This window comes from Bradyrhizobium sp. DOA1 (assembly GCF_001593325.1).
Lineage (GTDB): Bacteria > Pseudomonadota > Alphaproteobacteria > Rhizobiales > Xanthobacteraceae > Bradyrhizobium.
Window position 1 is genome coordinate 4,592,110 of record NZ_JXJM01000001.1, and the last position, 41,131, is coordinate 4,633,240.

At 63.3% G+C, this 41,131-nt stretch carries 33 protein-coding genes and 3 pseudogenes; 11 read left to right on the forward strand and 25 right to left on the reverse strand.

The annotated features are described in order from the left end of the window. The 5 genes from SE91_RS37190 to SE91_RS21550 form a co-directional block, all read right to left on the reverse strand. Positions 1–1,812 (reverse strand): hypothetical protein (locus SE91_RS37190; RefSeq protein ID WP_197489493.1); only part of this gene is annotated, 1,812 nt, incomplete at its 3' end. A gap of 35 nt (positions 1,813–1,847) precedes the next feature. Then, positions 1,848–2,855 carry a LamG-like jellyroll fold domain-containing protein gene (locus SE91_RS21535; protein ID WP_008550324.1) on the reverse strand — a complete coding sequence of 336 codons (1,008 nt, stop codon included), beginning with the start codon at positions 2,853–2,855 and terminating at the stop codon, positions 1,848–1,850. 122 nt (positions 2,856–2,977) lie between these two features. Continuing rightward, positions 2,978–4,609 (reverse strand): hypothetical protein, encoded by a 1,632-nt coding sequence (locus SE91_RS21540; RefSeq protein WP_156489711.1) that lies wholly within the window; start codon positions 4,607–4,609, stop codon positions 2,978–2,980. A 482-nt stretch (positions 4,610–5,091) separates the two neighbouring features. Next, the gene (locus tag SE91_RS35445; protein ID WP_193409774.1) at positions 5,092–5,433 is read right to left on the reverse strand and encodes a PilZ domain-containing protein; all 342 of its coding nucleotides are present in this window, start codon (positions 5,431–5,433) and stop codon (positions 5,092–5,094) included. A 910-nt stretch (positions 5,434–6,343) separates the two neighbouring features. Further along, positions 6,344–8,428: a Vgb family protein gene (locus tag SE91_RS21550; RefSeq protein WP_061849025.1), complete on the reverse strand. Its 2,085-nt coding sequence runs from the start codon at positions 8,426–8,428 to the stop codon at positions 6,344–6,346. Between the two features lie 261 nt (positions 8,429–8,689). On the opposite strand from SE91_RS21550, the gene SE91_RS36430 reads away from it, so the two are divergent. After that, entirely contained in the window at positions 8,690–8,800 is a 111-nt protein-coding gene (locus SE91_RS36430; protein WP_008550332.1) for a Spy/CpxP family protein refolding chaperone, read from the forward strand. 18 nt (positions 8,801–8,818) lie between these two features. On the opposite strand, the pseudogene SE91_RS21555 reads toward SE91_RS36430, so the two are convergent. From SE91_RS21555 to SE91_RS21595, 9 genes and pseudogenes are all read right to left on the reverse strand, one after another. Then, positions 8,819–9,683 (reverse strand): annotated as a pseudogene (locus SE91_RS21555) (sugar phosphate isomerase/epimerase family protein). Continuing rightward, positions 9,683–10,873, reverse strand: a complete 1,191-nt coding sequence (locus SE91_RS21560) for a dihydrodipicolinate synthase family protein (RefSeq protein WP_061849026.1) — start codon at positions 10,871–10,873, stop codon at positions 9,683–9,685. Before SE91_RS21560 ends, SE91_RS21555 begins: the two are co-directional and overlap by 1 nt. A 141-nt stretch (positions 10,874–11,014) precedes the next feature. Next, the gene (locus SE91_RS21565; protein ID WP_061849027.1) at positions 11,015–12,166 is read right to left on the reverse strand and encodes a Gfo/Idh/MocA family protein; all 1,152 of its coding nucleotides are present in this window, start codon (positions 12,164–12,166) and stop codon (positions 11,015–11,017) included. Continuing rightward, on the reverse strand, positions 12,163–13,563 hold the full coding sequence (locus SE91_RS21570) for an enolase-like domain-containing protein (protein ID WP_061851231.1): 1,401 nt from the start codon (positions 13,561–13,563) through the stop codon (positions 12,163–12,165). The genes SE91_RS21565 and SE91_RS21570 overlap by 4 nt, the downstream gene beginning before the upstream one ends. A 126-nt stretch (positions 13,564–13,689) precedes the next feature. Further along, entirely contained in the window at positions 13,690–14,520 is an 831-nt protein-coding gene (locus tag SE91_RS21575) for an ABC transporter ATP-binding protein (protein ID WP_061849028.1), read from the reverse strand. A gap of 14 nt (positions 14,521–14,534) precedes the next feature. Next, positions 14,535–15,527, reverse strand: a complete 993-nt coding sequence (locus tag SE91_RS21580; RefSeq protein WP_061849029.1) for an ABC transporter substrate-binding protein — start codon at positions 15,525–15,527, stop codon at positions 14,535–14,537. A gap of 73 nt (positions 15,528–15,600) precedes the next feature. Further along, entirely contained in the window at positions 15,601–16,410 is an 810-nt protein-coding gene (locus SE91_RS21585; protein ID WP_061849030.1) for an ABC transporter permease, read from the reverse strand. 295 nt (positions 16,411–16,705) lie between these two features. Then, positions 16,706–17,413 (reverse strand): TetR/AcrR family transcriptional regulator, encoded by a 708-nt coding sequence (locus tag SE91_RS21590; RefSeq protein ID WP_197489494.1) that lies wholly within the window; start codon positions 17,411–17,413, stop codon positions 16,706–16,708. 218 nt (positions 17,414–17,631) lie between these two features. After that, positions 17,632–18,480 carry a VOC family protein gene (locus SE91_RS21595; RefSeq protein ID WP_061849032.1) on the reverse strand — a complete coding sequence of 283 codons (849 nt, stop codon included), beginning with the start codon at positions 18,478–18,480 and terminating at the stop codon, positions 17,632–17,634. Between the two features lie 222 nt (positions 18,481–18,702). Between SE91_RS21595 and SE91_RS21600 the strand changes: the two genes are divergently transcribed. Then, the gene (locus SE91_RS21600; protein WP_008550379.1) at positions 18,703–19,596 is read left to right on the forward strand and encodes a sugar kinase; all 894 of its coding nucleotides are present in this window, start codon (positions 18,703–18,705) and stop codon (positions 19,594–19,596) included. Between the two features lie 6 nt (positions 19,597–19,602). Then, complete coding sequence (locus tag SE91_RS21605; protein WP_061849033.1) at positions 19,603–20,520, forward strand: ribokinase; 918 nt, start codon at positions 19,603–19,605, stop codon at positions 20,518–20,520. On the opposite strand, the gene SE91_RS21610 is transcribed toward SE91_RS21605, so the two are convergent. Then, positions 20,521–21,741, reverse strand: coding sequence for an NAD(P)/FAD-dependent oxidoreductase (locus tag SE91_RS21610; RefSeq protein ID WP_061849034.1), 1,221 nt, complete (start codon positions 21,739–21,741; stop codon positions 20,521–20,523). Positions 21,742–21,987: 246 nt separating this feature from the next. Between SE91_RS21610 and SE91_RS21615 the strand changes: the two genes are divergently transcribed. Beyond that, on the forward strand, positions 21,988–22,782 hold the full coding sequence (locus tag SE91_RS21615; protein WP_061849035.1) for an enoyl-CoA hydratase/isomerase family protein: 795 nt from the start codon (positions 21,988–21,990) through the stop codon (positions 22,780–22,782). A 12-nt stretch (positions 22,783–22,794) separates the two neighbouring features. On the opposite strand, the gene SE91_RS21620 is transcribed toward SE91_RS21615, so the two are convergent. Then, positions 22,795–24,513: an IlvD/Edd family dehydratase gene (locus SE91_RS21620; RefSeq protein WP_061851232.1), complete on the reverse strand. Its 1,719-nt coding sequence runs from the start codon at positions 24,511–24,513 to the stop codon at positions 22,795–22,797. A gap of 184 nt (positions 24,514–24,697) precedes the next feature. Between SE91_RS21620 and SE91_RS37725 the strand changes: the two are divergent. Next, a pseudogene (locus SE91_RS37725) lies at positions 24,698–24,827 on the forward strand (transcriptional regulator); the annotation flags it as partial. A gap of 39 nt (positions 24,828–24,866) precedes the next feature. Here the strand turns inward: SE91_RS37725 and SE91_RS21625 are convergent. Then, the gene (locus SE91_RS21625) at positions 24,867–25,280 is read right to left on the reverse strand and encodes a hypothetical protein (RefSeq protein WP_061849036.1); all 414 of its coding nucleotides are present in this window, start codon (positions 25,278–25,280) and stop codon (positions 24,867–24,869) included. A gap of 414 nt (positions 25,281–25,694) precedes the next feature. On the opposite strand from SE91_RS21625, the gene SE91_RS21630 reads away from it, so the two are divergent. After that, a complete protein-coding gene (locus tag SE91_RS21630) occupies positions 25,695–26,624 on the forward strand; it encodes a hypothetical protein (protein WP_061849037.1) in 930 nt (309 codons plus the stop codon). A 401-nt stretch (positions 26,625–27,025) separates the two neighbouring features. Beyond that, positions 27,026–27,898 (forward strand): DUF6662 family protein, encoded by an 873-nt coding sequence (locus SE91_RS21635; RefSeq protein WP_061851233.1) that lies wholly within the window; start codon positions 27,026–27,028, stop codon positions 27,896–27,898. Between the two features lie 139 nt (positions 27,899–28,037). On the opposite strand, the pseudogene SE91_RS21640 reads toward SE91_RS21635, so the two are convergent. Next, positions 28,038–28,300 (reverse strand): annotated as a pseudogene (locus SE91_RS21640) (GlsB/YeaQ/YmgE family stress response membrane protein). A gap of 183 nt (positions 28,301–28,483) precedes the next feature. On the opposite strand from SE91_RS21640, the gene SE91_RS21645 reads away from it, so the two are divergent. Beyond that, positions 28,484–29,389: a transglutaminase family protein gene (locus SE91_RS21645; protein ID WP_061849038.1), complete on the forward strand. Its 906-nt coding sequence runs from the start codon at positions 28,484–28,486 to the stop codon at positions 29,387–29,389. Positions 29,390–29,541: 152 nt separating this feature from the next. Here SE91_RS21645 and SE91_RS21650 read toward each other — a convergent pair whose 3' ends face one another. After that, positions 29,542–30,366 (reverse strand): NAD-dependent epimerase/dehydratase family protein, encoded by an 825-nt coding sequence (locus SE91_RS21650; protein WP_061849039.1) that lies wholly within the window; start codon positions 30,364–30,366, stop codon positions 29,542–29,544. A gap of 89 nt (positions 30,367–30,455) precedes the next feature. On the opposite strand from SE91_RS21650, the gene SE91_RS21655 reads away from it, so the two are divergent. Next, positions 30,456–31,433 carry an SMP-30/gluconolactonase/LRE family protein gene (locus SE91_RS21655; RefSeq protein ID WP_061849040.1) on the forward strand — a complete coding sequence of 326 codons (978 nt, stop codon included), beginning with the start codon at positions 30,456–30,458 and terminating at the stop codon, positions 31,431–31,433. Between the two features lie 178 nt (positions 31,434–31,611). Here SE91_RS21655 and SE91_RS21660 read toward each other — a convergent pair whose 3' ends face one another. Next, positions 31,612–33,042 carry an aldehyde dehydrogenase family protein gene (locus SE91_RS21660; RefSeq protein ID WP_060735438.1) on the reverse strand — a complete coding sequence of 477 codons (1,431 nt, stop codon included), beginning with the start codon at positions 33,040–33,042 and terminating at the stop codon, positions 31,612–31,614. 340 nt (positions 33,043–33,382) lie between these two features. Then, positions 33,383–35,746, reverse strand: a complete 2,364-nt coding sequence (locus tag SE91_RS21665; RefSeq protein ID WP_061849041.1) for a thiamine pyrophosphate-binding protein — start codon at positions 35,744–35,746, stop codon at positions 33,383–33,385. 134 nt (positions 35,747–35,880) lie between these two features. Here SE91_RS21665 and SE91_RS21670 point away from each other — a divergent pair, with 134 nt between their 5' ends. After that, the gene (locus SE91_RS21670) at positions 35,881–36,342 is read left to right on the forward strand and encodes an Lrp/AsnC family transcriptional regulator (protein WP_008550413.1); all 462 of its coding nucleotides are present in this window, start codon (positions 35,881–35,883) and stop codon (positions 36,340–36,342) included. A 97-nt stretch (positions 36,343–36,439) separates the two neighbouring features. Beyond that, positions 36,440–37,360 (forward strand): polyphosphate kinase 2, encoded by a 921-nt coding sequence (ppk2, locus tag SE91_RS21675; RefSeq protein ID WP_008550415.1) that lies wholly within the window; start codon positions 36,440–36,442, stop codon positions 37,358–37,360. 146 nt (positions 37,361–37,506) lie between these two features. On the opposite strand, the gene SE91_RS21680 is transcribed toward ppk2, so the two are convergent. The 4 genes from SE91_RS21680 to SE91_RS21695 all read right to left on the reverse strand — a co-directional run. Continuing rightward, positions 37,507–38,586, reverse strand: coding sequence for a zinc-binding dehydrogenase (locus tag SE91_RS21680; RefSeq protein WP_061849042.1), 1,080 nt, complete (start codon positions 38,584–38,586; stop codon positions 37,507–37,509). Positions 38,587–38,646: 60 nt separating this feature from the next. Further along, a complete protein-coding gene (locus tag SE91_RS21685) occupies positions 38,647–39,588 on the reverse strand; it encodes a DMT family transporter (protein ID WP_061849043.1) in 942 nt (313 codons plus the stop codon). 187 nt (positions 39,589–39,775) lie between these two features. Next, positions 39,776–40,615, reverse strand: coding sequence for an aldo/keto reductase (locus tag SE91_RS21690; RefSeq protein ID WP_061849044.1), 840 nt, complete (start codon positions 40,613–40,615; stop codon positions 39,776–39,778). 8 nt (positions 40,616–40,623) lie between these two features. Next, positions 40,624–41,131, reverse strand: a 508-nt coding sequence (locus tag SE91_RS21695) for an SMP-30/gluconolactonase/LRE family protein (protein WP_197489495.1), incomplete at its 5' end; no start/stop codon positions are given.

Below are 41,131 nucleotides of genomic sequence, written 5' to 3' on the forward strand. Positions count from 1 at the left end.
GGTCGTTGCCGTGACACCGCCTTTCGCAAAACAAACATTAACGGCGTCGGCATCGTCCTTGACAAAGGTGTCGCCTGCCACGCCGCCAACCTGCACGGTAATGACTTTGCCGGGCGTGTAGGTCAGATTTTCCGCCCGGCTGTAGGCTCCGCCGCCGCCGCCGCCACACGACTGCTCCAAAGCGCCGCGGCCGCTGCCGCCACCACCGATGCATTCGATGGAGTTGCTGTTATTGTTCCAGTCGAGAGGAACGGTCCATGCTGTCGTCCCGGTCTGCAGGGGTACAACCTTGCGCTCCCCTAAAACAGGCGGCGGCGGCGGGGGCGAATTCTTCGGCGCGCGAACCAACTCGTCAAAAAACATGCGCCAGAAATTCGGGAACTTCATCCCGGCGCGGCGCAACTGCGGGTCGCGCTCGACGCGCGGACCCCACCGGCCAGTGTAGCCATGCACGTTGGAGCTGACATCATCGGACCATAGAATCTGGCTGTCGCGGTCGACGCTTGAATCATAGCGTCGCGACTCGAACTGAAGATTGTCTTTGCTCCGCCACTCCTTTGATCTTTCTTGCGCGACCCCAGGCGGGCGCAGCCCGGCCGGGTGCACCACCGTCCCATTGGTGCTGAGCGCATCGGTGAGGGGACCGGGTGCTCCGCGCCCAGGCGGGAAGCTGGTGTCAAATTCGTCAAAATCCGGCGCAGCCCCAACTGCAAGTTCGGCCAACCCCACGAACAATCCGATGACCGCACCAACTGGCGCTCCCCCAAATTGTGCGGCGGCGGCTGCCCCGGCCAGGATCTTGGCCGCGAGGACAGCGAACCAGTCGGGCTGTGTCGATTCACTCAAGGGGGCCTGAGGGGCCTCTGCCCTGCCGCAGGAATTACGCGACGGATCCGCGTCCGTCAGCGGCACAACCGGTTCAGCCGTCTCCCCGAACAGGTACATGGCGTGGCTGCCTCCTGCGATGACCAGGCGAGCATGGGACATATCTACCGTCAGCTGCGGCCAGGGAAAGACTCGCATGCCAACGCGCACTTCCTTGTCCTGCTGCCGAATCACGCCGACGTTGCGCCGAGTTATTCCCGCCCATTTCGGCTCGAAGGCGCCGGCCGCCGTGGGCTTGTCGAGCAGCACGGCGAAGCAGTGCCACTCCCCCGCGAAGCTTCCAAATTTATCGGCCTCGGGCACATTCTCGCAACCGCCCAGGCCCTCATCATGTCCGGGATAGAACAGATAGTAGCATATCAGCGCCGGAATCTTCAGCTCCGGCGCGCGGCCCGGAGAACCTGCGGTGAGGCTCGCAAAATCATTACCACCGCTTTGCTTCAGCAATGTCCAGAGTTGCTCGAGGCGCCCGGAGTCAAAGAATTCGGCATGATACCAGAAGCGGCTGTTTTCGAGCGAGCCGTTGTAGACCTCTGCAATCTTGTCAAGATTTGCGAAGCTATCTGGAGGAGGGTCGGACGAACCTGCCGGCCTCCAGCCTTCGAGCGCGAGAAAACATTCTTTGTCCTTCGGCGTTTCGAGGAAATCATAGGTGCTCCCCGTTTTTTTGCCCAGAAAAACTGAACCTTCGCCCCCTTCGCCCTCGATTGCGCTGATCTTGCCCGCTTCAATCGCGGCGTTGCCGCCCCAAGTGCTCCGCGTATCGAACGGATCGCTCGCCTTCCACAATTCGCAGCGCTCCAGGTAGCGTTTGGCGTCGCTGGGGAAGAAGCGCTCTTTCGGTTGGTCTGCGGGCCCATCGTAAAAGAATAAAATCGGTTCATAGTCGCGGATCAACTTCAGCTGCGCTGCAGTCGGTGGAGGCATCGGCCGGTTCTCCCTTCGAGCGGCTCACGCCGTACTCATCGTGGCGCAATCAGCACCCCAATCAGGCGCTTGAACTGGGGATCGCATTCCGGTGACGGTAGCGCGTCGGTCAATGTCGCCAAGCAGGGATCACCGAACAGTTCCAGCAAATCCGCGTTCGAGATCAAGTTCTCGGCTGCGAGCCAGTCGCGCATGCGGGCGAAAAGCGCCTGCATCTGAGGGCTATCGACGTGGCCGCCGAACCACAAATCGCGGTACTGGCGGCACATCTCCCTGAACTCGGCAATCTTGTCATCGCTTTTCTGCGCCAATTTCTCCAGGAAGTTTCGCTGCAAGCCGGACACGAGCTGAACAATCCATTCTGCGCACTTCGGATTATCGCGCAGTGACTTGTTGAGCTCGCGCAGGAATTCGGCCCAGCAAGCCGCAAGCGCGCTGTCGAACGGGCGAGCTAGAAATTGCTTTGTCATCGATGCCGGATCGCGGCGCCAGATCCGCACGCTGGCGATATCGCCCCGCATATGGCGGGCTGAGGCTCCGATCCTGTTGCCGATGAGGATGCCTTTGGCTCCTACTGGCGGGACCAGACCATGTAGGATGCGCGTGGCGCTTCCGCCGGCGGAGCCAGGGCCAGGGCCCAGTGTGCTATAGCCGACTGCGAGCGCGTTGAAGCCATCGTGGCGAAACGTGAGCCGCACCCAGCGGTCGGCCGGGATGCTGATCGAGAGCGACATTCCTGAAACCTCGCCGGTGAGGTCGCCATTATCGGAGCTGACGCGAAAACTGTTATCGGCATCGATCAAAGTGCCGGAAGCCTGCGCGAGAAAGCGTGCCGTGACCTCAACGCCGATGGCATCGAGTGAGCCCCAAGGATCGCTCGGACGCCGCGGTATCGCGATCTGGCTGGCGGGTGACGAGAACCGCAACGCGCTGACGTCCGCGAGGGGGGTGACGCCCGAGCTGATGCCATTGCTGCCCCATGGCGACCGATCGGCGGCGATGTCGGCCCACTGGTAACGATGATCGCAGATCAATTGCCACACGTCCCGGCCCTTCGCGTTGGTATTAGCATGTAAGGCGACACAACAGCAGCAGGCCAGTCACGGCTCTAGCGATGGCCATTTCTTGCGTTAGCCGCTTCGCAAGCGGATCGTTGCGGGGCGTTCTACATCCCGAAAATGAAGTCGGCAGCGTTTAGGACGTTGACCTGAACGCCGGCAAGTACCAGCGTATCGTTATTATCGAGGCGAATGACCACGTCCCCGCGAGTATTCTGTCGTATCGCATCCTGTAGTTCGCCGAAATCCGAGAAGAACGCCGACACGTCAATTGTATCCCCGCTCGCGTCACCCGCTATAAAATCCGCAACGCCCGTCCTACCAGAACCGTTTTCGACGAAAACCAAGTCAGCGCCCTCACCGAGAAACAAATTGCCCGCAAGGACGCTTCCTTTCGCAAAAACGAACGTATCATCGCCGCCGCTCAATTCGACATTCCCGACGATGCGGCCGCGATTGATAACCGTCTCTTGGCCATCGCCACCGACTATCGCGGTGTTCACGCCGCGAACAAGGCCAGAATTTGCGAGTTGCGACGACATGCCTTCGGCAGGCAGACCCTCGCGTTCCAAGACGTTTAGCTCGACCGCCGCCGACGCGGCATCCCCGCTCTCGATCACGCCCGAACGGGTGTTCTCCAGCAGCACGTCGTCGCCGGACACGAGCACGCCCGCCGCCCGGAATACGCCGTGGACTTCGCTGTCAAATGTTTCACCATCCGCTTTGATTCGACCGCTGTTGGTGAGGTGATGACCATCTCCGATCAGGACAATGCCCGCAGCCCCGTCGCCACGGGTTTCGATAATGCCTCGGTTAGTGATCTCACCGTTCCCAGCAGCAATGAACCCGAATCGACCCACACCGATAGCGATGCCGAATGCGATGTCACCCTCGGTTGTGATACGGCCGGCGTTAAGAACATCGGAATCGAGGCCGGGCAATTGAAGTGGGCCGCCGCCACGCGCCGCCATACCAGTGGCCAAAGTCCCTTCCGTCTCTATTAATCCAAAATTACTGATCTCCTGGTTATTCCCGAAGCCTCCCATCCCGGCGCTTTCATCGCCGGTAACGCGGATGACACCTCGGTTCGTGATGTGCGTGTTTTCCAGTACGCCCTGGATGCCGACCATAACGGTACCATTGATAAAGATGCGCCCGAGATTGACGGCTGCGGCATCCGCGCCGCGTGCAAACATGGCTGCATTGTCGGAGCCACCGGCCGATATCAAACCTGCATTGATTGACGTCGCATTGTCACCAATGGAAGCAATCAAAGATGAGTTAAAGGAGGTGCATTCAACGTGACCGTAGTTGATGATGGTGCCGTCTGCGCCGACACCTGAGAGACCGGTGGCGGACTCGCCCTCGACGCGAACGGTGCCAAAATTCGCGATATGGAACCGGTCTCCGATTGTGACCACGCCTTCAGAGAAAGCCTCGTCGCCTTCGACATTCGGATCGGGATCGAAAAATCCGCCGCGCGTTACCACCGTGCCGCAATTCTCAATGCTGACGTCATTGCCAGTCCCGAGGATGCCGGCGGCGCCAAGACCGCCGGTCTCTATCCGCGCGAAATTGCGGATCGTTAAATTGTCGGCGCGGGCAAAGATGCCGTCCGCGAGATCGCCCGTTGTCGTCAGCTTCCCGAAGTTCAAAACGCGCTCACCTTCCGTGGTCGTCGTCAGGGCATCTTGGTTGTACCCGGACGTGAAACGGCTTCTAACATTGACAATTGCCATTTTTTCCTCTCCTCCCATTAGCGCGGTAATGGGGTCTTTGAGGACCGCTGCGATGCAGGCACCACTTGGGTGCATCGTTCTGCTTCTTCGACTTGAGATCGGAGATCTTCGAGTTCCGAGAGTTTGGCGGCGAGTTCCTTCAGCCGTTGGGCAAAGGAAATCGTGCGGCCGTCTTGCATCAAGGCCACTCCCTTATTGGGATCAGTCAGTCCGGAATACGCCGGCCGTTCGATTTCAGAAAGAAATGCCCTAGCTTTGTTGGTAGCGCGAGGACGCTTTGGATCTCTTGATGTAGCTCAAGGAAACTATTCAGCTCCCTCAGGGGCTCTCTGGCAGGGCGAGGCTTCCGGCGGGCGCCGGACTAGGACCTCCAGCTTCGGGGTCATAAGCTGACGTATCGACGGAAAGGCGCCGCCCGCGGAAGTGGCTGGTCCATATGACCGCCTCGTCAGCACACGGGCGGAGGCGCTGACCACACCAAGTCAAGGGCCGCCTGCCGGCCCACGATCCAGCGATCGTGTCGCGCCATGCTTGCGGGTTCGCCGAAAATCATTCGCCGGTTTCGGCGAACGACGACGCAGGAGGAAACAAACGCCGCAAAGCGTCACCTTTCGCCACGCAACCCGGCAGATGAAGATTCCGGAATGTCCGTCGAAGGACAGCACAAACTCATTCGCAAATACATAGTATGGCGTGGAGATACAGGCCCCCAAGGTGCTCATGTCGCGCACCACGCATGGGTGCGTCCCGCGAATTCCATCAAATGACAGCCGCGCGGCCCGGTTGACCGGTATCCGCTCCATTGCCCGACGTTCGATCATCATGGCGAGATCTCCAGGTGAGAAGGCTACTTCCCATTGAACGACCGCGGCGATTGCGATCGCATTCCCTGAATTCCCGCCCGCCGAACCGGGAAGACGGCAGCATCCGCCACGTTGGTTCGCCCAAGGCACGCTAACAAGCAGTCATGCTGTCCTTTTGCAATTGGATCGAGGCTGAAGGTTAATTCGGACTTCTGACATTTCAAAGCAACCGGTCAGCTTGCGCGGGATGCCGCCTTTGACGCGGAAATGCAAGATCCGGCAAACATGCTCAATTGACTCGTCTGACGACAGCCAACTGTTCTTGACTGGATGGTCTAAAGCGTCTGCTGCGGGTCCAATCGTTACCGGATCGGGCCGGCAGTAAGTCCGAGCAATGTCCACTCTGCCGCTGAAAGCGGAAGTAAATTCAGGGGGGCCATGTCGACGGCCGCCAAGCTGGTCGAACCCGCCCCCGATGGGTTCTATCCCACGCTGAGCAGCGAGCGGGAGGCGCGCTTCAACACGCCGCAACAGGTCGCAAGCCCGTGAGAGCAGCGCGCGTCCGCCCTGTCAACTGAGGCGGTCTCCCTCTTCCGCGTTACCATTGTGGCGGACGCAGGGGCCTAAAGTCAGGCAGGCAGGCGATCGCTTGTTCCAGCTCTCTTGCGATAGCACTGTAGCGCGTAAGCGTCCGCGCATAGACGTCGCGCTTGAGCGGGCTCCTTGCTGCCTGTTGAAGGCGCTCGCACTCAGCCATTTGCACGCGGAGCAGTTCTAGATGGGCCAGCATCTCTTTCATGGACAGCTAATCTATCCCACATCAGCTTTGGTTCAACGGCGAACTTGGACAAGCGCCAGGGCAAGCCACGAGAACGTCGGATGAGGTCCGGCAATGGGTCCCCACAAGCTAATCAGCAGCTTACCAGATCGCTTACCAGCGTCGCATTTGACTGCCGATCACAGGTGTTCTCACGGGTTTTGCCAAGCCAAAGAACACCACGAAGGCGTTGCCGCCGCAGCGCGTTGAAAGGGTTTCGTCAGGGGTCTTCGTCAGACAAACCTCATCCATAAGATCGATATTGTTGGCGGCCCAGACATTTCCGGCTGGGTCGACGACAACACCGGTCAGGAATTGCATGCCCTTGCCTGCGTAGCCGGTCTTGGGTGGAGAGATCGGGTCGCCCGTCTTGAAACCGGGAGGGCATGTCTCGGTCCTGACGCCGCAAAGCTGCGTCAGCGTTTTGCCGAAGCCGTTCGCAACCCATACGTGGTCATTGCCATCGACGGTGATGCCCCAGGGCCCGCTGATGCTCCCTCCACCGTCGAACGACGGGGCGGTCCCGTGGTTGCCATCCGGACGTATCATGCTGACGCTGCCGCCGGGAAACTCCTCGATAATGCGGACCAGGGCGATGAACTTTTCCACCGTCTCGTCACCGCCGCCCGCCGGCTTCAGTTTGCTTTCCAGGCTGCTTCGCAGCTTCATCCGGAGCAGGTCCAGCTTTTCCTTGATGCTCGGCTCGCCCAACACATTTGCGACCCAAGCGTTGCCTTGGCTGTCGATCGCGATGGCATGGGGACTGTAACCGACCTTCAATTCTTCGGCCTTGCCGGGATCATTCGCCGGGAAGCGAGTCACCGTGTTGGAGTTGGAGTTGGAAACCAGGACCCGGCCCTGCAGATCGAACGCGACGTGGAAAGGCCCTTTCACCTGGCAGGTGCCGTCGACCGGCTTGTCGTCGACGGTGCGGCACAGGATGCGCGCTTGAGCCGGATCGCCCTTCGGGATGTGGACGATCTGGCTCTTGCTTGAATCCAGCGCCCAGACATCACCATCCGGCGTCGTGTTGACGCCCTGCATTCCACCGAGTTGTCCATTCAGATTGTAACCGGTCGATGGGGAGAGCGGCTTTCCGGTTTTGTCAAACACCGAAATCGTCTTACCGCCGATGCTGGTCACCCACACCTTGCCGTCACCTGCGATGGTAAGACCCCAGCCCGGAAAGTCCACGCCGCCGCCGGTAAAGCCGGTCGTCATCGGCGAGATAGGGCGGCCGTTCGGGGCGAGCGCGGAGAGCGTACCGCCGATGCCGCCGAACATGGTCGATTGCGAGCCTGCCATCTGATTGTTTGCCGCCCAGGCGTTGCCATCGCCGTCGATACCGATGCCGCCGAGGCCGTTCAAACCGCCACCTGCGTATCGCAGTGCGATCGTCCATGTGCCGGGAGCGAACAGGAGGTAGGGCCGGAACGGAACGGCACGCGAGCCTGGCCCCTCCCGTCCAGCCGGATAGAAATGGTCCAACAGCGCAAACAGTTTTGCAGGCTGATTCCAGGGATGCAGCGCTATCGCCTGCGCCGCGGTCAATGTATCGGTGGGAGCAGACTTTCCCGGCGGCGTCGAGGCGGCAAACAACCTTTCGCAGGCGTCCGCCTGCACGCGCGTGATGCAACCCGCCAGCAAGCCACCCAAGGTGTTCAACACAGCCAGAGAGGTGGTTTGCGTGCTGTTCAGTGGATCCTGGACCACCGTGCCCCATCCGCCGGTCGTGAGGTCTACCAGGTTAGGCACATTGCCCGCGGCGATCTTCAGGCCAAGCGCATGGCCGCTAAGCGCTTCACCTTTGAGGAATTGCGCGCCCGTCCATACCGATGCCACGGTCGTGAGTTCGTTGATGGTCGCTTCCTTCGGTGCGGTGGTGCCCAACGTTGTCATCAGCGCGATAGCCGGGTTCGGTCCATGGGAGCCGCCAATCTTGGGCTCTCCACCCTTGGCAGTCAGGTAGAGCACACCGCCGCCAGCCTTCTCGGTGTCGAACTGCAAGCGAAAAGCGCCATCGTCGCCCGTGCTTGTTTCCGACAGCTTGGTGGGGGCGCCCTCGCCCGCTGCCCATAGCGTCACCGTCGACGTTGCGATAGGACCACCGCCGCCATTGACCTTCCCAAGAAGCTGCTGGGCCGAGGCGTGGCCGACGGTCAGCGCGACTAAAGTGAAGGCAAGAAATGGTACGCGCATGGCGTCTCCTCGCACGATGGCAATGAGCAGGTGTTCCGCTGGAAAATTCAGTCCGGCGTGTGGTGATGGCAGGTCGTCCGTATCCTGCACTGTCTAAAAACAAATCCTTGACGTAGATCAAAGCGGCTTTTGGCTCAGAGCAGCTCTCCGCCGCATCGCCGTGGATGTCCGCTTGGGGTCAATCGCGACCGGATCGGGCTGGCAGTAAGTCCGAGCAGAGTCTGTTCTGCCACTGAAAAGCGGAAGTAAATTCAGGGGGCCATGCTGACGGCCGCCAAGCTGGTCGAACCCACCCTGGTCGAGTTCTATGCCACGCTGAGCAGCGAGCAGAAGGCGCGCTTCAAGACGCTGCAACATGTCGCAAGCCCGTGAGAACGGCAGCCGAGAAACCTACACCACCGTCTTATGCCGCGTGATGCAGGTGCGGAGCACCTCGTCCATCGACCTGCCCCACCAGTCGTTGGAGAAGATCTCGATCTCGGAGTAACCGGCAAAACCCTGCGCTTCGACCGCCTGACGCACCGATTTGATGTCGATGACGCCATCACCCATCATGCCGCGATCGTTGAGGATGTCCTTGGTCGGCACCAGCCAGTCGCAGACATGGAAGGCGAGCAGGCGATCCTTGCCGGCGCGCGCGATCTGCCCCATCAGCTCGGGGTCCCACCAGATGTGATAGACATCGAGCGCGACGCCGAGCATGCCGGTGCGATCGGGGTCGAGCCGGTCGCAGATGTCGAGCGCCTGTTTGGTGGTGTTGACGCAGGCGCGGTCGGCCGCATAGGCCGGATGCAGGGGCTCGATGGCGAGCGGCAGCTTTGCCTGTCTGGCGTAATCGAGCATCTCGGCGAGCGCGTCTTCGACCTGCCCGCGCGCCGCCGCGATATCCTTCGAGACATCGCTGCCCGGCCGCGAATATTGCGGCAGGCCGCCAACGACGAGGACGATGCAGGGTGCGCCCAGCGCCTTGGCTTCGTCGACGCAGCGCCTGTTGTCGTCGCGCACCTCGCCCCGGCGCGAAGCGTCCGACGTGAACATGCCGCCGCGGCAATAGCCTGAGAGGATCGAGACCGGCATCGCGCACCGCACGCGCGGCACGGTCGAGACCGACGGTTACGACCTGGTCGCGCCAGGGATCGATGGCGCGAATGCCATGCTTCGCAGAGGCATCGATGATCTCGACGAGGTCACCCTGCTTGCGGACGGTCGCCGTGTTCAGCGACAGCCAGCGGTGGTCGGACGAGAAATCGCGCATCAGGATTCGATACCGTGGGTGGCGAGCACGGTCTTCATCCGCTGCGTCGCGAGTTCAGGATTGGCGAGCAGGCCGGCCTGGTCGGCCAGACGGAACAGCTCGGCGAGGTGCAGGGTGGAGCGTGTGCTCTCCTGTCCGCCGACCATGGTGAAATGGTCCTGGTGACCGTTCAAATACGCCATGAACACGACACCAGTCTTATAGAAGCGCGTCGGTGCCTTGAAGATGTGGCGCGACAGCGGCACGGTCGGCCCCAACACGTCGTGGAAGCCGGCCTCGTCCCCGGCCGCCAGCCGCGACAGCGCGTAGGACGCCGCCGGCGCGATGGCATCGAAGATGCCGAGCAGCGCATGGGAAAAGCCCTGCTCGTCGCCGGCGATCAGCTCCGCATAATTGAAGTCGTCGCCGGTATACATCTTGATGCGCTTGTCGAGGCGGCGGCGCATGTCGATCTCGCGCTGCTTGTCCAGCAGCGAGACCTTGACGCCGTCGACCTTGGCAGCATTGCTGTTGATGATGGCCACCGCCGTATCCATCGCCTTGTCGAGGTCTTTGGTGCCCCAGTATCCCGTCAGCGCGGGATCGAACATGTCGCCGAGCCAGTGGATGATCACGGGGTCGCGAACCTGCGACAGCACGCGGTCGTAGACCTTGGCGTAGTCGTCGGCATTGCGGCCGAGCTTGGCCAGCGCGCGCGAGGCCATCAGGATGATGCGGCCGCCGACCTTCTCGACCGCCGAGATCTGTTCTTCGTAGGCGCGGATCACGTCGTCGAGGCTCCTGGCATCCTCTACGGCGAGATGGTCGGTGCCGGCGCCGGAGAATACCAGCGCGTTGCGGCGCTTGGCAGCGCTGACCGAACGCGTGATCAGCTCCAGCGAGGTCGGCCAGTCCAGGCCCATGCCGCGCTGTGCGGTGTCCATGGCTTCGGCGACGCCGAGGCCGAGGTCCCAGACGTGCTCGCGGAACGCAATGGTCTTGTCCCAGTCGACCGCGACCGAGAGCCAGGGATCGTTGTCGGCGAAGGGATCGGCGACGGTGTGCACGGCCGAGAACGCGATGCGGTTCAGCGGGCCCTCGAGCTTTGCGGGGAACGTGCGCGAGGCCGCGAGCCGGTAGGTCTCGATCGACCGATCGGCTTTCGGCAGTTTGAGCGACAATGACGACATGGGTTGGACTGGCTTGTTCATGACTTCAGACCTCTCCCCGTCATCGCGAGCGAAGCGAAGCGAAGCAATCCAGGGTGCCTCCGCGGCAACAGTCTGGATTGCTTCGTCGCTTCGCTCCTCGCAATGACGGCTTGGTAAACATCGGGGCTTATCCAATCGACCTCACGCCTTGATCGGGGCGACGTCGATCCAGCGCCGCTCCTTCCAGCTCTTGAGCGCACATTCGGCGAGCTGCACGCCCTTGGCGCCTTCGAGCAGCGTGAACTTGTAGGGCGCATCCTCGTAGACGTGGCGGATGAACATCTCCCACTGCTCCCTAAAGCCGTTGTCGTAGGTGACGTTGTCGGGCAGCTTCTGCCAATCGCCGTAGAAATCGTGCAGCCGCTTCTCATCGGGATTCCAGACCGGCCTCGGAGTAGCCTGCCGCGCCTGGATCATGCAGTCGGTGAGGCCCGCGACCGCCGAGCCGTGGGTGCCGTCGACCTGGAAGGTGACGAGGTCGTCGCGATAGACGCGCGTCACCCAGGACATGTTGATGTGGGCGATGATGCCACCTTCGAGTTGGAACGTCGCGTAGGCGGAATCATCCGCGGTCGCCTTGTACTTCTTGCCCTGCTCGTCATAGCGCTCGGGGATGTCGGTGTTGCCGATGCAGACCACGCTCTGGACGTTGCCGAAAAGGTTGTCGAGCACGTAGCGCCAATGGCAGATCATGTCCAAGATGATGCCGCCGCCGTCCTCGTCGCGGTAGTTCCAGGATGGCCGCTGCGCCTCCTGCCAGCCGCCTTCGAACACCCAATAGCCGAACTCGCCGCGCACCGAGAGAATGCGGCCGAAGAAGCCGGAATCGCGCAGGAAGGCGATTTTCTTCAGGCCGGGCAGGAATAGCTTGTCCTGCACCGTGCCGTGCTTGACGCCCTTGGTATTCGCAAGCTTCACGACCTCGACGGCTTCCTCGAAATTCGTCGCGATCGGCTTTTCGCAATAGACATGCTTGCCTGCGTTGATCGCCTGCGTCAGCAGGCCGGGGCGCGCCTGCGTGGTCGCGGCGTCGAAGAACATGGTGTCGTTCTTGTCGGCGAGCGCGGCATCGAGATCGGTGGTCCAGCGCGTGATGTTGAAGCGCTTGGCGAGCCCCTCGACCTTGTCGGCGCTGCGGCCGACCAGGATCGGATCGGGCATCACGCGGTCGCCGTTCTTTAGGCGGACGCCGCCCTGGTCTCGGATCGCGACGATCGAGCGGATCAGATGCTGGTTGAGCCCCATACGGCCGGTGACGCCGTTCATGATGAGGCCGAGGCGTTGGGTGGTCATGCCAGTTGCTCCTGAAGTGATCTTGGCTGTTCGAGCGGGTTCAGCGCCGACCAGTCCGGATGGACCGAGGTGGCAAAGCCCGCCGTGTGAAGCGATCCCGTCAGGAGATCGCCATTGTGAATCTTGAGGCGGATGCCCTGCCCGGCATCGGCGTAGAGATCCGGATGCGCGGCAGCGAATGCCGTAGCTTCCGCGGCAGGCGTGTCGCCGAAGCCGTCGACATAATGATGGCCGTTGCGTTCGGCATGGGTGACGCCGATGAAGGCGCCGAGCGCGAGGTCCTGCTGCACGGCGAGGCCGGCCTGGCAGGTGAGGTCCTCGCCGGTCACGAAGAAGCTCTCCCCTTCCGCGCTCCATTTCGCCGCGCGCGTCGCGTTGACGAGGGACTTGTAGAGACCCTTGCAGGACTTCGACGAGATGCCGCGATAGCCGAGTGCCCGCGCCGCCGGAAAAGCATCGTAGGAATCGTCGGCCTCGTCGATGATGAAGCCATGCCCGACCAAAGCGCCGAGCGGCGATTGCCGCGTGATGTCGCGCGGCATCGGCTGCTCGACATAGAGCAGGCGCGTGGCGATCGGGCGCAGCGCGGAATCATGATCGAGGCGATCCATCAGCGCCTGCAACGCCGCGAGGTCGGCGTACTGCTCGTTGGCGTCGAGCGTCACCTTGTAGTCATGTCCCAGCGTAGCGAGCTCCTTGCCAATGCGGGCGAGCCGCACCGCATCGGCCGTGGGATCGCCCGATAGCTTGAGCTTGAAGTAACGCGCGCCAGCGTTCTCGCGCGGATCGGCAACGCCGCCCTCGCCTTCGACGGCATCATCAAGGCCGACGGTGTGTCTGATGGCAACGCGCCCCAGCGGCATCCGGCTGGAGAGAAACGTCCTGATGTCCCTCTCGCTCAGGTCAGGAGAAAGCCGCGCATCGACGTCGGCGATATTTCCGGTCATCCCGTCGAAGAAATTGGTCTCGGCGGCGCGCAGCAGCGCATCGAGGACCGCCTTGTCGATCTCGGCCGGGCCGTAAGCCGCTGCGAGCGGCGGAATGTTCTTCTTCGCACAGGTCGCGACCTGGGCACCGATGCACGAGGCGTGCAGATCGAATGCAGTCTGATATCCGGTGCGTGCCAGATAGAGCCCGCGCGCGATTTCGAGCGACCGCCGCAAGCCGTCGACGGTCTGCGCCGGCGACAGCTCCGGCCGCTTGTCGAACCATTTCGGCACCAGCAGCTCGGCGCTCGCGCCGATCGCGACGCCCCGGCCCTCGACCTCGATCTCGGCCCGCACGAACAGCTGCGGCGTCGCGTTGATCGTGATCGCGCCGAACCGGAACGGCCGCGCGAACTGCACGGGACGTTCGAAGAAGGCGATATCTCGCAGCTTCAGGCGCAATGGCGTGATCCTGAGAAAGTCGTCATGCCCGGGCTTGTCCCGGCCATCCACGTTCTTTGTTGCACGGAGCAAGACGTGGATGGCCGGGTCAAGCCCGGCCATGACGCTCTAAAATTTCGAGCTAGCTCCATTGCCTTAATCCAATGCACCTTGCGAGAAGAAATGCTTGCGGATGCGTTGCACCAGTTCGGTGAAGACCGGATCTGCCATCACGTCGAGCGAGCGCGGGCGCGGCAGGGGCACATCGTAGATCGCGGCGATCGCGCCGGGGCGCTCAGTCATGACCAGCACGCGGTCGGCCAGGAAGACGGCTTCGGGAATCGAATGCGTGATCAAGAGCACCGTCTTCTTCGTCTCGCGCTGGATCCGCATCAGCTCGACATTCATGCGTTCGCGCGTCAGCGCATCGAGCGCGCCGAACGGCTCGTCCATCAGCATGATCTTGGGATCGTGCACCAGCGCCCGGCAGATCGAGGCGCGTTGCTGCATGCCGCCGGAGAGCTGCCAGGGCAGCTTCTTCTCGAAGCCTTCGAGCCCAACCAGCTTCAACAGCGACTGGGCGCGTTCGAGATATTGTTGTCGCGGCAGCCGCTTCATGTCGATCGGCAGCATCACGTTGTTGAGGATGTTGCGCCATGGCAGCAGCAACGCGTTCTGGAACACGATGCCGACATTGCCGTGCGGCTTCGTCACCTTCTCGCCCTCGACCAGGACCTCGCCTGATGTCGGCGGCAGCAATCCCGAGATCAGCTTGAGCAGGGTAGACTTGCCGCAGCCGCTCGGGCCGACCACGACGAAGAACTCGCCGTCATTGATGTGGAAGTCGAGCGGACGCAGCGACGGCACGTCGCCATCGCGCGTCCGGTATGTCTTCGACACGCCCGACAGCTTGATGCCCGACGCATCGCCGACAGCCCGGTCGCTCACCAGTCTCAGATGCGCGGCCGGCTGCGCGGTTTCACTCATGACAGCCGCAGGTTTCACGAGCCGCTCTTCGGCAGATAATCGTTGGTGTAAAAGGCCTTCGGGTTCTCCTTGGCCTTGGCGTCGAGACCGCCATATTCGACCATCAGATTGACCGAGTCGGTCATGTTCTGGTCGGTGACCTGGAACGGCCGCTTGCTCTTGGTCTCCGCGGTCCGGTAGAGCGGAATGGTCAGCTCAAAGCCCTGGGTCAGCGTGTCGATCTTGCCGCCCTTGGGGTTGGCATCGAGGATCGCCTGCGCCGCCGCCTTCGGCTCCTTCTCGGCCGCTTCGACCGCCTTGGTGGTCGCCGACATGAAGCGGCGGACCAGATCGGCATTGGCCTTCACATAGTCGGTGTTGGCGATGACGCCCGAGGACACCATGTTGATGCCGTAGTCGGCGAACTTGATCGGATAGACGTCCTTGCCGGTGGCGTCCTTGATCTTCATCGACTGGTCCATGACGTAGCCGAGCAGGAGATCAGCCTGGCCGTTGATGACGGCATTCAGCTTGGTCTGGCCGTCGCCGGCCACCGTCTTGAAGTCGCTTTCCTTCAGGCCGGTCTTCTTCAGGAACAGCGGCCAGATCTGGGTCATGGAGTCGGCTGGCGTAATCGCCACCGTCTTGCCCTTGATGTCCTCGGGCTTCCTGATGTTCTTGTCGGCGAAGCCCATTGCGGACATCGGCGAGGTCTGGAGCAGCACGCCGGTCGCAACCACCGGCGCGCCCTTGATGGCGGCGCGCATCATGGTGGGGACGTCGACATAGCCGAAGTCCGCGGTCTTGGCGGCGACGGCCTGCGTGGTCGCAGCCGAGCCGCGGCCTTCCTGGATCTCGAGGTCGATGCCCTCCGACGCATAGATGCCCTTGGCCTTGCCGTAATAGAACGGCGCGTGCTCGCCATAGACGTACCAGTTCAGCATCAGCACGACCTTGTCGGCCGCCTGCGCCGGGATCGCCGCGAAGCTCATCAGCACCGCCGAGACAGCCCCTATCCACCGCTTCATCGTCACTCTCCCTTTGCCGTTGTTGTGTCGGCCGTTGGTGGCCGTTCGTTGCTTCACTTCAGAGCCGAAATGCTCACGAGGCGAAAATCACGTCCTCGCGCTGGCTGACGTGCCAGGGAATGACCAGCTTCTCGATCCGGTCGACGACCCAGAACAGGACCACGCCGAGCAGTGCGAGGATCACCAGCGCCGCGAACATGGTCGGCAGGTCGAACGTGCCGATCGAGCGCTGCATGACGTAGCCGATGCCGGAATTGGAGCCGACGAATTCGCCGACGACGGCACCGACCACGGCGAGCGTCACCGAGACTTTGAGGCCTGAGAAGATCGCCGGCAGCGCATGCGGCAGGTTCACCGCGCGAAACACCTGAAAGCGGCTGCCCTGCATGGCGCGGGCGAGATCGACCATGTCAGGATCAACCGATTTGAAGCCCTGCACGGCGGAGACCACCACGGGGAAGAAGCCGAGCAGGAAGGCCGAAATCACCTTGGGAATGATGCCGAAGCCGAACCAGACCACGAACAGCGGCGCGATGGCGATCTTCGGCACGGATTGCGAGAACACCAGCAGCGGATAGACGTAGCTCTCCACCGTCTTGGAGCCCGCGATCAGCATCGCCACGGGAATGCCGAACAGCGCCGACAGCAGGAAGCCGCACACGGTCGCATAGGTGGTCGGCCAGGACTGCCGCAGCAACTCCGGCCATTCGGTACGCAGCACGGCGACGACGTCGAGCGGCGACGGGATCTGGTAGGCGGGGATCTTGAACAGTCGGATCGCGAGATCCCAGGCGACGACGATGAAGACGAGGAACAAGAACGGCCGAACCCAGGCTGCATTCAGCAGCTTGGAAACAGCGTTTTGCGGCTTGGGCTCGGCCAATTTTCACTCCCGGCAGTCTTCTTCGTTGTGGGGAGAAATTAACTCGTTGGATAAATACTGTCCAGAGCTTTCCCTGTGGCGTTTTGCGGCGGTTCCGGAGGATCTGGAAGTCGAATTGGGACGGATGAGGATGGCATGGCGCTCTTCGCGCCTGCCCTCGGTGTCATTCCCCGCGAAGGCGGGGAATCCAGTACGCCGTGGCCTCTCGGTTCAACAATAACTGCCTCTGGAATACTGGATTGCCCGCCTTCGCGGGCAATGACGGCAGAGATTGTGGAAGCGGGTGCCCAAACCGCTACACCGTCTGCACCACACCCGCGCGCGCCTTCGGCGCCTTCGCGATCTCGAACAGCGCCATCGACTGCCCTGTCAACGCGGCCAGCACGATGCCGACCATGTGGGCGAGGCGCTCGTCCTTGGCGTCCTTGGCGAGCAGATCGCGGCCGAAGATCACGCTGAGCGTCGCCGAGTTCGAGAGGTAGAAGAAGCAGAGACCTGCGATGGAGATGTAGAGCTGCACCGGATCGACCGCGACCTGGAAGTCGCCGCTGTCGACGCCGCGGCGCACCACGGTGCGGATCATCTCGACGAAGGGCGAGTGCATCGACTTGACCTTGGTCGACTTCTTCAGGTGCTTGGCGCGCGCGAGGTTCTCGGTCTGGAGCAGCGACAGGAATTCGGGATTGCGCAGGAAGTAGTTCCAGGTGAACTCGATCAGCCGCCTGATCGCCTCGGCCGGCTCGAGATGTTCGAGATCGAGCCCCCGCTCCTCGCTGCGGATCTTGTCATAGGCGCCTTCGAGCACGGCGAGATAGAGCTCGTCCTTGTTGCCGACGTGATAGTACAGCATGCGCTTGTTGGCACCGGCTTTCGCCGCGATGCGGTCGACGCGCGCACCGGCCAGGCCATGCGCGGAAAACTCCTGCTTGGCGGCTTCGAGAATGCGCAGCCGCATCCCCTCGGGGTCACGCTGCCATTTCAGAGTTCGCTTTGCTGTCGCCAAACCGGTTGCTCGCTGGATGCTCTAGGAGGCATGTAACATGTGGGCGGGCGTTTGAGAACGATCTCGTACCCCGGACGCAGCGCAGCGCTTCAGCGGTGCGCTGCAGAGCCGGGGCCCAAGCCTCGAAGTGCGAGGTCGCGGCCTTGTGGGTCTCGGCTCTGCGCAGCAACGCAAGAGCGTTGCAGCGCGTCCGGGACACGGATGGATAGAGCGCCTTCCTAATCCACCGGCTTCGGCGAGCGCTCCAGCAGCACGGTCGGGATGCCGCAGGTGCCGCTGCGCACCGTCATGATGCGCGTGCCCGGCTTGCGGCCGTTACGGATCTCGGAGACGTCGAGTCCGCCCGCGATCAGCCGGGCGCGGGTGGCGTCGATGTTGGCGACGCGCCAGCTCAGACCCCAGAGGCGGTCATGCGCGAGGTCGCCGCCTGCCACCGGCCGGCGCACCACCTCGACGATGAGGTCGCCACAACGGAAGAACATCAGCTGGCCCCAATCGTGGTGCGAGCGATCGAGCGCCAGATCGAGTCCGAGCCGTGCGCCATAGAGCGCGGCGGCGCGGTCGGAGTCCTCGGTCGTGACCACGACATGGTCGAGCGCCTCGATCGGCGCGATGTCGGTTGTGACCGATTTGGGACGCTCGTCGGCGAGCTCGAGGAAGAACATGCGCACACCGCGCGTGAGCTCCGTGGCCGCACGCGTACGCTTCCAGTGCAGCACGGCCTCGGTGACGGCATCGCTGCTTTCGACCTCGGCGATCGGGTCCGGCCTCAAAGCCACGCGATCCAACCGGCGATGCATCTTGCCGATGTCTGCGACACGAAAGCACAGGCTGGCGAGCACGCCTTCCTGGTCGTCGAGCAGCGCGCGCATGCGGTCGGCGGTGACGCTGAAACCGTTCGGCGCCATCAGCTCGATCGTCATGTTGTCGAGGGTGAACAGCACCCGGTCGGTGCCCTCGCCGGAGTTCTGCCAGGCCGGCGCGCGAGCGAGCAGCGTCTGATAGGCCGCCCTGGCTGCACCGATATTCCGGACCAGAACGACGACGTGATCGAGGCCGGTGATCATCTCTTCCCCCTTGATCGACCCTTGATTGACTCGGGAACCCCTCAGGCCGAAAGACGGCGTTTGTCCGGGCTTGGCATTAGCCTGCCATGGTCGTATTCCGGCAATATGCTGACCTCAAGCGCTTCGGGGCGGTTTTGCGGATAATTTCAGCGTCCCTCCGGAGCGGAACCGGTGTTAGAGTAATTCCGCCCGCCGGGACCACAAGCGCATCACGGACAAGCAATGCAGGCTCTCTTCATCGGACAGACCTATATCGACGTCGTCTTCATCACCGACCACATGCCGACCGGCGACGAGAAGCACGTGGCGTCGGACTACGCGGTCTCCTTCGGCGGCAACGCGGTGACGGCGGCGTTCTGCTGCGCCAAGCTCGGCATCGTGCCCGACCTGATCGCGACAGCGGCCAATGACTGGCTGGGCCGCATGTTCCAGGACATGTGCGCGAAATACGCGATCTCGCTGCACGGGCGGAAGGTCAACCAGTCCTCGCTCTCCTTCATCATGCCCAAGGACGGCAAGCGCGCCATCGTCCGCTGCCGCGACGACGAGCACATCCATCCCTTCCCGATGCTCAATCTCGGCGGCTGCCGCGCGCTGCATGTCGACGGCCACCAGCCGGATGCCGCGATCCACTACGCCAAGGTCTGCCGCGAGGCCGGTATCCTGACCTCGCTCGACGGCGGCGGCCTGCGCACCAACACGCATGAGCTGTTGGAGTTCATCGACGTCGCAATCGTCGCCGAGCGGCTGTGCGAGCAGATGGATCTGACGCCAGAGAAGATGCTCGACTACCTCAAGGGCCGCGGCTGCAAGATCGGCGGCGTCACCATGGGCGAGAAGGGCCTCTTCTGGTACGACGAAACCGGGGCCGTGCAGGTGATGCCGGCGATGCCGATCCCGCGCGAGCGGGTGATCGACACCAACGGCGCCGGCGACGTCTTCCACGGAGCCTATGTCTATTCCTACCTCGCCCATCCCGGCAAAAGCTGGCGCGAGCATTTCGATTTTGCCCGCGCCGCCTCGACCTACAAGATCCAGCGCCTCGGCAACGAGGCCGGCCTGCCGACACTGGTCGACATCGCCAAGGTCAGGCACGAGTTCGAGGTCAGGGTCTAGAGTCAGATGGGACGCGTCTTCGTTGCCGGCAGCATCAACATGGATGTGGTGGCGACGGCCGATCGCCATCCGCGCGTCGGCGAGACCGTTGCGGGCAAGCAGGTGCTGTATTTCCCGGGCGGCAAGGGCGCCAACCAGGCGGTCGCGGCGGCACGGCTCGGCGCTGCGACCACGCTGATCGGGCGGCTGGGCCGGGACTCGTTCGGGGCTGAGCTGAGGACGTTCCTGGGCGATCAGGGCATCGATCTCGGCTACGTTCAAGAGACAATCGAGGCCCATACCGGCACTGCCATCATCACCGTCGCCGAGGCCGACAACACCATCGTCGTGATTCCCGGCAGCAACGCGCTGGTCAGCGCGGATGATGTCGGAATCGTGCCGCTCGTGAAGGGCGACGTTGCCGTCAGCCAGTTCGAGATTCCGCTTCCGACGATCGTTGCGTTCTTTCAGCGCGCGCGTGCAGCTGGCGCGTCGACGCTGCTCAATCCCGCGCCGGCGCAAGACATGTCGGGCGAATTGCTCGCGCTGGTCGACGTCCTCGTGCTGAACGAAACCGAGCTCGGCTTCCTCACCAATGCGGCGCTCTCGGAGAACGATGAGACGGCGCCGATCATCGACGTCGCGCGAAAGCTCCAGGCGCATAAGGACCAGACCATCTGCGTCACGCTCGGCAGGCGCGGCGTGCTGGCGCTTGCCGGGCGCGAGGAGATTGCGGTGCAAGGGCGCGCGGTGAAGGCAGTCGACACCACCGGCGCAGGCGATTGCTTCGTCGGTGCGCTCGCAGCTCAATTGGCCGAGGGCGCGGCCTTACGCGACGCCCTCACCTTCGCCAACGCCGCCGCCTCGATCGGCGTGCAGCGCATGGGCGCGGGACCATCGATGCCGACGGCCGCGGAAGTGGCGGCCGTCCTCAAGAGTGGCTGATTACGCCAGCGCGCTCTTCAGGTCAAAGCTCTCATCGGCGGCCTGCTCGGGCGTGATCGAACGGTCCATCGCCTGCAAACGGCGACCGAACATGTGGTCGCCGGCGCGGTTGATCGACTCGATGCCGAGCAGCCTGTCGCCCTTGTAGCAGAACGCGGAGAACGCCTTCCTGGCGGGATCACCACGCATCACGACGCGATCGTAGCCGGTGGTAAGGCCCGCGATCTGGAGCTTGTCGTCGCCCTGGTCGCTCCAGAACCAGGGATGGCTGTCGTAGGGCTTCCTGTCGCCGGTCAGCTTTGCTGCGAGGCAGCGGGCGTGATCAGTGGCGTTCTGCACCGATTCCAGCCGCTGCGATCCGCCGAAGCGCGGGTTCGCGAACAGCGCGCAGTCGCCGATCGCGGAGATAGCGGGATCGGCGGTGGAGAGATATTCGTCGACGACGATGCCTGCGGCGACCGGGAGCCCTGCCTCGGCGGCAAGCTCGATGTTCGGCAGCACGCCGACGCCGACTACGACGAGGTCGGCGGGCAGATGCCGGCCGTCGCTCAAGGACACGCCCGTGACCTTGTCGCCCTCGGCTTCGATCGAGGTGGCCTGCACGCCGAGATGGATGCGGATGCCGGCCTCGCGATGGCGTTCTTGGAAATACTCCGAGACCTCCGCCGTCACCGCCCGCGCCATCACGCGCGGCGCAAGCTCTAGCACGTCGACCTCGAGGCCCTTGATCCGTGCGGTCGAGGCGAATTCGAGGCCGATGAAGCCGGCGCCGATGATCACCACACGTTTCTTTGACGGCACGATCTGCCTGAGCGACTCGCTGTCGTCGAGGATGCGCAGATATTTCACGTCGGGCAGGTTGGCGTTCGGCAGGTCGAGCAGCCGGTTGCGCGCGCCCGTCGCCAGCACGAGGTGGCCGTAAGGCAGCGTCTCGCCGGATGCGAGCAGCAGCTTGTGCGCGGCGCGATCGATCGACACCGCACGGCCCGCGATCAGTTCGATCTTCTGATCCTGGTAGAACTTCTCGGGGCGGAACATCAGGCTCTCAGGCCCGGCCGAGCCCTTGATGTAAGCCTTGGACAGCGGCGGCCGCTGATAGGGCAGATGCGCCTCGTCATTGATCAGGCAGACGCGCTCGGAAAAACCCGCCTGGCGCAGCGATGCCGCAACCTGATAGCCGCCATGGCCGGCGCCGACGATGATCACCGGACCGCCCGTCATTGGACAGCCCATTTCCGCAAGACACGAGCGTGACCCATGTCGTCTCCTCTCACGCTGATTTTGGTTTGCTGGCCTCTGGAGGAGCCGGCGCTCGTGTCCGTCCCTTGGCGAAGGCGAGCCCATTTGAGCCTATCGTTCGGCCCAGCGCAAGAGCCGGGGCGCGGGGGCACTGGCGGCCGGGGATTGTCACCCCTCGCCTTCTGCGATTTAGTTGCAGCAGCAAACCTCATGCCGGGGATTTCCAGAATGCCAGCTCCCGTCTCAAAGCCCGATGATCCCGCCCTGCTGCGGATCGACGGCCCGATTGCAACCATCACGCTCAACCGCCCCGCCGCCTACAACTCGATCAATCTCGCGATCGCGCAGAAGCTCGAGCAGCTCGCGGCCACGCTCGAAGGCGACGACAGCATCCGCGTCGTCGTCCTCGAAGGCGAAGGCCGCGCCTTCTCGGCCGGCGGCGATCTTCAGACCATCGGGGCCGCCGCCGAAGCGGGCACGGTGACGCCTGTCGTCGGCGAGCTGCTGAAGCACTATCACGCCTTCATCGAGATCATCCGCCGCATGCCGAAGATCTCGCTGTCGAGCGTGCACGGCTCGGCCGCCGGCGCCGGCATGGGGCTCGCTTTCGTCACCGACCTCTGCATCGCCGCCGACGATGCCAAGTTCACGCCGGCCTACGCCAAGATTGGCGTGTCGCCGGACGGCGGCTCCACGGTCGGCATCGTCGGCACGGTCGGCTCCCGCCGCGCGCTCCAGATCTTCCTGGCCGAAGACAATTTTACCGCGCAGCAAGCCTACGAATGGGGCCTGGTCGCCAAGATCGTTCCCGCCGCGGAGCTGAAGACAGCGACGCGACAACTCGCCGAGCGCCTGGCACAGAATCCGCCGGCGGCGATCGCAGGCACCAAGCAGCTGGTCTATCAGGCTGCGACCACGCCGGTGAAGCAGCAGCTCGATGCCGAGGAGCACAAGATCATCATGGCGATGAACACGGAGGCGTTCGGCACCGCCGTGAAGAAGTTCACCAGCAAAGGCAAATAGCGCCGCCGCCGCTCAGCGCTTCGCCGCGCTAGGCCCGGTCCGCTGCATGAAATCGAAGTCGCAGCCCTCGTCGGCTTGCATGATGGTCTCGTTGAACAGCCAGGCGTAGCCGCGTCGCGCCTCCTCGGGAGCAGCAGAAGGCTTCAGCGCGGCGCGGCGCCGTTCTAGCTCGGCAGCGTCGACCAGCAGCTCGATGCTGCGCTTGGCCACGTCGAGGCTGATCATGTCGCCGTTCTGAACCAGCGCCAGCGGCCCGCCGACGGCGGATTCCGGCGTGATGTGCAGCACGATGGTGCCGAACGCGGTGCCGCTCATGCGCGCATCCGAGATGCGCACCATGTCCTTGGTGCCACCGCGCGCCAGCTTCTTCGGGATCGGCAAGTACCCCGCCTCGGGCATCCCCGGCGCGCCTTTCGGGCCGGCATTGCGCAGCACCAGCACGTCGTCGGCGGTGACGTCGAGATCGGGATCGTCCACCCGCAAGGTCATGTCCTCGACGGATTCGAACACGACCGCGCGGCCGGTGTGCTGCAGCAGCTTCGGGCTCGCGGCCGATTGCTTGATCACGGCGCCGCGCGGGGCGAGATTACCGTGCAACACCGCGAGGCCGCCCTCTTTCTTGATCGGATTGTCGCGCGGGCGGATGGCGTCCTGGCCAGGCACGTCCTCCGCATTCGCCGCGATCTCGCGCAGCGTCTGGCCGGTGATGGTCTTCGCGTCGAGATCGACGAGATCGCCGAGCTGCGCCAGCAGTTTCGGCACCCCGCCGGCGTGGTGGAAATGCTCCATGTAATGCTCGCCGGACGGCTTGAGGTCGACCAGCACCGGCACCTCGCGGCCGATCTGGTCGAATTTCTCGAGATCGAGTCGATGCGGCGAGCGATGCGCCATCGCGGTCAGATGGATCAACCCATTGGTCGAGCCGCCGATGGCCTGGAGCACGACCTGCGCATTCCTGAACGAGGCCGGCGTCAGCACCTCGCTCGGCTTCGGTCCCTTGGTCTTCGCCATCTCGGCGGCCACCTTGCCGCTCGCTTCGGCGAGGCGAAAACGCTCGGCGTGCGGCGCCGGGATCGTCGCGCTCATCGGCAGCGACAGGCCCATGGCTTCGATCATGCAGGCCATGGTCGAGGCCGTCCCCATCACCATGCAGGTGCCGACCGACGGCGCCAGACGGCCGTTCACGGCTTCGATCTCGGCATCGTCCATGTCGCCGGCGCGATATTTCGCCCAGAGACGGCGGCAGTCGGTGCAGGCGCCCAGCACCTCGCCCTTGTGATGACCAACAACCATGGGACCGACCGGAATGACGACGGTCGGCAAATCGGCGCTGATCGCGGCCATCACCTGCGCCGGAAGCGTCTTGTCGCAGCCGCCGATCACGATCACCGCATCCATCGGCTGGGCGCGGATCATCTCCTCGGTGTCCATCGCCATCAGATTGCGCAGATACATCGAGGTCGGATGCGCAAAGCTCTCGGCGATCGAGATGGTCGGGAACACGAACGGCATCGCGCCGGACAGCATCACGCCGCGCTTGGCGGCCTCGATGATCTGGGGAACGTTGCCGTGGCAGGGATTGTAGTCACTATAGGTGTTGGTGATGCCGACGATCGGACGCTCCAGCGCGTCGTCGGAATAGCCCATGGCTTTGATGAACGCCTTGCGCAGGAACAGCGAGAAGCCGGCATCGCCATAGCTCGTCAGACCCTTGCGCAAGCCACTCGTCATCATGCCAATCCTTCGAAGTTGCCTTGTGGTACCGCCTCAATGCAGATTGTCAATAAGATTGGTCCACGCTGGAGCAGAGGCAGCCAACGCAGGGCCTTGCGTCGCGAATTTTGGACAACGTTCGCCTACCCTGCGCCACAGGATGGACCGGCAAGGCGCCTGAAGGTGGAGCATATCCGACAGGTCGCGCTGCGGCACCTCGCGCCAGGCGCTGGTGGATGCCGAGTGCCGCGGCATCGTCCGCCGCGAGGCGAGTGTCGGCGCGGCCGTGCGGTTCTACTCCGCGGAGGAGGCGTCAGATCTACGATTTGCGGGGTTCTTGGCGCGCATGGGCAGCGTGCGCCGCGCTGGACTCAATATCGCCTCAGCAGTCCTTGCTCCACGCTGGCGTTGCCATAATCCGCGCACGCTCTTTTCGGGTTCTTGATCAAGTCTGTGCGGACCCGCCGAAACGCCTTAGCGGCCGCGTCGAACACTTCCGGCCGGAATTTGCCGGAATCGTAGCTCTCTCCATCGTGCGCTTTGATGGCAGCAGCGTAGGCATCGATCATGACCATCGCAGCTTCGGGGCTGCCGAGAAGCCGGGCGCCGAGTTGGACTCCGCCGGCACCATCGACCTCATAACCGTCGCATCGTTGCTCGAGCACCACCGATGCAGTGACGAGCTGGTCGAGGAACGTCGCTTCGGCCTCGCTGAGCGGCACGGCTTGCGCCACTGCCGGCACGGACGCCGCAAGCATCGCGACGAATGACAATTTGATCTTCATTGTTGTGGCTCTCTCGGATTTCGATCGCCCGTGTCGAGAGCCAGACGATGCCCGGAGCGGTGTTGACCTGGATCAATGGGAGCGCCGCGGGGTCATCGGCCTGCGGACGAGCCATGCTCCCTCAACGCGTCATTGCGAGCGCCGCCAAGCAATCCAGTGCTTGCCGCGGAGGGATTCTGGATTGCTTCGCTGCGCTCACAACGACGTGTTGTGGGCTGCTGCAATCCGAACTCTTGCCTCCCCGGCGTACAAGAGCGCAACGGGTTGCGGCAGAACTCATCCGATTCAGCTGGTACCTTCTGGTAGATGCCGCGCAATCTCTCAACCGATTAACGGGTTGTTAGAGGACTCTATCGCAAATAGATGCAGAAACATACAACAACCATTCCGGGTTCCATTGCCCGGAGCAATCACATGAATGTACCGGGTTTCCTGATCGCAGTCGGCTTCGGCGCAGCGTTTTTCGCCGCGGAGTGTGTGTGGTACTACCAGCCCGCTTTCATCAACCCGGACTTTCTGCTCAGCACATTCTCCTCGGAACATGCGAAAGCACGCGCAGCCGTCCGACATGTGTTGATCGATCCTGCTACGGCCACATTCAGCACGTTGCGCTCAGTCAAATCCGATGCAGCGAGATATGTTTGCGGGGGCGTCAAGGCACGGGACAAGTCCGGCCAGTTCGTCGATGTCGCCTTCGTCTACACCGTGGCCATTGATTTTGCCCGCATCGACGACGACGGACGGGTAACGCATCAGCGTTCCGGATACAGGCCTTGCCCCACTGAAGACGATAAAGTCGCGCAACAGCGGCCGGCTCTGTCGCCCGGCGCGTCGTCGATCGTCAAGACCGTTCAGAAGGCTGCCCCGGATGTGAGGACGTCGGTTGCGCCTGCCCTGACGACGGCTGCAGCCTCTGCGGGCGGATCGTCGTCCGGCGGCACGATGGAGCAGCAAGTCCGCGAGCTGGCCGCCCGGACCGTTCCGGCTGATGCTGGAAATGGAAATGGGCAAAATCCGTCTGCGACGCGTGAGGCCGCCAAGGAGAGAGAGCGGCGGGCCGACCAGCCTCCGGCCGCGTGGCCCACGTTTCCTCCAGATCACGCATTGGCGAGATCGACCCGGAAACGAACGCCGTCCGAAGCCCTGGCCTTGGCGAAAGAGGTCGAGGACCGCTGGAAGAAGGCACAGTCAGCGGGCGACGTCTCCATGCGTCCCTCACCGGCAGAGATCGACGAAGCATGCCGCGCGCTGCTCACGATCGATCCAAAAGACGCCCAATATCCAAACGCGTGGGCCGTGTTTGCGCGATTGCAGAAGATGAGCCGCGACATCGCAAAAGGTTGATTGCCGGCGCGCATCGGTGGTCGCCAAGGGCAAGGAGCCGGTCGATGCGTCTCAACAGCCCACGGTCGACATCGGCGTCATAGTCGGCGCAGCCATATTTCGAGTTGCTTGATCAAGCCGGCCCTGGCCCGCTTGAACATTGCCGGCCGCCTCCCCGTCGTCCGTCCAGTGATCGAAGCTGGAACCTCATCGAGCAGCCGCGACATTTGAACGCAACTAAGAATGACTCGCAACAATTGCATCGACAGCCGTTACGTGAAATCTTTTTGCGAATGACTTGCATTTGCGATGCTCGCGGATTGAGACCTCCCATGTGCAGAGCAAGGCCTCAGTTGAGGGCTGGATTGTTCGTGTTTGAAAAGTTGCGCTTCCGCTTCGCCGCAGCGGCGACAACAATCTTCATGGCGGGCCAAGTGGCGGGCTGCGTTTCGGCCTTCGCCGAAGGCAAGCCGCGACTGGCGCAGGGCCTGCCGTCAGCTCACGCGGAGATCGACACCGAGCACATCTTCGGTTTCAGCATGGGCTCCGATATCGGCAAGACCGGCGACATCGAGGTGGAGTTCGAGAATGTCGGCGCCTTCGGAAAACGTTCAGGCACTTACGCAGCCTGGGCCAATCTCAATCAGGTCAAATACACGGTGTCGGATAACTTCCGGATCGCCCCCGGGTTTTCGCTGAGCGGACAGCACATCAAGGGCGTTCCGGGACTTGCCGATCATCGGGACATCGCTTTCAGCGGCGGTGCGCTCGAGCTGCGCTACAAGCTGGTCGATCGCGCCGTCGCGCCATTCGGATTGACCCTCCACGCGCAGCCCGGCTGGAGCCGGATCGACGACGGCAGCGGCATGCACATCGCGCAATATGGCGGTGAGTTCGCCGCGCTGTTCGACAGCGAGCTGATCAAGGACAGGCTGTTTGCGGCCTTCAACGTCTGGTACGCGACCGGCGGAACACGCGAGATCGCCACCAATCTGTGGCGGCACGATTCCGAGATGCAGCTCCAGTCCGCGATATCTTATGTATTGACGCCCGACCTCGTGCTCGGCCTCGGCGTTCGCTACGCGCGGGCCTATGACGGCGGTGCGCTCAACCGCTACGTAGGCGACGCTGTCTTCGCGGGGCCCACCTTCTCCTACACCATCTCCAAGGAGGTCGGCATCTCCAGCACCTGGCAGATGCAGGTTGCAGGCAGCGCCGTCGGCGACAGCCGCAGCCTCAACCTAGAGCAGTTCGAGCGTCATCAGGCGTTGTTGCGGATCAACCTGCACTTTTGATGGCCGGCCGCGGTTCTACCGGCCGGCTCCGAGACTACCGAGCTGAGCGGCGCGGCTGGCACGGGTCTCGACGCGATCGTCGCGAGTACCACGGCAGCAAGCACTTTGATTTTCACGCTCGGCCGATCATATAGATCGCTCAGGCGCGCCCCTGCCGACCCATGACAAGTCCGTAGAGAAACAGGAGGATGATGGCGCCGACCACGCTTCCGACAAAGCCGGCCCCCTCTCCGAACCGATACCATCCCACGGCTTGGCCGAGCCAGGTTGCAACGAAAGCACCGACAATGCCGAGGACTGTGGTCAAAATGAACCCACTGGCTCGGATTTGTCTCCCGGCATGATGAACTTCGCGACCAGCCCAACGACGAATCCGATGATGATCGTCCACAGGATGCCCATTCCCATCGCTCCATTCCCATCAAAACACATGACGGAAGGCGTGATCACCTGAACAGCCTGACGATCCGAGGGACAGCCTTGATCTAGATCAACGGCGAAGTGGGGCCGGTTCGAAAGCTATTCGCCGGCCTTCCTGCGTAAGACGGCACTCGACGCCTCCGCAGGCGCGAAGCGGAACGATGCATGGCGATCATCGGCGAGATCACCCATACGACGACGTACCGCTATGCGAAGCCGGTAACGTTCGGCACGCACCGGGCCATGTTCCTGCCGCGGCGCGGCGCCGCCACCCGGCTGCTTCGCTGGTCCGCTTCGACCAGCCTGCCATCGAAGGTGCATTGGGTCACCGACTCCCGTTCCAATGCCGTCACGGTGATGGACTTCAGCGAGCCCGGCACCGAGCTCACATTCACCTTCAAGGTCCGCGGCATCTATTTCGGCATCAAGGGCCTGGAGTCGTTTCCGCTGGAGTCCCGGGCCGAGGAAGTCCCCGTGCAGTACACGCCGGACGAGTGGACCGACCTTGCCGGCTATCTGCGTCCGCATGCCGACGATCCAGACGGCAGCCATGCGGCTTGGACCAAGAGCATCGTGGCCGGCGATCAGGACCGGACTGCCGACGTGCTGCGCCGAATGCTGAGCCTGTTTCGGAGCGAGTTCAGCTATCGCTCGCGAGACGCCGAAGGCACTCAGTCGCCCGGTGAAACGCTGCGCACGAGATCCGGGACCTGCCGGGACTTCGCCTGGTTGATGATCGAGACGTTGCGCCGCCTCGGCTTTGCTACGCGCTTCGTCAGTGGCTATCTCTACGATGCGACGCTCGACGGTGGCGCTGTGGGTATGACCGGCTCCGGCGCGACCCACGCTTGGGTGCAGGTGTTTCTGCCCGGCGCCGGCTGGCTCGACTACGATCCCACCAACAGCCTGAGCGCCGGCTTCGATCTCATCCCAGTGGCCATTGCGCGGCATCCGGGCCAGGCCGTGCCGCTGGCCGGTTCGTGGTTCGGCGATCCCGGCGATTACCAGGGCATGTCAATCAATGTCGCCGTCAACAAGATCGGCGAAATGCTCGATCCTTCGGAAGCATAGGACGTCGGCGGGGCGACTTCTCCGCACGAATGGCTCAGCCGTTAGCCGCTGCGTGAGCTCAAGCGACTGTCGAGCCGGACCGACATCGTCGTCATGAAGCGTGGCCGCGATGGGGCCTCCCTTCAGCCGCAACCGCGTAAGCTGCCATCACGCTACCGCTTCTTCCAATCGATGATCCGGCTGGCGTCGCCGTCGAATTCCATGCTGCAGAAGGTACCGCCCTGGAAATAATCGCCGACCGGATCCGGCTTCAGCTTGGCCTGCTCGGCCATTGCGTGATCGCGGAAATCTTCGGCGCGCCCTGTGGGGCGATAGCCGAATTCGTAGGCGCGGTGGTTGTCCCACCAGGCGCGCTCGTTCAGGGACGCGCCGTAGAAGACTTCGAAATGGATGTCGGGATGCTCGAGCCCGATCCGGCAGAGCTGCACGAGGTCATCGGGCTTGAGCCAGATCGAAAGCCGGCGCTGGTCGAGCGGCATGTCGCCGAAATTGCCGATTCGCAGGCACGTCACCTTCATCCCGTGCTTGTCGGCATAGAGCGCACCGAGTGCCTCGCCGAACACCTTGCTGACCCCATAGCGGCCGTCGGGGCGCGGAGTGACGTCGGTGCCGATCTTGTGGTGACGCGGATAGAAGCCGACGGCGTGGTTCGACGAGGCGAACACAACGCGCTTGACACCCTTGCGGTACGCCGCTTCGAACAGATTGTAGCCGCCGATGATGTTGGCCTGGAGTATCTGATCCCAGGTGCCTTCGACCGAATAGCCGCCGAAATGAAGGATGCCGTCGATGCCCTCGCAGATTGACTCGCACTGCGCGAGATCGGCGAGATCCGCCGCCTTGAATTTTTCGTTGGCGCCGAGATCGGCCGGCGGCTTGATGTCGGACAGCAGGAGATCCGGATAGATCGGCGGCAGCAGTTTCCGCAGGCTCGTGCCGATTCCGCCCGCAGCTCCCGTCATCAAAATACGCGGCATGTCTTCCCTCGCCTGTGGTGACCGATTTGCGGACACGTGTCCCTAATGATAGCAGGATTGTCCAGAGGGAACGAAACGAGAGAACCGACATGAATGAGGCATCGTCCGACTCCCAGGAACGTCCAGGCTGGCGGCCGGCGACCTATTACCCCGACCCCGCGATTAGGGCATTCGATCCCCGCTTCGAAAAATATTGGCTCAAGCTTTCGGCGGTGGAGCGGCTGGCGACTGGTCTGCGCTGGGCGGAGGGTCCCGTCTGGTTCGGCGACGGGCGCTACCTTCTGTGCAGCGACATCCCCAACCAGCGCATCATCAAATGGGAGGAGGAGACCGGCGCGGTCAGCGTATTCCGCAAACCCTCGAATTTCGCCAACGGCAACACACGCGACCGCCAAGGCCGGCTGATCACCTGCGAGCATGGCGGCCGGCGCGTGGTGCGCACCGAATATGACGGCAGCATCACCGTGCTGATGGATCAATTCAACGGCAAGCGGTTGAACTCGCCGAACGATGTCGTTGTTAAATCGGACGGCTCGATCTGGTTCACCGATCCGACCTTCGGCCTGCTCGGCAATTACGAGGGCTACAAGGCCGAACCCGAAATCGATCCTAACGTCTACCGGCTCGATCCCGAGACCGGCAAGGCGACCATCGTCGCCCAAGGCGTGCTCGGACCGAACGGGCTGTGTTTCTCGCCGGACGAAAAGATCCTCTACGTCGTCGAATCTCGCGGCGTGCCGAACCGCAAGATCCTCGCCTATGACGTCTCGGCCGACGGCACTGCGATCTCGAACAAGCGCGTCCACATCGATGCCGGCCCCGGCACGCCCGACGGCATGCGCTGCGACATCGACGGCAATCTCTGGTGCGGCTGGGGCATGGGCGATTCCGAACTCGACGGCGTGGTTGTGTTCGCGCCCGACGGCGTCATGATCGGCCGCATTGCGCTACCCGAGCGCTGCGCCAACGTCTGCTTCGGCGGCGTCAAGCGCAACCGCCTGTTCATGGCCGCGAGCCAGTCGATCTACGCGCTGTATGTGAACACGCAAGGCGCGGCGGGGGGATAGGCGCTCTCTCTCCGTCATGGCGAGGAGCCCTTGCGACGAAGCAATCCACTATTCCCGCGAAGGGATTCTGGATTGCTTCGCTTCGCTCGCAATGACCACGAGGAGGCGACGGCGTAGCGAAACGAAAAACGCCGGAGCGGTTGCCCGCTCCGGCGCTTTATCTATTCGCCGCTAAAACTTACGCCGCGTTGAAGCCGGCGACGGCCTTCACTTCGAGGAAATCCTCGAGGCCGTACTTGCCCCACTCGCGGCCGTTGCCCGACTGCTTGTAGCCGCCGAACGGCGCGGTGCGGTCGTTCGGCACGCCCTGGAGATTGACGTTGCCGGCGCGGATCTGGCGGCCAACGCGCTTGGCATCTTCCACCGTCGCACCGGTGACATAGCCGGCGAGGCCATAGGGCGTGTCGTTGGCGATCTGCACGGCATCGGCTTCGTCCTTGGCGCCGATGATGGTCAGCACCGGCCCGAAGATCTCTTCGCGCGCGATCGTCATCTCAGGGGTGACGTCGGCGAAGATGGTCGGGCGGACATAGAAGCCCTTGTTGACGCCTTCGGGCAGGCCCGGGCCGCCGGCGACGAGCGTTGCGCCCTCGTCGATGCCCTTCTTGATCAGGCCCTGGATCTTGTCCCACTGACCGCGGTTGACGACCGGGCCGATGGTGGTGCCTTCGCCGCGGGGATCACCGGCCTTGGTCTTGTCGGCGACGGCCTTCGCGATCGCGGCGACTTCCTTCATCTTCGAGAGCGGCACGATCATGCGCGAGGGCGCGTTGCAGGACTGGCCGGAGTTGTTGAACATGTGCATCACGCCGCCGGTCACCGCCTTCGTGAGGTCGGCGCCTTCGAGGATGACGTTCGGCGACTTGCCGCCGAGCTCCTGGCTGACGCGCTTCACGGTCGGCGCAGCGCGCTTCGCCACGTCGATGCCGGCGCGGGTGGAGCCGGTGAACGAGATCATGTCGATGTCGGGATGCTCGCTCATGGCGGCGCCCACCTCGGGGCCGAGGCCATTGACGAGGTTGAACACGCCCTTCGGCACGCCGGCTTCATGCAGGATTTCCGCGAAGATCAGCGCGGAGGTCGGCGTGAACTCCGACGGCTTGAGGATCATGGTGCAGCCAGCGGCCAGCGCGGGCGCGACCTTGCAGGCGATCTGGTTGAGCGGCCAGTTCCAGGGCGTGATCATGCCGACCACGCCGATCGGCTCGCGCAGCACCATGGCGGTGCCGACCGGCTCCTCGAAATGATAGTTCTTGAGCACGTCGAGCGTGGTCATGAGATGGCCAAGGCCAGCACCGGCCTGGAGCTTTTCCGCCATCGGCAGCGGCGCGCCCATCTCGTCGGAGACGGCAGCGCCGATCTCCTTGAGACGGCCCTTGTAGATCTCGATCACTTTGGTGAGCAGTGCGACGCGCTCCTCGCGGCTGGTCTGCGAGAAGGTGGCGAAGGCGCGCTTGGCGGCGGCGACCGCCTTGTCCACGTCGGCCTTGGAGCCCAGCGCAACCTCGTACATCGCCTCTTCCGTCGCGGGGTTGACCACGGCGGTGGACTTCTTGACGGCGGGATCGACCCAGGCGCCGTCGATGTAGAATTGCATGCGATTGACCATCGGTAACCTCTTCTTGGGGGCTTGGAGGGGGCGTTTCGGCAGGCATCCTTGCACGAAAGCGCCGATAGTTGAACCCGCCATATGCGGGGCCAGCGTTGCGGCGGACGCGCGGAATATGGGACGCGATTTGAAGCGAGGCAAGCGGCCATCGATCGCAAGAACCTGGGTCTCGGCTCAGCGTCGCGTCATTTCATGCCGCGCCGCGTCCAGGACACGAGATTATAACGAGTCCAGACACTCAAGTGCCCCGGACGCCGCGGAGCGCTATCCTGGCGATGCGAAGCATCGTCCAGAGCAGCGGTGTGCTGCAGACCCGTGGCCCATGCGGCGGTTACCGCAACTACACCGCCATCTTCCGATGCAGCACCGGCGCGCCGGTGGTGAGGCTTTCGGCCGCATCGATGATGGCGTTGGCATCGATGCCGTAGTGCCGGTACAGGTCAGCGATGGTGCCGGTCTGGCCGAACTGCTCGACACCGAGCGCCTCGACGCGATGGCCGCGGACGCCGCCGAGCCAGCCGAGCGCAGAGGGATGGCCGTCGATCACGGTCACGATGCCGCAGTCGCGCGGCAGCGGCGCCAGCAGTTTCTCGATGTGGCTGAGATGCTGCACCCCGCGGCGGTCGCGGCGCAATTTCCGTGCGGCGGTCCAGCCGGCATGCAGGCGGTCGGCCGAAGTGATCGCGAGCAGGCCGATATCGCGGCGGCTCTCGCCGATGAAGCCTGTCGCCTCGATCGCTTCCGGTGCGACCGCGCCGGTATAGGCGATCACGACCTCGGCATTCGGGCCCGGCTTGCGCAGCCAGTAAGCGCCGTCGGTGATGCCCTGCCTCAGCTCCGGCGTCATGATGCGCTGCGGCTGCTCGATGCTGCGCGTCGAGAGCCGCAAATAAACCGAGCCGCCTTCGCCCGGATCGCGCTGCATATGGTCGAAGCCCCAACCCATGATCACGGCGAGCTCGTCGACGAAAGCGGGCTCGAACGAGGCGAGGCCATCCTGCGCCATGCCGATCAGCGGGGTGGCGATCGACTGATGCGCGCCGCCTTCGGGCGCGAGCGTGATGCCCGACGGGGTCGCCGCCACCATGAAGCGCGCATCCTGGTAGCAGGCGTAGTTCAGCGCATCGAGGCCGCGTTCGATGAAGGGATCGTAGAGCGTGCCGACCGGCAACAACCGCTCGCCGTTGATCTGATGCGACAGCCCGAGCGCGGAGAGCATGATGAACAGGTTCATCTCGGCAATGCCGAGCTCGAGATGCTGGCCTTTGGGCGAAGCGTCCCAATTGTAGGTCGATGGAATTTTCTCGCTGCGGAATAAATCCGCCTTCTCGGCACGCGCGAACAGACCGCGACGGTTCACCCAGGGGCCGAGATTGGTGGAGACCGTGACGTCGGGCGAGGTCGTGACGATGCGTTTTGCCAGCTCGCTGTCGCTGCGTGCGATCTCGTTCAGCACGAGACCAAAACCCTGCTGGGTCGACATCTGCGGCGACGGCTTGAACGCGAGTTGCTGGGGCACCTCGACGACGGGTGCGCCGAGGCGACGGCCATCTTGATTGAAGGGCACGCGCGCGAGGAAAGCCTCCAGCTCGGCCGCATTCTGCGCGAGGCCCTCGAACTTGTCCCATTCATGTCCGGGCCGGATGTTCTGGCTGTCGCGATATTTCTCCATCTGCGCGACGGTCATCAGGCCGGCGTGGTTGTCCTTGTGGCCCTGGAAGGGCAGCCCGACGCCCTTGATGGTGTAGGCGATGAAGCAAACCGGACGATCGTGATCGATCTTTTCGAACGCTTCCAGCATGCTCGCCATGTCATGGCCGCCGAGATTGGACATCAGCGCCAGGAGCTCGTCGTCGCTGCGCTTGTCGATCAGCTTGGTGATCGGTCCCTGATCACCGATCTCGTCGTGCAGATGCTTGCGGAAGGCGGCGCCGCCCTGGAAGCATAGCGCGGCGTAGAGCGCGTTCGGGCAATTGTCGATCCAGCGCTTCAGCGCCTCGCCACCCGGCTCGGCGAAGGCCTCGCGCATCAGGCGGCCGTATTTCACGATGACGACGTCCCAGCCGAAATTGCGGAACATGGTCTCGAACTTTTCCCACAGACCTTCGCGCACGACGGCATCGAGCGACTGCCTGTTGTAGTCGACCACCCACCAGGTGTTGCGCAGGCCGTGCTTCCACCCCTCCGCAAGCGCCTCGAAGATATTGCCTTCGTCCATCTCGGCGTCGCCGACGAGCGCAATCATCCGCCCTTCGCGGCGATCCTTCATCCAGCCATGCGCCTTGACGTAGTCCTGCACCAGCGAGGCGAACAGCGTCTGCGCAACGCCCAGACCAACCGAACCGGTGGAGAAATCGACGTCGTCGACATCCTTGGTACGCGAGGGATAGGACTGCGCGCCCTTGAAGCCGCGGAAATTCTCCAGCTTCTCGCGACTCTGCCGACCGAACAGATATTGGATGGCATGGAATACCGGGCTCGCATGCGGCTTCACCGCGACGCGATCCTCCGGTCGTAGCACGTGGAAGTACAGCGCCGACATGATGGTAGCAAGCGAAGCGGACGAGGCCTGATGGCCGCCGACCTTGAGGCCGTCCGCGCTCGGGCGGATGTGGTTGGCGTGATGGATGGTCCAGGACGACAGCCACAGCGCCTTGCGGGCAAGGGCGGTCAATGTGTCCAGACGGGCGGAATCGACGGGCATGGCGCGCTGCTCCGGAATCTGATCCGTCGATCATACGCCTGCAGAACGCGCCGGATATCTCAATTTCTTGCGACATGCGCCAAAGAATTGGGATATTTTACCAGCCTCGCCGCCATTATGCAGGTTTCATCCCAATGCCCGATCTGGACTCCATCGACCGCAAAATCCTGGCGCTACTCCAGGCCGACAGCCGGCTGACCATGCAGGAGCTCGCCGACAAGGTCGGCCTGTCGGTTTCGCCCTGCCACCGGCGGGTCAAGCTCCTGGAAGAGCGCGGCGTCATCTCGCGCTATGTCGCGACCGTGGACCAGAAGGCACTTGGACTGCACGTCAGCGTATTCATCTCGATCAAGCTGGCGCGGCAGAAGGAGGAGGACCTCAACCGCTTCGCGCGCGCGATCTCGAAATGGGACGAGGTGCTGGAGTGCTATCTGATGACCGGCAACCGCGACTATTTGCTGCGTGTCGTCGCCGCCGACCTCGCCTCTTACGAGACGTTCCTCAAGACCAAGCTGACCCGGCTCGACGGCATCGCCTCGATCGAGTCCAGCTTTGCGCTGAGCCAGGTGAAATATTCGATCGCGCTGCCGGTGTGAACCTGGCTGAGGGGGATTGGCGGGTTGTCACATGGGCGCAACAAAGCCCGTCGATGGTCGTTGGTAATACTGGCACCCTAGCCGAGAGAAGACGCCCATGACTGCATCCGACCGCACGTCCCAAATCGCCAAGCGCGAGCGCATCATTCAGGAAATGGCCGACGACCTCGACGAGGAGCTTGAGATGGAGCTCGATGACACCAGGCTCGACGAGCTCCTGGACGAGACGGGCACACTGAAGCCGACGGTCGATCGCAGGCTCTATTTTCGGGAACTGCTCCGCCTCCAGGGCGAACTGGTCAAGCTGCAGGACTGGGTGCAGAGCGAGAAGAAGAAAGTCGTGGTGCTGTTCGAGGGCCGCGATTCCGCCGGCAAGGGCGGCGTCATCAAGCGCATCACCCAGCGCCTCAATCCCCGCATCTGCCGCGTCGCCGCGTTGCCCGCCCCGAACGAACGCGAGCGTACGCAATGGTACTTCCAGCGCTACGTCGCGCACCTGCCGGCCGGCGGCGAGATCGTGCTGTTCGACCGCAGCTGGTACAACCGCGCCGGCGTCGAACGCGTGATGGGCTTCTGCACCGAGGAGGAATACCGGGAGTTCTTCAAGACGGTGCCGGAATTCGAGCGCATGCTGATCCGCTCTGGCATCATCCTGGTCAAATACTGGTTCTCGATCACCGACGACGAGCAGCAGTTCCGCTTCACCATGCGCATCAAGGATCCGCTCAAGCAGTGGAAGCTGAGCCCGATGGATGTCGAGGCCCGCAGCCGCTGGGAAGCTTACACCAAGGCCAAGGAGACGATGCTCGAGCATACGCATCTTCCGGACTCGCCGTGGTGGATCGTCGATGCCGTCGACAAGAAACGCGCGCGGCTCAACTGCATCGCGCATCTGCTGAGCCAAATCCCGTACCAAGAGGTCGCTCGCGCGCCGGTGATGCTGCCGCCGCGCGTCCGCCACCCCGACTATCAGCGCGGCCCGGTTCCGCCGGAGATGTACGTGCCGGCGAAGTATTGAAGGTCTCGTAGGGTGGGCACAGCGGCTTGTCCGACATAGCTCGAAGAGCGACGGCGGAAGCGTGCCCACCGTTCTCGTCACGACAGCGGTGCATGGTGGGCACGGCGCCATGCGCCTTTGCCCACCCTAGGGCACCTACCAAGCGGCTACCGCCACGGCTGCACGATGATCTTGGTGTGTGCCTCGGGGTTGGCCAGATCCGCGAACGCCTTTGCGACGCCGTCGAGGCTCACCTCGGCCGTCACCATCGCAGCGGCGTCCACCTGCCCTTCCGCGATCAGGCGCAGTGACGCCGCGAACTCCTCCGGCGTGTAGCCGAGCACATACTGGACGTTCAGCTCCTTCATGATGCCCAGCATCGGCTCGCTTTTGTCGGTCTCCATGCAGACACCGACCACGACGATGCGTGCATCGCGCGGCGCACCCTCGAACACCTGCTGCAGCAAGCCGGGCACGCCGACACATTCGAAGATGATCGCGGGCTTCAGCGCCGGCAGCATGGCCTGGAACGGCGGCCGCGCCGCCTTCTCGGCGTCCGACATCTGCGCGTGCTCGGCCCAGGTCGCATAGGGCTGCGACACCCTGGGATCGACCACGATGTCGGCGCCGAGCTGAGCGGCGAGCGCGCGCCGCGCCGGCGAATAGTCGGCGGCGATGATCGGGTGCAGACCTTGAAGTTTCAGCGCCGCGATCACCGCAAGGCCCACCGGGCCGCAGCCGATTACGAGCGGCACCTCGCCTCCACTTATGTTCGCCTTGGCGACCGCGTGAACGCCGACGGCGAGCGGTTCGGTGAGCGCAGCATGTTCCGGCGCAAGACCATTGGGCACTTCGAGCAGCAGCGCTTCGCTCAGCAGCATGGCCTCGGCATAGCCGCCGATATTGTCGTTGGAATAGCCGATGCCCTCAATTCCAGCTGGCGTCACCAGAGCCGGCAGCGAGCAGACGCGCGTCCCGGGCTTGAGCTTGCGCGAGGTGCCGGGACCATAGTCGACGACCTCGCAGCAGAACTCATGGCCGAACACGACGTCGCGGCTGAGGTCCATCGGCTTGCGGCCGACCTTCCGCGCCATCTCCACCATGCGATGGGCGTGCTGACGCGCGTGCAGATCGGAGCCGCAGATGCCGCAGGCAAGCGTCTTGACCAGAACCTGGCCGGGACCCGGCGTCGGCTCCGCGAGCCGATCGACGACAATCTCACCGTTCCTGAAAATCGCAGCGCGCATCCGGCTCCTCCCCTGGTGTTGGAGCCATTGATAGCACGCGATGGGAGGCGCGAACTTGCGTCAGGGGTTCGGCGAACGCTCTTCCAGCACCAGAAGCTGGGCGCGCCGCACCCGCTCGCGATGGGCGATGTAGAGGCCGCTCGCGACGATGAAGGCCGCGCCGACGATGGTCCAGAGATCAGGCACCTCACCGAAGATGAAGAATCCCAAGATGCTGACCCAGAGCAGCTGCGTGTAGGAGAACGGCGCCAGCACCGACGCATCGCCATAGCGATAGGCCAGCACGATGATCCACTGGCCGACAGTGGAGGCAACTCCGATCACGATGCCGAGCCCGATCGCGCTCCAGCTCGGCGTGACCCACACGAACGGCACCATGACACTGAGGATCGCAACGCCCGTCAGCGCCGAATAGGCCATGGTGGTGAGGACGGCCTCGCGGCCGCTCATCATGCGCGTCAGGATCAGCGCGGCGGCCCAGCAGAACGCCGAGATGATCGGGAAGAACGCGGCAGCATGGAACGCGCTCGTGCCCGGCCGCAGGATGATCAGCACGCCGGTCAAGCCGATCGCGGTGGCGATCCAGCGGCGCATGCCGACCTTCTCGCTCAGAAAGATGATCGACAGCGCGGTGACGAACAGCGGCGAGACGAAGCCGGTGGCCGAGGCTTCGGCAATGGGCAGGAAGCTCAGCCCGGTGATGAAGAACAGCGAGGAGCCGAGCAATGCTACGCCGCGCATCAGCTGCAGGCCAAGACGCTCGGTGCGCATCGCATGCAGCGGCGAGCCCGGCATCATCACCGGCGTGAACATCAGCGCGAAGGTAACGAAGCGGATCCAGGTGATCTCGATCGAGGGCAGGCTGGTCGACAGATATTTCGCGGTGGTGTCGGAGAGGCCGAGGAACACGGTCGACAACAGCACCAATGCAATGCCTTTGAAGGGATGATCGACGCGCGCAGGCGCGCGGCGAGCCTCCTGCTTCTTCTCCGGCACGGGCATAGGAATACTGTCGAGCCTTGCGGCTGCAGCGGGCGGCGGTGTCACGGCTGGAACCCGGGAAATTGCGAATCGAGAACAGTCGTAAAAAACGACAATTGCGCCGCGTTCACAACTTCCGAAAACAGGATGCCGATATGCGCGAGCCGCCGCGCGCGTCAATACTCCATTAATAATAGACGTTTGTGCATTACAGCATGGGCAGGCTGCGCGGCTTCGGTCCGCGTGGAAACGCCGCATCGAGCGCCGAAATCTCGTCTTTCGTCAGCACGAGATCGCCCGCCGCCGCATTCTCGCCGGCATGTTCCGCCGATGACGCCTTCGGGATCGCGAACACCGTAGTTGCACGGGTGAGGAAGCTCAGCGCGACCTGGCGCGGCGTCACGCGACGCGCCTCCGCGATGCGCGCGAGGACCGCACCGCCCTTGCTGCGCTCATCCGGAAAATCGTCATGACCGAACGGCGAATAGGCGACCGCGGCGACACCATGCCGTTCGCACCAGGGGATCACAGCATGTTCGATCGCGCGCTCCTTGAGATGATAGAGCACCTGATTGCACGCGATGCGGCCCTCGCCGGCCACTTCGAGAATCTCGTCGAGATCGTCGGCATCGAAATTAGAGACCCCCCAGGACTTGATCTTGCCAGTCTTCACCAGCTCCTCGAACGCAGCGACGGTATCCTCCAGCGGATACGAGCCGCGCCAGTGCAGGAGATAGCAATCGAGGCGATCGGTCTTGAGGCGTTTCAGTGAGCGCTCGCACGCCGTGATCGTGCCACGGCGCGAGGCGTTGCTAGGCAGCACCTTTGATACGAGAAACACCTGGTCGCGCCGGCCCGCGATGGCATCGGCAATGACGAGCTCGGCATCGCCGTACATCTCGGCGGTGTCGATGTGAGTCATGCCGAGATCGAGCCCGCGCTGAAGCGCGGCAATGGCGCGCTTGCGATCGCCGTGATCGAGATACCAGGTGCCCTGCCCGATGACGGAAACGTTGGTGCCCGTCTTGCCGAAGGGATTTGTTCTCATGTTGGAGCTCACAGTCCGCTGATATCCGCCACCAGCACGCTACCGGTCGAAGACTCCGTGATGTAGAGACGATCGTTGGCTTCGCCACCGATCGCGACATTGGTGCAATTCGGTCCCGCGCACGACTTGATCCGTGCGATCAGCTCGCCGTTCGGCGCGAATACGAAGACGTGGCCGAGCGAGGCGTGGCCGACGAACAGGCGGCCCTTGGCATCCATGCTCATGCCGTCGGGACCGCTGGTGCCGAACAGAGAGCAGAAGCGGCCGACCTTCGACACGCTGCCGTCCTTCATGAACGGCAGCCGCCACACCGCATTGTCGCGCGTCATCGCGACGAACAGCACGGCCTCGGTCGGGTCGAGCACGAGGCCGTTGGGGCTGATGCCGGTGCTGATCAGACAGTCGAGCCGGCCGTTCGACGCCAGCCGATAGACCCGGCCGCTTGGATCATGCAGGCCGGTCTGGCCCTGATCAGTAAAATAGATGTCACCGTTGGAGGCGAGATGCAGGTCGTTG

What these genes read in the sequence shown, in the direction of transcription:
- SE91_RS21630 (WP_061849037.1), top strand. Translation starts at nt 25,695, where the DNA reads ATGAATGTACCGGGTTTCCTGATCGCAGTCGGCTTCGGCGCAGCGTTT.
- SE91_RS21655 (WP_061849040.1), top strand. Translation starts at nt 30,456, where the DNA reads ATGAATGAGGCATCGTCCGACTCCCAGGAACGTCCAGGCTGGCGGCCG.
- SE91_RS21625 (WP_061849036.1), bottom strand. Translation starts at nt 25,280, where the DNA reads ATGAAGATCAAATTGTCATTCGTCGCGATGCTTGCGGCGTCCGTGCCG.
- SE91_RS21665 (WP_061849041.1), bottom strand. Translation starts at nt 35,746, where the DNA reads ATGCCCGTCGATTCCGCCCGTCTGGACACATTGACCGCCCTTGCCCGC.
- SE91_RS21660 (WP_060735438.1), bottom strand. Translation starts at nt 33,042, where the DNA reads ATGGTCAATCGCATGCAATTCTACATCGACGGCGCCTGGGTCGATCCC.
- SE91_RS21615 (WP_061849035.1), top strand. Translation starts at nt 21,988, where the DNA reads ATGCCAGCTCCCGTCTCAAAGCCCGATGATCCCGCCCTGCTGCGGATC.
- SE91_RS21645 (WP_061849038.1), top strand. Translation starts at nt 28,484, where the DNA reads ATGGCGATCATCGGCGAGATCACCCATACGACGACGTACCGCTATGCG.
- SE91_RS21650 (WP_061849039.1), bottom strand. Translation starts at nt 30,366, where the DNA reads ATGCCGCGTATTTTGATGACGGGAGCTGCGGGCGGAATCGGCACGAGC.
- SE91_RS21610 (WP_061849034.1), bottom strand. Translation starts at nt 21,741, where the DNA reads ATGACGGGCGGTCCGGTGATCATCGTCGGCGCCGGCCATGGCGGCTAT.
- SE91_RS21550 (WP_061849025.1), bottom strand. Translation starts at nt 8,428, where the DNA reads ATGCGCGTACCATTTCTTGCCTTCACTTTAGTCGCGCTGACCGTCGGC.
- SE91_RS21635 (WP_061851233.1), top strand. Translation starts at nt 27,026, where the DNA reads ATGGCGGGCCAAGTGGCGGGCTGCGTTTCGGCCTTCGCCGAAGGCAAG.
- SE91_RS21565 (WP_061849027.1), bottom strand. Translation starts at nt 12,166, where the DNA reads ATGACCACCCAACGCCTCGGCCTCATCATGAACGGCGTCACCGGCCGT.
- SE91_RS21560 (WP_061849026.1), bottom strand. Translation starts at nt 10,873, where the DNA reads ATGAACAAGCCAGTCCAACCCATGTCGTCATTGTCGCTCAAACTGCCG.
- SE91_RS21540 (WP_156489711.1), bottom strand. Translation starts at nt 4,609, where the DNA reads ATGGCAATTGTCAATGTTAGAAGCCGTTTCACGTCCGGGTACAACCAA.
- SE91_RS21680 (WP_061849042.1), bottom strand. Translation starts at nt 38,586, where the DNA reads ATGCGCGCTGCGATTTTCAGGAACGGTGAGATTGTCGTCGATCGGCTC.
- ppk2 (WP_008550415.1), top strand. Translation starts at nt 36,440, where the DNA reads ATGACTGCATCCGACCGCACGTCCCAAATCGCCAAGCGCGAGCGCATC.
- SE91_RS35445 (WP_193409774.1), bottom strand. Translation starts at nt 5,433, where the DNA reads ATGATGATCGAACGTCGGGCAATGGAGCGGATACCGGTCAACCGGGCC.
- SE91_RS36430 (WP_008550332.1), top strand. Translation starts at nt 8,690, where the DNA reads ATGCTGACGGCCGCCAAGCTGGTCGAACCCACCCTGGTCGAGTTCTAT.
- SE91_RS21605 (WP_061849033.1), top strand. Translation starts at nt 19,603, where the DNA reads ATGGGACGCGTCTTCGTTGCCGGCAGCATCAACATGGATGTGGTGGCG.
- SE91_RS21595 (WP_061849032.1), bottom strand. Translation starts at nt 18,480, where the DNA reads ATGATCACCGGCCTCGATCACGTCGTCGTTCTGGTCCGGAATATCGGT.
- SE91_RS21670 (WP_008550413.1), top strand. Translation starts at nt 35,881, where the DNA reads ATGCCCGATCTGGACTCCATCGACCGCAAAATCCTGGCGCTACTCCAG.
- SE91_RS21580 (WP_061849029.1), bottom strand. Translation starts at nt 15,527, where the DNA reads ATGAAGCGGTGGATAGGGGCTGTCTCGGCGGTGCTGATGAGCTTCGCG.
- SE91_RS21575 (WP_061849028.1), bottom strand. Translation starts at nt 14,520, where the DNA reads ATGAGTGAAACCGCGCAGCCGGCCGCGCATCTGAGACTGGTGAGCGAC.
- SE91_RS21620 (WP_061851232.1), bottom strand. Translation starts at nt 24,513, where the DNA reads ATGACGAGTGGCTTGCGCAAGGGTCTGACGAGCTATGGCGATGCCGGC.
- SE91_RS21685 (WP_061849043.1), bottom strand. Translation starts at nt 39,588, where the DNA reads ATGCCCGTGCCGGAGAAGAAGCAGGAGGCTCGCCGCGCGCCTGCGCGC.
- SE91_RS21690 (WP_061849044.1), bottom strand. Translation starts at nt 40,615, where the DNA reads ATGAGAACAAATCCCTTCGGCAAGACGGGCACCAACGTTTCCGTCATC.
- SE91_RS21600 (WP_008550379.1), top strand. Translation starts at nt 18,703, where the DNA reads ATGCAGGCTCTCTTCATCGGACAGACCTATATCGACGTCGTCTTCATC.